This is a genomic window from Corynebacterium sp. HMSC075D04, assembly GCF_001815635.1.
Classification (GTDB): domain Bacteria; phylum Actinomycetota; class Actinomycetes; order Mycobacteriales; family Mycobacteriaceae; genus Corynebacterium; species Corynebacterium coyleae.
Window position 1 is genome coordinate 1 of record NZ_KV821325.1, and the last position, 57,671, is coordinate 57,671.

Annotated in this window: 48 protein-coding genes and 2 tRNA genes (1 of these 50 running past the window's edge); 22 read left to right on the plus strand and 28 right to left on the minus strand. The window is 64.2% G+C overall.

The window, feature by feature from the left end:
- Window positions 1-243: 243 nt before the first annotated feature.
- A complete protein-coding gene (locus tag HMPREF3048_RS12250) occupies window positions 244-690 on the minus strand; it encodes a hypothetical protein (protein WP_168167335.1) in 447 nt (148 codons plus the stop codon).
- Window positions 691-790: 100 nt separating this feature from the next.
- Window positions 791-1,975, minus strand: coding sequence for a chymotrypsin family serine protease (locus HMPREF3048_RS03855; protein ID WP_070771242.1), 1,185 nt, complete (start codon window positions 1,973-1,975; stop codon window positions 791-793).
- A 431-nt stretch (window positions 1,976-2,406) separates the two neighbouring features.
- Between HMPREF3048_RS03855 and HMPREF3048_RS12045 the strand changes: the two genes are divergently transcribed.
- Complete coding sequence (locus tag HMPREF3048_RS12045) at window positions 2,407-2,754, plus strand: hypothetical protein (protein ID WP_141758847.1); 348 nt, start codon at window positions 2,407-2,409, stop codon at window positions 2,752-2,754.
- A gap of 832 nt (window positions 2,755-3,586) precedes the next feature.
- Here HMPREF3048_RS12045 and HMPREF3048_RS03860 read toward each other — a convergent pair.
- Window positions 3,587-3,659 (minus strand) — tRNA-Thr (locus HMPREF3048_RS03860).
- Window positions 3,660-3,724: 65 nt separating this feature from the next.
- Window positions 3,725-4,939: a DNA polymerase III subunit delta' gene (locus tag HMPREF3048_RS03865; RefSeq protein WP_070839931.1), complete on the minus strand. Its 1,215-nt coding sequence runs from the start codon at window positions 4,937-4,939 to the stop codon at window positions 3,725-3,727.
- Window positions 4,940-4,976: 37 nt separating this feature from the next.
- On the opposite strand from HMPREF3048_RS03865, the gene HMPREF3048_RS03870 reads away from it, so the two are divergent.
- Entirely contained in the window at window positions 4,977-6,500 is a 1,524-nt protein-coding gene (locus HMPREF3048_RS03870; protein ID WP_070452965.1) for an adenylate/guanylate cyclase domain-containing protein, read from the plus strand.
- Window positions 6,501-6,609: 109 nt separating this feature from the next.
- Here HMPREF3048_RS03870 and HMPREF3048_RS03875 read toward each other — a convergent pair whose 3' ends face one another.
- Window positions 6,610-7,734, minus strand: a complete 1,125-nt coding sequence (locus HMPREF3048_RS03875) for an HNH endonuclease signature motif containing protein (RefSeq protein WP_070771243.1) — start codon at window positions 7,732-7,734, stop codon at window positions 6,610-6,612.
- A gap of 64 nt (window positions 7,735-7,798) precedes the next feature.
- Window positions 7,799-10,666, minus strand: a complete 2,868-nt coding sequence (topA, locus tag HMPREF3048_RS03880; protein WP_070771244.1) for a type I DNA topoisomerase — start codon at window positions 10,664-10,666, stop codon at window positions 7,799-7,801.
- A 165-nt stretch (window positions 10,667-10,831) separates the two neighbouring features.
- Here topA and HMPREF3048_RS03885 point away from each other — a divergent pair, with 165 nt between their 5' ends.
- Window positions 10,832-11,458, plus strand: a complete 627-nt coding sequence (locus tag HMPREF3048_RS03885) for a DedA family protein (RefSeq protein ID WP_070771245.1) — start codon at window positions 10,832-10,834, stop codon at window positions 11,456-11,458.
- 67 nt (window positions 11,459-11,525) lie between these two features.
- Here the strand turns inward: HMPREF3048_RS03885 and HMPREF3048_RS03890 are convergent, their stop codons facing one another.
- A complete protein-coding gene (locus HMPREF3048_RS03890) occupies window positions 11,526-11,729 on the minus strand; it encodes a cold-shock protein (RefSeq protein WP_070421537.1) in 204 nt (67 codons plus the stop codon).
- A 184-nt stretch (window positions 11,730-11,913) separates the two neighbouring features.
- On the opposite strand from HMPREF3048_RS03890, the gene HMPREF3048_RS03895 reads away from it, so the two are divergent.
- Window positions 11,914-14,247, plus strand: coding sequence for a DEAD/DEAH box helicase (locus HMPREF3048_RS03895; RefSeq protein WP_070771246.1), 2,334 nt, complete (start codon window positions 11,914-11,916; stop codon window positions 14,245-14,247).
- A gap of 11 nt (window positions 14,248-14,258) precedes the next feature.
- Here the strand turns inward: HMPREF3048_RS03895 and HMPREF3048_RS03900 are convergent, their stop codons facing one another.
- Genes HMPREF3048_RS03900 through ssd form a run of 7 tightly spaced genes read right to left on the minus strand, consistent with a single transcriptional unit; the run spans window position 14,259 to window position 18,513 of the window.
- Window positions 14,259-14,579 (minus strand): Rv3654c family TadE-like protein, encoded by a 321-nt coding sequence (locus HMPREF3048_RS03900; protein WP_070771247.1) that lies wholly within the window; start codon window positions 14,577-14,579, stop codon window positions 14,259-14,261.
- A complete protein-coding gene (locus tag HMPREF3048_RS03905; RefSeq protein ID WP_070771248.1) occupies window positions 14,579-14,848 on the minus strand; it encodes a hypothetical protein in 270 nt (89 codons plus the stop codon). The genes HMPREF3048_RS03900 and HMPREF3048_RS03905 overlap by 1 nt, the downstream gene beginning before the upstream one ends.
- Window positions 14,848-15,039: a DUF4244 domain-containing protein gene (locus tag HMPREF3048_RS03910; RefSeq protein ID WP_070421541.1), complete on the minus strand. Its 192-nt coding sequence runs from the start codon at window positions 15,037-15,039 to the stop codon at window positions 14,848-14,850. The genes HMPREF3048_RS03905 and HMPREF3048_RS03910 overlap by 1 nt, the downstream gene beginning before the upstream one ends.
- 11 nt (window positions 15,040-15,050) lie before the next feature.
- Window positions 15,051-15,608: a type II secretion system F family protein gene (locus HMPREF3048_RS03915; RefSeq protein WP_070771249.1), complete on the minus strand. Its 558-nt coding sequence runs from the start codon at window positions 15,606-15,608 to the stop codon at window positions 15,051-15,053.
- Complete coding sequence (locus HMPREF3048_RS03920) at window positions 15,605-16,351, minus strand: type II secretion system F family protein (RefSeq protein WP_070771250.1); 747 nt, start codon at window positions 16,349-16,351, stop codon at window positions 15,605-15,607. Before HMPREF3048_RS03920 ends, HMPREF3048_RS03915 begins: the two co-directional genes overlap by 4 nt.
- Window positions 16,348-17,475 carry a TadA family conjugal transfer-associated ATPase gene (locus tag HMPREF3048_RS03925; protein ID WP_070771251.1) on the minus strand — a complete coding sequence of 376 codons (1,128 nt, stop codon included), beginning with the start codon at window positions 17,473-17,475 and terminating at the stop codon, window positions 16,348-16,350. Before HMPREF3048_RS03925 ends, HMPREF3048_RS03920 begins: the two co-directional genes overlap by 4 nt.
- A complete protein-coding gene (gene ssd, locus HMPREF3048_RS03930) occupies window positions 17,476-18,513 on the minus strand; it encodes a septum site-determining protein Ssd (protein WP_246818839.1) in 1,038 nt (345 codons plus the stop codon).
- 150 nt (window positions 18,514-18,663) lie between these two features.
- Between ssd and HMPREF3048_RS03935 the strand changes: the two genes are divergently transcribed.
- Window positions 18,664-19,482 carry an HAD family hydrolase gene (locus HMPREF3048_RS03935; RefSeq protein WP_070771253.1) on the plus strand — a complete coding sequence of 273 codons (819 nt, stop codon included), beginning with the start codon at window positions 18,664-18,666 and terminating at the stop codon, window positions 19,480-19,482.
- Between the two features lie 120 nt (window positions 19,483-19,602).
- The gene (locus HMPREF3048_RS03940; protein WP_070771254.1) at window positions 19,603-20,112 is read left to right on the plus strand and encodes a phage holin family protein; all 510 of its coding nucleotides are present in this window, start codon (window positions 19,603-19,605) and stop codon (window positions 20,110-20,112) included.
- Here the strand turns inward: HMPREF3048_RS03940 and HMPREF3048_RS03945 are convergent.
- From HMPREF3048_RS03945 to nth, 4 genes are read right to left on the minus strand one after another with little or no spacing between them, the layout of a single operon-like run.
- Window positions 20,109-21,296 carry a MarP family serine protease gene (locus tag HMPREF3048_RS03945; protein WP_070771255.1) on the minus strand — a complete coding sequence of 396 codons (1,188 nt, stop codon included), beginning with the start codon at window positions 21,294-21,296 and terminating at the stop codon, window positions 20,109-20,111. The genes HMPREF3048_RS03940 and HMPREF3048_RS03945 overlap by 4 nt on opposite strands.
- Before the next feature lie 10 nt (window positions 21,297-21,306).
- Window positions 21,307-22,005, minus strand: a complete 699-nt coding sequence (locus HMPREF3048_RS03950) for an NUDIX hydrolase (RefSeq protein WP_070771256.1) — start codon at window positions 22,003-22,005, stop codon at window positions 21,307-21,309.
- The gene (locus HMPREF3048_RS03955; RefSeq protein ID WP_070771257.1) at window positions 22,005-22,562 is read right to left on the minus strand and encodes a TlpA disulfide reductase family protein; all 558 of its coding nucleotides are present in this window, start codon (window positions 22,560-22,562) and stop codon (window positions 22,005-22,007) included. The genes HMPREF3048_RS03950 and HMPREF3048_RS03955 overlap by 1 nt, the downstream gene beginning before the upstream one ends.
- Window positions 22,559-23,350 carry an endonuclease III gene (gene nth, locus HMPREF3048_RS03960; protein ID WP_070614333.1) on the minus strand — a complete coding sequence of 264 codons (792 nt, stop codon included), beginning with the start codon at window positions 23,348-23,350 and terminating at the stop codon, window positions 22,559-22,561. Before nth ends, HMPREF3048_RS03955 begins: the two co-directional genes overlap by 4 nt.
- Before the next feature lie 250 nt (window positions 23,351-23,600).
- Here nth and glxR point away from each other — a divergent pair, with 250 nt between their 5' ends.
- Window positions 23,601-24,284, plus strand: coding sequence for a CRP-like cAMP-activated global transcriptional regulator GlxR (glxR, locus tag HMPREF3048_RS03965; RefSeq protein ID WP_070421549.1), 684 nt, complete (start codon window positions 23,601-23,603; stop codon window positions 24,282-24,284).
- 30 nt (window positions 24,285-24,314) lie between these two features.
- Here glxR and HMPREF3048_RS03970 read toward each other — a convergent pair whose 3' ends face one another.
- Genes HMPREF3048_RS03970 through HMPREF3048_RS03980 form a run of 4 tightly spaced genes read right to left on the minus strand, consistent with a single transcriptional unit; the run spans window position 24,315 to window position 26,157 of the window.
- Complete coding sequence (locus HMPREF3048_RS03970; RefSeq protein WP_070771258.1) at window positions 24,315-25,124, minus strand: MBL fold metallo-hydrolase; 810 nt, start codon at window positions 25,122-25,124, stop codon at window positions 24,315-24,317.
- 41 nt (window positions 25,125-25,165) lie between these two features.
- Window positions 25,166-25,627, minus strand: coding sequence for a RidA family protein (locus tag HMPREF3048_RS03975; RefSeq protein ID WP_070483019.1), 462 nt, complete (start codon window positions 25,625-25,627; stop codon window positions 25,166-25,168).
- The gene (locus HMPREF3048_RS12050; protein ID WP_092101229.1) at window positions 25,628-25,783 is read right to left on the minus strand and encodes a Sp36 family protein; all 156 of its coding nucleotides are present in this window, start codon (window positions 25,781-25,783) and stop codon (window positions 25,628-25,630) included.
- Window positions 25,784-25,797: 14 nt separating this feature from the next.
- Window positions 25,798-26,157, minus strand: a complete 360-nt coding sequence (locus HMPREF3048_RS03980) for a WhiB family transcriptional regulator (RefSeq protein ID WP_070421552.1) — start codon at window positions 26,155-26,157, stop codon at window positions 25,798-25,800.
- A 182-nt stretch (window positions 26,158-26,339) separates the two neighbouring features.
- Here HMPREF3048_RS03980 and HMPREF3048_RS03985 point away from each other — a divergent pair, with 182 nt between their 5' ends.
- Window positions 26,340-28,742, plus strand: a complete 2,403-nt coding sequence (locus tag HMPREF3048_RS03985; RefSeq protein WP_371326162.1) for a transglycosylase domain-containing protein — start codon at window positions 26,340-26,342, stop codon at window positions 28,740-28,742.
- Between the two features lie 9 nt (window positions 28,743-28,751).
- Here HMPREF3048_RS03985 and HMPREF3048_RS03990 read toward each other — a convergent pair whose 3' ends face one another.
- On the minus strand, window positions 28,752-29,201 hold the full coding sequence (locus tag HMPREF3048_RS03990) for a GatB/YqeY domain-containing protein (protein WP_070614334.1): 450 nt from the start codon (window positions 29,199-29,201) through the stop codon (window positions 28,752-28,754).
- 33 nt (window positions 29,202-29,234) lie between these two features.
- Between HMPREF3048_RS03990 and HMPREF3048_RS03995 the strand changes: the two genes are divergently transcribed.
- From HMPREF3048_RS03995 to HMPREF3048_RS04005, 3 genes are all read left to right on the plus strand, one after another.
- Window positions 29,235-30,119, plus strand: a complete 885-nt coding sequence (locus HMPREF3048_RS03995) for a metallophosphoesterase (protein WP_070771276.1) — start codon at window positions 29,235-29,237, stop codon at window positions 30,117-30,119.
- 421 nt (window positions 30,120-30,540) lie between these two features.
- A tRNA-Pro gene (locus tag HMPREF3048_RS04000) sits at window positions 30,541-30,617 on the plus strand.
- An 820-nt stretch (window positions 30,618-31,437) separates the two neighbouring features.
- Window positions 31,438-32,172, plus strand: a complete 735-nt coding sequence (locus HMPREF3048_RS04005) for a hypothetical protein (RefSeq protein ID WP_070771259.1) — start codon at window positions 31,438-31,440, stop codon at window positions 32,170-32,172.
- A gap of 6 nt (window positions 32,173-32,178) precedes the next feature.
- On the opposite strand, the gene HMPREF3048_RS04010 is transcribed toward HMPREF3048_RS04005, so the two are convergent.
- The 3 genes from HMPREF3048_RS04010 to HMPREF3048_RS04020 form a co-directional block, all read right to left on the minus strand.
- Entirely contained in the window at window positions 32,179-35,397 is a 3,219-nt protein-coding gene (locus HMPREF3048_RS04010) for an alkaline phosphatase (RefSeq protein WP_070771260.1), read from the minus strand.
- Between the two features lie 170 nt (window positions 35,398-35,567).
- On the minus strand, window positions 35,568-41,807 hold the full coding sequence (locus HMPREF3048_RS04015; protein WP_083316719.1) for a G5 domain-containing protein: 6,240 nt from the start codon (window positions 41,805-41,807) through the stop codon (window positions 35,568-35,570).
- Between the two features lie 150 nt (window positions 41,808-41,957).
- Complete coding sequence (locus HMPREF3048_RS04020) at window positions 41,958-43,352, minus strand: hypothetical protein (RefSeq protein ID WP_070771262.1); 1,395 nt, start codon at window positions 43,350-43,352, stop codon at window positions 41,958-41,960.
- A 121-nt stretch (window positions 43,353-43,473) separates the two neighbouring features.
- Here HMPREF3048_RS04020 and HMPREF3048_RS04025 point away from each other — a divergent pair, with 121 nt between their 5' ends.
- The 8 genes from HMPREF3048_RS04025 to HMPREF3048_RS04060 are packed head-to-tail and all read left to right on the plus strand — an operon-like array spanning window position 43,474 to window position 51,360.
- Window positions 43,474-46,383 carry a DUF4040 family protein gene (locus HMPREF3048_RS04025; protein WP_070771263.1) on the plus strand — a complete coding sequence of 970 codons (2,910 nt, stop codon included), beginning with the start codon at window positions 43,474-43,476 and terminating at the stop codon, window positions 46,381-46,383.
- Between the two features lie 3 nt (window positions 46,384-46,386).
- A complete protein-coding gene (locus tag HMPREF3048_RS04030) occupies window positions 46,387-46,848 on the plus strand; it encodes a cation:proton antiporter subunit C (protein WP_070570765.1) in 462 nt (153 codons plus the stop codon).
- Window positions 46,848-48,353 (plus strand): monovalent cation/H+ antiporter subunit D family protein, encoded by a 1,506-nt coding sequence (locus HMPREF3048_RS04035; protein ID WP_070771264.1) that lies wholly within the window; start codon window positions 46,848-46,850, stop codon window positions 48,351-48,353. The genes HMPREF3048_RS04030 and HMPREF3048_RS04035 overlap by 1 nt, the downstream gene beginning before the upstream one ends.
- Entirely contained in the window at window positions 48,353-48,790 is a 438-nt protein-coding gene (locus HMPREF3048_RS04040) for a monovalent cation/H+ antiporter subunit E (RefSeq protein WP_070771265.1), read from the plus strand. The genes HMPREF3048_RS04035 and HMPREF3048_RS04040 overlap by 1 nt, the downstream gene beginning before the upstream one ends.
- Entirely contained in the window at window positions 48,791-49,057 is a 267-nt protein-coding gene (locus HMPREF3048_RS04045; protein ID WP_070614343.1) for a cation:proton antiporter, read from the plus strand.
- A complete protein-coding gene (locus HMPREF3048_RS04050) occupies window positions 49,057-49,368 on the plus strand; it encodes a Na+/H+ antiporter subunit G (RefSeq protein WP_070771266.1) in 312 nt (103 codons plus the stop codon). Before HMPREF3048_RS04045 ends, HMPREF3048_RS04050 begins: the two co-directional genes overlap by 1 nt.
- A gap of 12 nt (window positions 49,369-49,380) precedes the next feature.
- Window positions 49,381-49,920: an RNA polymerase sigma factor gene (locus tag HMPREF3048_RS04055; RefSeq protein ID WP_070421570.1), complete on the plus strand. Its 540-nt coding sequence runs from the start codon at window positions 49,381-49,383 to the stop codon at window positions 49,918-49,920.
- Between the two features lie 9 nt (window positions 49,921-49,929).
- The gene (locus tag HMPREF3048_RS04060) at window positions 49,930-51,360 is read left to right on the plus strand and encodes a YkvI family membrane protein (protein WP_070421571.1); all 1,431 of its coding nucleotides are present in this window, start codon (window positions 49,930-49,932) and stop codon (window positions 51,358-51,360) included.
- Between the two features lie 53 nt (window positions 51,361-51,413).
- On the opposite strand, the gene HMPREF3048_RS04065 is transcribed toward HMPREF3048_RS04060, so the two are convergent.
- Both HMPREF3048_RS04065 and HMPREF3048_RS04070 read right to left on the minus strand, forming a co-directional pair.
- The gene (locus tag HMPREF3048_RS04065; protein ID WP_070771267.1) at window positions 51,414-52,442 is read right to left on the minus strand and encodes an aspartate-semialdehyde dehydrogenase; all 1,029 of its coding nucleotides are present in this window, start codon (window positions 52,440-52,442) and stop codon (window positions 51,414-51,416) included.
- Window positions 52,443-52,454: 12 nt separating this feature from the next.
- The gene (locus tag HMPREF3048_RS04070) at window positions 52,455-53,720 is read right to left on the minus strand and encodes an aspartate kinase (RefSeq protein ID WP_070771268.1); all 1,266 of its coding nucleotides are present in this window, start codon (window positions 53,718-53,720) and stop codon (window positions 52,455-52,457) included.
- 91 nt (window positions 53,721-53,811) lie between these two features.
- Between HMPREF3048_RS04070 and HMPREF3048_RS04075 the strand changes: the two genes are divergently transcribed.
- The 3 genes from HMPREF3048_RS04075 to HMPREF3048_RS12060 all read left to right on the plus strand — a co-directional run.
- A complete protein-coding gene (locus HMPREF3048_RS04075) occupies window positions 53,812-54,642 on the plus strand; it encodes a DMT family transporter (protein ID WP_070421574.1) in 831 nt (276 codons plus the stop codon).
- 141 nt (window positions 54,643-54,783) lie between these two features.
- Window positions 54,784-56,595, plus strand: a complete 1,812-nt coding sequence (gene leuA / locus HMPREF3048_RS04080; protein ID WP_070771269.1) for a 2-isopropylmalate synthase — start codon at window positions 54,784-54,786, stop codon at window positions 56,593-56,595.
- Window positions 56,596-56,654: 59 nt separating this feature from the next.
- Window positions 56,655-57,671 carry the 5' portion of a hypothetical protein gene (locus tag HMPREF3048_RS12060; RefSeq protein ID WP_070771270.1) on the plus strand. The gene runs 207 nt beyond the window's last position, so the window shows 1,017 of its 1,224 coding nt (coding positions 1-1,017); its start codon is at window positions 56,655-56,657; the stop codon falls past the right edge of the window.

The window sequence follows — 57,671 nt, forward strand, 5'->3', positions numbered from 1 at the left end:
TGCCCTGGGGTGGAACTGCTAACAACGTAATGGGGTGGACCAAGCCGGGTGCCGCGTCGCTGGCCGGGCGGGAGGTGTCTAAAAAGTTTTTCGGGTTCAAAAATCCCGAGGGCGAATCCGAGGTTTAGACTTCGATCCTTCGACACCGCCCGCAGCAGGTAGTTCGTCCTGATACACCGCCACGACCGACACCACCGCGGTGACTACACCGACCACAGCACCCCACCCCAAAATTATTCGGGACTATGGGTGTTCGACACCCAGCGCGCGGGCCGAGTCAAACCCTCTCTCTCCCCGGATATATAGACATTCCCTATTGCAGTACCCCGCACCGTCAATATATGCACCCACCAGCACCGACCCCACCGGCACCATCACCACAGCGGTGTCCTTGTCCTTGTCGCCGACCCCCGACCGCGCCGACACCAACACCGCCGACCCCACCGACCCCACCAACACCGACTGCGCCAACACCAGCACCACAGCAGCGTCCTTGTCCTTGTCCTTGTCACCGACCCCGCCACCGCCGACACCAGCACCGCCGACCCGCGTCCGACCCTGCCGACACCAACACCGCTGACACCGACCCCCACCGACACCGCGACCACGACGCAGCGCGCACCGTAGCCACAGCAGGCGCGCATGAGCCTTACGCGGTGAGTCACCGCCACACCGGCGCATGTTGGCCATCGGTGTCCGCGGTGCGCACAGCAGCCTGCACTGCGACTCCAACAGCACACCCCATTCTGCGCGTGGACGCGCAGTATATGGGCCAGCACTGGCTGAAGGTCTAGCCCATGTACTGCGTGCCGTCGTGGTCAACAACCGGGGCCAGCAGCGCGAAGTCGGTCAAAAAGTCGTGAGTCTGACCGCCCGTCGTCGGAGACGACGACAGCACGCCGATCACGGCAATCTGGCGGTTGCTTTTATCTCCTACGTAGGTGTAGAGCAGCGATCCGGAGTCGCCGCCGAGCGAGAAGATGTGTACGCGGACCTCGGAGTCGTTCGACGCAACGACCGGACCGCAGGATTCCTGCGAGCGATAGCCCATCTTGCAGACCTTCATGCCAGGGGTGATCTGGTCCGGTGCGAGCATGTCCACAACGGTCGCCTCGGTGGCCACGCGGGTGTCCATCGTTGCAGCAACGTCCTGGTAGACCAGAATCAGTGCCACGTCGGTAGCGAACGGGTAGACATCGCCCGCGCCGGGCTTGCCCATTGTCTGCCACTGGTCAACCTTGCCAAAGGGACGAACATTCGGCTCGTTCGCCAACTTGTAGTAGACGTCAGTGAACCCGTCCTGGACGCAGTGGCCGGCGGTGACACCGTAGACGGTGTTTGTTTTGCGGACGAACCCAGAGAGTGTGCACTTGCGCGACTTGCCGGTGTCCGGGTTCGCCACGAGGATCGTCATGCCTGCGGTGGGTACGGGCCACGCGAGCCAGTTGTTGTTCGGATACTCGTCGTAGTTATAGACACCATACGACTTCATCATCATGCCGCGCTGCTCGATGTATCCGAGTTCCCATTGGTGCAGCAGCACGCCTCGCTCGGTAGCGACGGCGGCCACTTCGGCGGAGGAGGGCTGCTTCACAGACGAATCCGAGTAGGAGTCGTAGACGTCGGGCACCCCACGCGGTGTGGTCTTGCGCGGGATACCGGCGTACGGGTCGTCGTAGACGTCGGGCACCTCACGCGCGCCGGTTTTGCGTGGGATACCGGCGTACGGGTCGTTGTTATCGACCGGCGTGGCGTCGGCGGCGATGTCGTCGGTGGGTACCGCGATGTCGTTGTCCCAGATGTCGGTGACCGTGGTGTCTCCGGAGTTGCCCCGCGAGATGGCCTCGTCATCCTTCGTGGACGCTGCTTCGCTGCAAGCGACAACGCCGGCGACGATGGCGATAGTTCCTAAAATCAGCGCAACCATTCGATTGCGGTTCTTCGGTCCGGGGTCCGTGGTGTGTGCGGTAGTCATGTCTGTGTTTTTACTTTGAGTGTGCAGTTGGTTCACAGTGATTGTGTAATTGGTTCACAGTCTAGCCCACCGCCACCGACAACACCCCGGCCACCGCCCGCGCCAACACCAGCAACACCGCGGTGAACAGATCCACGCCCGCGACAACACCGGCGACCTAACCACGACGCACCCTCACCCTCCCCCGCCACCGACACCGACACCAGGCCCACGACGCAGCGCGCACCGTGGCCGCCGACACATGTGCGCGAGCCTGATCATGCTGTGCAGCATGTGTGTCGGCGAGCGCGACCTATATGGTGTCCACATCGCGCACGGCGGCCTGCACGCCGGTCGCAGGCACAAACACCTCGCGGTGGCCACAGCCGTATCAGACGCACCCACACACCGCCACCGACCACACCATCACGGTGTCACCGACCCCAGCGTGCGTGGCACAATTCACCGACTGCACTAGCACCGGCACCCCTGCGGTGATCCCGTCCACCATCCCCTCCACCGATTCGCCCTTACCCGCACCACCAGGCCCACGACGCCACAGTGTGCGTGATACGTACGGCGCACACACCGCAGCCTGCACCAGGCCACTACCTCGCGCCGACACCGGCCACACCGCCGACTGCACCCGTACCGCAGTGAGTGCGCCTGCTGTGCCCGCGCCACCACAGCAGCCTGCACCACAGCATTACACCAGGCCCACCATCGCGGTGGATATGGTCGCAGCAGCGTCCTGCGGTGTTGCGCCGGGCTGTGTCCACCGCATGTGTGCGCGCGCCTGATCTTGCTGTGCAGCAAGTGCGTCGGCGAGCGCGCCACCGCTGTGGTGACGTCGGCGGGCTGTGGTGGTGGTGTCGGGGCTGTGCTGTGGTGTGGGTGAGCCACCGTGGTGGTGTGTGCCTGCACCCCGTTTCGTGTCCCTCACCTCGCTGTGGTGGTGTCGCTGCGTATGCAGCCACGGCACGCGGGTGTTGCTGCGTCCGCTACCCCGCTGTGGGTGTTGCTGTGTCTGTGCCGGTACCTGTGGCTATGGTTTTGTGCCTGTTACCTGCGCTGTTCCAAAACCGGGTGCAGTCGCTGCAAAACCCTGTTCCAACATGGTGATCGACCGCTCCAAAACCCTGTTCCAACATGGTGATCAGCCACGCCAAAACCCTGTTCCAACCAGGCCACCGCGGTGGCGTGACGGCGGCCCACACGCCGACCCAAACCATTGAGTTAGGACTTACCTATCTCGCCTATAGTGCCTGCATATAGAACACATACCCCACCATCACGGTGGACTTGCCTATAACAGCGATAATGTAATCCAACGACTGTTCCAACCGAGCACACCCACGCTGTTCCGACCACCATCCCGGCGACCGTTACACCGCGGTGTCCGCAGTATGATCCAAAACCACAGCAACCGACGCACAACACCGCTGTGGACACAGCCTGTGACGGTGTCAATAGATGTGTGGCCAACGCCACAGCAGCGCCACTGCTTTCTACCCCCGCGCTACCCCCGGCAAACTAGCCAGCGGTAAGGATTTGGTAAATATCGCGCTTACCAACACGGGCGAATCAAAATACCCCGCCCTGATGTCGCAGGTAGCGGGGTATTTATTCACGAGCCACCTGCGAGAATCGAACTCGCGACCTTCTCATTACGAGTGAGACGCTCTGCCGACTGAGCTAAGGTGGCCGGGCAGCAATGCTGCACCGGGAAGACAGCTTAACCTAGCGGACGCGACCCGCGAAACCCGCAGGTTAAGACACGTTGCACGCGAGCCTTATGCGGCCAATCATGCCGTTGAACGCCACCGCCGGAGTCACGTTCTGGTCCAGGCGCTCACGACACTGGCCGATCGCCTCGAGGCACTCCACGAGCCCCTCCGCCGACACCTGGCCGGCAATCTCACGCGCGAGCCCCTCAAAATCCGGGTGCGTCAGACCAACATCGGCGCCCGACTGCACCACCATCGCATCCCGGTACACCCCCGCCAGGTCCACCAACACGAGGTCCAGCATGTCGCGCTTGCGGCGCGTGCCACGACGCTTCTGCTCCTCTTCCAACTGACGCACCGACGACGCCACCGACCGCAGCGCCTTCGCCGCCCCCTTCCCCTTCGCACCCATACCGAGGGCGTTTTCGAGCTTGGCCCGCTCGGCTTCGTCGTCAGCTTTATGCGCCTCGACGGCCTCCTTCTCCGCCGCCTTCAGCAACGACCCCACCGCCTGAAACGCCTGCGGGCCGTGAAACACCAACTCGGCCAAGTTGATCGCCATCGCGCGACGCTGCTGAATCGCCTCCGAACGCACCAACAACCGCGCCCGGCCAATATGGCGTAGCGACGACACCGCCGCCAGGCGCGCATCATGCTCCGACGCCCCCTCCTCCTCGACGAGAATGCGCACCAACTCATCCTCCGACGGCGACGGCACATACACATGCCGGCAGCGCGAACGCAGCGTCTGCGAAAAGTCCTGCGGATCCGTCGACGGGGCACACATAATGATCACAGTGCGCTCCGGCGGCTCCTCCACCGTCTTCAACAGCGCGTCAGCCGGCGCGGTGGTGATCGACGTGGCCAGGCGGTCCGCGTTTTCGATGATGACAACGCGCCAGGGGGCAACCGTCGGTAAGCGAGCTGCCTTTGCGACGATCTCATCACGCACAAAATCCACCTTGATCGTCGACGTATGCGGCACCACATGCACCAAATCCGTATGCGACCCCGCCAACGCATCACGGCACCCCTTACACCGCCCACACCCAATCTCGTCCGGGTTCTCACACATCAACGCCGCCGCAAACGCCAACGCCGCATTCGACCGCCCCGAGCCCGGAGGGCCCGTAAACAGCCACGCATGCGTCATCGCATACGCATCCCCCTGCCCCCTCGCCGTGGCAGCCGCCGACAATATGATGTCGCGCACCGCCGGGGTGCCAGCCAAACGCTCACTAACGCTGCGGGTAGTCACAGGTGACCAGAGTACCCGCGCGCTAAGGTGATAGACCATGGAACGTATCTGGCGCGAGCTGCAGTGGCTTTGGGGCACGTCGTGGCCTCTCTATGCCGCGACGGTGCTGGGCACCAACCTGCTCGGCGCCGTGGGCTGCATGTTGTTCGTGCGCTTCCTCATCCCGATGGATGCCGTCAACGAGTTAGGTCTCAACGGCCAGCTTGGGTTTATCGGGGTGTTGTATGCAGCGATTGCTGTTGCGCTCGGTGTGATCGTCACGTTTTTCCTGTTCCGGCCGGTGCTGGAGTGGCAGAGGCGCCCTGACGATCATGATCCGAACATGGTGCGGCATTTGGTGATGCGTTTGCCGGTGTTGCAGACGATCATCGTTGTTGCGGTGTGGGGGTTGGGCATTGCGATTGTCACGGTGCGCACGTTGCTTGTCGACGTCCCCCTGGGCATCGTCGTCCTCGCCACCACCATCCTGACGTGTTTTGTGGTGTCGGTGCTCACGTATCTGCAGGCGGAGCGTCTCGTGCGTCCGATTGCGGCGTCGGCGCTGGCGCGGCGGTTCGAGGATTCGACGCTCCAGCCGCCGATTGCGTCTCGGTTGATGCTGACGTGGTTCACCACCTCCGCCGTGCCGATGGTCGGGGTGCTGCTGCTGGCTGTGGCGCAGCGCGTCGGCTACTTCCGGGACACCCCGGGTGAGATGACGGCGGCGATCGTGGCGCTGATCGCGGCGGGTATTTTCACGGGGTTTGTGGGGACGTCGTTTGCGACGGTGATCGTCGTCGATCCGATTAAGGAGCTGCAGGTCGCCATCAACCGTGTGCGCCGCGGTGAGGGCGATACGCAGGTGGACATTTACGACGGCTCCGAGATCGGCGTCCTCCAAGCCGGCTTTAACGAGATGATGCGGGGTCTGCAGGACCGCCAGCGTGTTCGCGACGTGTTTGCCAAGTACGTCGGTGCTGAGGTCGCACAGAAGGCGCTTGAGGAGCGCCCGCAACTCGGCGGCGAGGAACGCAGGGTCGCGGTGCTGTTTATCGACGTCGTCGGCTCCACCACCTACACCGTCCAGCACACCCCCGAGGAGGTCGTGGAGGCACTCAACGAATTCTTCGAGGTTGTCGTTGAGGTGGTGCACCGCAACAAGGGCGTGATTAATAAGTTCCAGGGCGATGCGGCGCTTGCAGTGTTCGGAGCGCCAGTTTCGCTTCACGACGCCGCCTCGCACGCCCTCCAAGCCGCCCGCGAAATCCAGCGCGGCCTGGAAGGCTTCGAACTGAAGGCCGGCATCGGTGTCGCCTCGGGCCACGTGGTCGCTGGCCACATCGGTGGCAAGGATCGTTTCGAGTACACCGTGATCGGCGACGCCGTCAACGGCGCCGCCCGCCTCACCGACCTTGCCAAGGACACCCCGGGCATGGTGCTGACCAACGCCGCGACCCTGCGCGCGGCGAACGAGGTTGAGCAGCAGCGCTGGACGCTGATGAAGTCGGTGGAGTTGCGCGGGCGTAACAAGATGACGCAGTTGGCGCGCCCGGTGCGCTCCACCATGGCGGACCGCTCATAGGACCCAGCACGGCAGCAGCCCCGGCCCAGCGCAGCGCGGCGCGGCAGCAGCCCCGGCCCAGCGCAGCGCGGCAGAACTCAGGCCTGCGGGCGCGCTCAATCGCGCCCGGTCAGTTGTTTCCGAACAGGAGCTGCATGGCTCCGGGGGTGTCGTTCGGCACTTCGTATCCGTTGGGTGACACCCACACTGGGATGCCGTCGCGGATGCATATTCGGCCTCGTCTGACGATCCACGGGTCGTCGTCGTTCGTGCCGTTGTGGTAACTGCACAGGGGTACGAGGTTGGCCAGGTTGGTTTCCCCGCCGTGTCGCCAGGCGGTGATGTGGTGGATTTCGCAGTGATCGGCTCCGTGACGGCAGCCGGGTACCGGGCAGGTCGGCGACATCATCGACGCCAACGTGCGCTGCTTGTCGTTAGCAAAGCGCTTCGCCCGGTAGAGGTTCACCGCCCCCTCTGCAGGGTGGAACGCGGCAACCTCCAGGTCGGCGCCGAACTCGCGGGCGAGGAATTCGGCGCCGGTCATGGTGGTGCCGTCAGTAAGGATGAGTTGAACTTCGTCGCCGTGGCCGGACTGGATGCGGGTCCACTCCGGCAGCGGCACCAGGATGATGGGGCGCGGGGCGGCGTAGGGCATGGCAACCCCGCCAGCACCAGCGCCCGCAACACCGCCGGCGCCAACCCCGCCGACACCGTCAGCACCAGCACCGCCGCCGCGCAGCAGGCTCACCAACGCGTCGGCCATTTGCTCGGCGGCGGGCAGCGACGGGTCGATGAGCGAACGCAGCAGGTGCTCCAAATCGGCGATGTCACGCTCGGAGTAGGTCAGCGACATGTTGCGCATCCCGGAGCGTGATTTGGAGAAGCGGCACTGCTTCTTGGGGGTGGGTTTCGGGGCGGTGATGGTGTCGTCGATACGCCGTGATAGCGCCTTGTACGAGCCGCGGAAGCGCAACAGTTCGAGGCGGAGGCGCCAGCGCTCGGCAAGGTCGGCGACGGCGGCAAGTTTGCGCTCAAGCAGGCAGATCTGGTCGAGCGGCATCCCGGCGGCCAAGCGGCGCGCGTCGGCCTGCTTGCGGGTGAACTTCGTCGCGCCGAAGTAGGTGGCGTGCGCCTGCGCCCACTTGCGTTTCAGGGCGGGATCGAGGGCGGCGAAGGCGGGTGCGGACTCGTCGAAGTCGGCGAGCACGCTGATGTCGGCGTGCGCCAGGGCCTCGAGAATCTCGCTAAATGTCATGCCATGCACGCTAAGCGCACAGCACAACCCTTGTAAAGGAATTGTCCACTATATTGTGCAATCCCTAGCGCTTGCGAGCTTTGACCACGCGTTTTGTGGTCTGCTTCGGCTTGGTCACGCGCTTGGTTGCCTTCTTCTTTGTCGCCTTTTTCTTGGTGGCTTTCTTGCCGCCGTCTTCGGCTTCGCGGGCGCGGCGCGCGGAGAGCAGTTCGTTGGCGCGCTGGTCCGTCATCGTCTCTGGCGTGTCGCCGCGTTGCAGTGACGCGTTGGTTTCGCCGTCGGTGACGTATGGGCCGAAGCGGCCGTCTTTGACGGTCATGGGTTTGCCGGAGACGTCGTTGTCGCCAAGCATCTTCAGCGGTGGCTTGGCGGCGGCGCGGCCGCGGCGTTTCGGTTCGGCGTAGATGCGGCGGGCTTCTTCCAAGGTGATGGAGAAGATCTGGTCCTCGGACGCGAGCGAGCGCGAGTCGCTGCCCTTCTTCAGGTATGGGCCGTAGCGGCCGTTTTGGGCGGTGATGACTTCGCCGTCGGCGGGGTCGACGCCGACTTCGCGCGGCAGCGACAGCAGTTTCAGTGCTTCCTCGAGCGTGACCGTCGCCGGTTCCATCGACGCGAACAGGGAGGCGGTGGCGGGCTTTAGCTGCTCGTCGACCAGCTGCGCCATGCGCTTTTCTTTTTGAGCGGCGGCGGTTTTGGTTTCCCAGTTCTTGGCGCGTTTGCCTTCTTCGGCGCGCTGTTTGTCCTCTTCGGCGCGCTCAGCGGCGATGATTTCTTCGGCGCGGGCTTCGGCGGTGGTGCGTTCGTCGTCACGCACAAGCTCGGTGACATATGGGCCGAAGCGCCCTTCCTTTGCGACGACCACACGCCCATTGGCGGGGTTCTCCCCCAGTTCGCGGCCGGACTGCGGGGTGGCGAAGAGCTTCTCGGCCATCTCGAGTGTGATTTCGTCCGGGGTTGCGGATTCGGGCAGGTTGGCGCGCTGGTATTCGGGCTCGCCTTCGGCGGTCTTACCGACGACGCGCTCGATGTAGGGGCCGTAGCGGCCGACGCGGACGACGACGGGGCGGCCTTCGGCGTCGTCGAAAAGTGTCAGCGAGTTCGCGGCGCGCGCGTCGATGGATTCGAGGTTGTTCTCGATCATGTGCTTCAGCCCGCCGCGGCGTGCGAGGGCTTGCGCCATGGACTCGCGGGCGTCGGCGTCGCCGAAGTAGAAGCCGGTGAGCCACTTGGTGCGGTCTTGGTTGCCGTGGGCGATTTCGTCGAGTTCGTCTTCCATGGAGGAGGTGAAGTCGTAGTCCACGAGTGCGTCGAAGTTGTTTTCCAACAGCCCGACGACGGAGAACGCCACCCAGGACGGCACGAGTGCGTTGCCGCGGACGACGACGTAGCCGCGGTCCTGGATCGTCTTAATGATCGACGCGTAGGTGGACGGGCGGCCGATGCCGAGTTCTTCCATCTTCTTCACCAGCGACGCTTCGTTGTAGCGCGCAGGCGGGTTGGTGGTGTGGCCGTCGGCGGTGACGGACTTGGTGGTCAGTTCGTCGCCCTTGGCCAGTTGCGGCAGGCGGGTTTCGTTGGACTGGCGGTCGGAGTAGGCGCGCAGCCAGCCGGGGAAGGTGACGGTGCGGCCGGTTGCGGTGAACTCGCAAGCCTCACCGGCGGCGTCGGCGGCGATGGTGATTTTGGTGGAGTTGCCGCGTGCGTCTTCCATTTGGGAGGCGACGGTGCGCTGCCAGATCAGTTCGTAGAGCTTGAACTCTTCGGCGTCCAGCGCGCCCGCCAGCTGCCCGGGGGTGGCGAAGCGTTCGCCGGCGGGGCGGATCGCCTCGTGGGCTTCCTGGGAGTTTTTCACCTTGCGGTCGTAGACGCGCGGCTTGGCGGAGACGTAGTCGGCGCCGTAGAGCTCGCGTGCTGCGGCGCGTGCGGCGTCGAGGCCCTGCTTGGACAGGGAGGTGGAGTCTGTACGCATGTAGGTGATGTGGCCGTTTTCGTACAGTCGTTGCGCGATGCGCATGGTGCGTGCGGAGGTGAAGTGGAGTTTGCGGCCGGCTTCTTGCTGCAGCGTTGAAGTCATGAACGGCGCGTATGGTTTGCGCGTGTAGGGCTTTTCTTCGACTGCGGTGACGTGCATCGGTGCGGTGCCGAGGTCGTCGACAAGCGAATGCGCTTTTTGCTTATCGACGACCACCGCATCCGACACTAACTCTCCCCGGTCATTGAAGTCGCGGCCCTGTGCGATGCGCTTGCCGTCAAGGGAGACGAGTTTGGCGTCGAATTCTTCGGAAGAGTGGGCGAGCGAAGCAACCAAGTCCCAGTACTCGGCGGCGATGAACGCCATGCGCTCGCGTTCGCGCTCGACGATGACGCGGGTGGCCACGGATTGGACGCGGCCGGCGGACAGTCGCGGCATGACTTTCTTCCACAGCACGGGGGAAACTTCGTAGCCGTAGAGGCGGTCGAGGATGCGGCGGGTCTCTTGGGCGTCGACAAGATCCATGTCGAGCTCGCGCGTGTTTTCGGCGGCTTCGCGGATGGCGGATTCGGTGATCTCGTTGAACACCATGCGCTCTACCGGCACCTTCGGCTTAAGGGTTTCAAGCAGGTGCCACGCGATCGCTTCACCTTCGCGGTCCGGGTCTGTTGCCAGCAGGAGTTTATCGGCCTGCTTGAGCTTGGCGCGCAGGTCGGTGACCTTCTTTTTCTTGTCAGCGGACACGACGTAGATCGGGTCGAAACCCTTCTCCGGGTTGACGCCGAGTTTTGCCCACGGCTCGTTTTTGTACTTCGCGGGGATGTCGGCGGCGCGGCCCGGCAGGTCACGGATGTGGCCCACCGATGCTTCCACGATGTAATCGTCGCCGAGATACTTCTGTATCTTCTTCGCCTTTGTCGCGGACTCCACGATCACGAGAGTCTTGCCGTTTGCAGTCACGCTGACCTTTCCTCGATTCCCACTAAGCGTATGAGCGGTAAAACTTCCTCATTCTTATCAGACAACTAGCACATGGTTATACGGACGGGGGATTTTCTCGCCCCTGGCATTACACTGCGTTGGTGCCCTGGCGCGGAGTTGTTGGGGTGGAAAGGAGGACGCAGCGTGGTCGATTCACTCATTGAGTTTTTGCATACGTTGATGGGGTTGCCGATCTTTTACCCACTCGTCGTGTTGCTGATCGTTTCGGATGCGTTGGCGCCGGTGGTGCCGTCTGAAACCGTGTTGAATCTGGCTGGTGCGTTTTCCGCGTCGCGTGGTGTGCCGAACGTGTGGGGTGTGATCATCGCGGCGATTATCGGCGCGATTGTTGGCGACAATATTTGTTTCGCCCTCGGCGCGAAGTTGATTCACCGGGTGGATAGGTTGGATCCGGATTCGAAGGCTGGCCAGGCGATTACGTGGGTGCGGGCCAACATGAACCGGGGTGCGGGCGCGATGATTATTGTTGCGCGGTTCCTCCCGTGGGCGCGTTGGGTGGCCACGATTGTGCTGGGGTCGGTGCGTTACAACTGGTTTAAGTTCTTCTTTTTCGACACCATCGGCGTGATCCTGTGGGCCTGCCTGAGTGTCGGCATGGGGTATTTGGGTGGCACGCTCCTGCAGCAGTACCCGCTTCTGGGCATGGTGCTGGGTGTGGTGTTGGGTTCCCTTGTGGGGTTTGTGATTCAGAAGCTGCAGAACCAGATCTTTGAGCGTTCCGATATTCGCCGCGGTATCAGTGCGGTGTAGGCATAAAAATTTCCCCCGGGCGGGTGTACCGTCCGGGGGTTTGTTCGCGCTGTTTTAGAGGGCTGTTTTACAGGGCGCGGACCTGCTGGGCCTGTGGGCCCTTGGCGCCTTCGCCGACCTCGAACTCGACCTGCTGGTTTTCTTCGAGGGTGCGGAAGCCGGAACCCTGAATTTCGGAGTAGTGGACAAAGACGTCGGCGGAGCCGTCGTCGGGTGCGATGAAGCCGAAGCCCTTTTCGGCGTTGAACCATTTAACAGTTCCGGTTGCCATGGTGAAACCTTTCAAAATGTTGCATGTTTTTGTCGTCCACCAGGGCCTGTTTGGTCCTGGTACCCGCGTGCACAATCCTCGCGAGCACCTGATGAGGCGCACACAAAATCTGTGACCGTTGCCCAGTCTGCCACGATTTGTTGTCGGGGGCACTGCTTTGGCCCGGCTAAAGTGGCTCACCATCATGGTTTCTGGTTTTGGCGATGAGCTCGTTTCGGTGCTTGCGCAGCGTTTCCCTGCTGCGACGGTGACGCATGTGGAGCATGAGCCGGCTCGTCTCGCGGTGTTTGGACAGTGGCCCGAGTGGGTGGAGCCGGGGTTGAAGCAGATGCTTATCGACGACGCCGTCACCCTCCCCTACGCCCACCAAACCCAGTGCGCGGAGTTGGCGTGGGCGGGCCGGGATGTGGTGGTGGCGACGGGCACGTCGTCGGGAAAGTCGTTGGGCTATCAGTTGCCGGTGCTTTCCGCGTTGGCGGCGGATCCGAAGGCGTGCGCGATGTATCTGACGCCGACGAAGGCGTTGGGTTCGGACCAGTTGCAGGCAACGCTTGCCATGACGCGGGGGAATGCGGCGCTGTCGTCGGTACACCCGGCGCCGTATGACGGGGATACGCCGCAGGAGTCGCGGACGGGTATCCGGGAGCACACCCGCTACGTGTTTACGAACCCGGACATGCTGCACGCGGGTCTTTTGGGTGCGCACGAGCGTTGGGCGAGGCTGCTGCGCCATTTGAAGTTTGTGGTGGTGGACGAGTGCCACACCTACCGGGGTGTGTTCGGGGCGAACGTGTCGTTGGTGTTGCGCAGGTTGCTGCGTATTGCGAAGGCGTACGGGTCTGAGCCGACGCTGATTTTCGCCTCAGCGACCGCGGCGGATCCTGCGGGCCAGGCGTCGCGGCTGTGCGGGCGCGAGGTTGTTGCGGTGACGGAAGATGCGGCGCCCACCGGCGAGCGCACCATCGCGTTGTGGGAGCCGGGGTTCATCGAGGGCGCCGAGGGCGAAAACGGCGCGCCGGTGCGGTACCCGGCGACGACGGAGGCGGCGTCGATAATGTCCACGCTGCTGTTGCAGGGTGCGCGCACGTTGACGTTTGTGCGTTCGCGCCGCGCCGCGGAGACGGTGGCCATGCGCGCCCAGGAGGACCTGGTGGTGGCGGGCCGGGCGGATTTCGCCAGCCGTGTCGCCTCGTATCGTGCGGGGTATCTCGCGGAGGATCGCCGTGCGCTTGAGCAGCGTTTGGACAACGGGGATCTGCTTGGCGTGGCCACGACGAATGCGCTTGAGCTCGGCATCGACGTCGGGGGCCTGGACGCGGTGGTCATGGCGGGGTTTCCGGGCACGGTGGCGTCGTTTCGTCAGCAGGCCGGGCGCGCAGGTCGGCGCGGTCAGGGCTCGGTGGTGGTGATGGTGGCGCGCGACGAGCCGATGGACACGTACCTGGTCCACCACCCCGAAGTACTGTTGGGCCGGCCGGTGGAAAATAGCGTGTTCAACCCGGCCAACCCCTATATCCTGCGCGGGCACATGTACTGCGCGGCGGTGGAGCGTCCGCTTAGCGACGACGACGTCGCCGCCTTCAACGCCACCGACGTGGTCAACGACCTGACCGCCGAGGGGTTGCTACGCCGCCGGCCGCAGGGGTGGTTTGCGGTGCCCCAGTTGGAGGGGGAGGTCACTCCGGAGACGGCGCATGCGTCGGTAAGCATCCGCGGCGGCGTGGGTGAGGAAGTCATGATCGTCGATGTGACCGACGGGCGGCTTTTGGGCACCGTGGACGCGGGGCGTGCGATGAGCCAGGTGCACGACGGCGCGGTGTACATCCACCAGGGCGAATACTTTGTGGTGCAGTCGCTAGACCTGGACGATTACGTGGCGCTGGTCGCGCCGGAGCGGCCGGATTACTCCACGCAGGCGCGCTCCACGACCGACATCACGATCCTTGGCGAGCCGACAGATCTGGAAAACCCGTCGCCGGGACTGTGGGTGGCCAGTGTGGACGTGGAGGTCATCGACCGTGTCACCGGCTATGTCGTCCGGCTTGCCGACGGCACCGTCTCCGAACACATCCCCCTCGACCTGCCCGAGCAACGCCTAGTCACCCGCGCGGTGGCGTACACGATCGACCCTATGGTGCTGGACAAACTGGGTATTACGGCTGGCGAGATCCCCGGCGCGCTGCACGCCGCGGAGCACGCCGCGATCGGCCTGCTGCCGCTTTTGGCCACGTGCGATCGGTGGGACATCGGCGGCGTGTCCACGGCGTTGCACCAGGACACCATGCTGCCCACGGTGTTTGTCTACGACGGCCACCCGGGCGGCGCGGGCTTTGCCGACGAGGGCTTTGCCCGCTTCCACGAGTGGATCGCCGCAACCTACGAAACGGTGCGGTCCTGCGGCTGTAAGGACGGCTGCCCGTCGTGTGTGCAATCGCCGAAGTGTGGCAACGGCAACCAGCCACTGGACAAGCACGCCGCGCTGAAGCTGCTCGGCGCGCTGGTGAGCATGACTGGCTGACCGGCGAGCCATTACGGCCCGGCGCGAGCGGTCGCTTCGGCGTGGCGCAGCCGCACGGCCACGATGACGTCGCCCTCTGCAAACTCGCACGAGGTGACCTCGGCGCCGTTGTTGCTGGCGGTTTCGTTGCCCCACTCGCAGGCATCAGCACCCCGGTAGAGCGCGGTGGCGGCGGCGACGGCGGCAAGGTCTGCGGCCACGCGGGCCCGGTGCGCGTCGGCGGTGCCGGCCCCGGTGACCACCACCGCAAGGGCCAAGGAGACCACTGCGGTGATGATGCCTGTGGTGGTGACGGTGGCGGAGCCGGTGTCGTCGATAAGCAATCGGCGCATTAGAACTCCACCGGAAAAACCGCGGTGGCGCGCATGGTGCCAATCGGGGCCGGAACAGCGGCGGTGACGGTGGCCAGACCTGCAGATTCGTGCATGGTCACCTCGCCGCGCGGGGCGGTGTAATCCACCCCCATGGCGTGCGCCCGGGCAGCAGCACCGGCGATGTCCACGGCGGCGATGTAGGCGGACATCGTGGCAATGCCGCCCACGATCGCAGCCGTGACCACCACGAGCGTGGCCAGCGAAAGCGCCGTTTCAATCGTGGTCATTAGCCCGGGGTGTTGGTCAGGGCGCTGGTGATCACGTTCTCAATCGCGGAAACGACCCCGTCGCCGTTGACCACGAGATACAGCACCCCGGCAAGGGCAGCTGCCGCCAACGAACCGAAAGCATATTCGATGGTTGACATTCCGGCGTCGTTACGCAAACGCTGGATGAAGAAGGTGGAAATGCGGGTCATGATTGTTCCTTTCAGAAGTTGATGAGGTTGCTCCCGAGGCTGATCACCACAGGCGCGAGCCCGAGGACGAAAAACGCCGGGAGGAAAAACGCGGTGAGCGGGATGGCGATGAGTACGCCGGCGCGTTCCGCTTTGGCTTTGGCATGGTCGGCGGCGTCGGCACGCAGGTTTGAAGCGATACGTTCGCACCCTTGCGCCAGCGCCGCGCCGGACGCGTGCGTCATTGCGACGAGGCTGGCCAGGTCCTCCCCGCCGGGAATGGCGTGGAGTTCCGACCAGGCGCGCTCAGGTTCGACCCCGAGCGCGAGCAGCGCTGCGACGGTGTGCCACGGGCTGCGGTCACCGTCGTGAGTTTCGGCAACCGCGGCGGCTGCGGCACTGACCGGCAGCCCAGCCTCGAAGCAGGCCGCGAACAGGGTGATGTCGGCGGCGCAGCGGTCCGGCTGCGCGTAGTCGGGGCCGTCGCGAGGGGTTTTCGGTGTGGGTGCGGCGTGGTGTGTGACGCGCCGGGCGGGCTGCGCGGGACTGACGGCGAGCGCGGAGGCAATGAGCAAGGTGACGGCGATCATGTGGTGGCTCCTTGGATGATGAGTTGGGAAACGATCACACCGGCGCACACCAGCGCGGTGCCGACGGTGAGCAGTACTCCGCCGAGGCCTCCCCCGGTGAGCAGCGCGAGCGGGTTCGCGCCCATCGCCGCGCCCATGAGCAGGCCGGCGAACGGCAGCAGTGCGAGCACGACAGCGGTGGTTTTCGGGCCGGCGAGCGCGGCGTTGGTGGTGGCGCGGTGGCGTCGGGCGTGGTCGATGTCGTCGCGTGCGGCGGCAACCAGGCGCGACAGCGGTACTCCTCTACTGGCCGACAGTGCGAACAGCGGGGCGATGCGGGCGAACTCGTCCGTCTCGGCCGCAAGTGGTGCGCCAGTGCCGACGTGGTGGATGAGGTGCGCGACGTCGCGGGCGATCTCGCGCGGTGCGTGTTCGGCGGCGCGCTCTAACGCGGCGTGCAGTGGCGCGCCGGCTTCGACGTTGGTGCCAAGGTGACCGAGGAAGGTGGCGACCGCTTCCGTGCGCTTGGAGGCGGCCCGGGCGCGCCGTTGGGTATCTGCGACCCACACCACCGTCGCCGCACCCATCGCTAGCGCGATGACCAGGCTGGCCCGGTCGAACGCCAGGGCGGCGAGCACCACGGCGCCGACAACCAGCGGGATGACAATGCGGGGAGGAACAGCCAACGAGCGCGGCGCGATGCGAGCGCCAGGAGCAGGTGGCGGGCAGGCGGCGGCGCCGGCGAGGAGCAACAGCGTGGTCATGACAGCAGCTCCTCGTAGCCTTCGGCGGGGCCGGTGTCGGCGTCCCACACCACCTTGGCGCGCACGGGTTGGCCTTCGAGCACCCCGATCTGATGAAGGCGGCGTGTGCCGTCGGGGTGGCGTTTGACCACGATGACCACGTCGATAGCTGCGGCGAGTTGGGCGTGCAGCCCGGCGCGATCCAGCCCTCCCAGGGCGGCGAGGGCTTCGAAGCGGGCGGGGACCTCGGCGATCGAGTTGGCGTGCAGGGTGCCGGCGCCGCCGTCGTGGCCGGTGTTCAGTGCTGCGAGCAGGTCGACGACTTCGGCGCCGCGGATCTCGCCCACTACGACGCGGTCGGGTCGCATACGCAGCGACTGGCGCACCAGGTCCGCGATGGTGATCTCGCCGGCGCCCTCGGAGTTCGCGCCGCGGGTGGTCAGGTTGACCACGTGCGGATGGTCGGGGGTGAGTTCCAGGGTGTCTTCGATAGCGACGATGCGCTCGGCCGGGTCGACCTCCGCGAGCAGGGCGGACAGCAGCGTGGTCTTGCCGGAGCCGGTGCCGCCGACAACCACAAACGCCTTTCGCTTTGCGACGACCCCACGCAGCACCTCCGCTACCTCCCCGCTCAGGGCGCCTCGCGCCACCAGGTCGTCGAGGGTGGCCGAGGCGGTGTGCAGCACGCGCAGGGAGATGCAGGTGCCGGCCTGGGCGGTTGGGGCGAGCACGGCGTGGAAGCGCAGGAGGGTGCCGTCGTCACGGGTGATGTGGCCGTCGCAGAACGGTTGCGCGTCGTCGAGACGGCGCCCGCAGCTGGCGGCCAGGCGGGAGGCGAGGCGGCGCACGGCGGCTTCGGATTCGAAGCGCACCGCGGAGCGTTCCAGGCCCGCACCCGAGTCGACGTAGACGCAGTTGGGGCCGTTGACGCAGATGTCGGTGACGGTGTCGTCGGCAAGCAGTGCTTCGAGGGGTCCGGTGCCGGTGGTGTCGTCGCGAAGTGTGCGCATCACATCCAGCACGCCGATGTCGCTGATCACCACGGCTTCTTCGCGGATGAGGGCTGCGATGCGGGCAGGCTCCGGGTCGTTGGGCTCGTCGGCGAGGCGGCGTTTGACGCGGGCGATGAGGTCGCGGTCGATCATTTAGGCCACCTCCTCGAGCACCGCATTGGCGCAGGCGGCTAGCGAACGGGGCACACGCGCGGGCAGGCCGGACTTCTCCACCGTGCGAGTCAGCCCGCGCACGTGTGGCAGGTGGGTGAGCACGGTGGCGCCGGTGGTATGCGCGATCTCCTCGTCGGTAAGCGCGGCCCAGGCGCTATCGCGCACAACCACCACACACGGCAGACCAGCGGCGGCGCACTCGGCGACGATACGGGTCGCGGCGGCAACTGAGCGCACCTCGGGCACGACCACCACGACGACCAGGTCGCTGCGGCCGGGAATCAGCGCGGCGGGCGCATCCACCACCGTCAGCCCTGCCCCGCCGACGGCGCCGGCGACGTGCTCCAACGCGGCCGCCTCCAGCCGGAACGGGTCCGCCACGCGCTGGCGCGGAAAGGTCAGCACCGCGATGTCGTCGGCGGTGGCGGGCAGCGCGCGGCGCACGTCGGTGCGCGCCACGGTGCCCTCACCGAAGTCGATCTCGCCCCAGCGCGCGCCGGGGACGTGCTCGATGCCAAGCAGCAGGTCGAGCCCGCCGGAGAGCCAGTGCCCGTCGAGCAGCGTTGCCGAATCACCCCGCGCCGCCACCCGGCACAGCGCCGCCGCCAGGGTGGACGCCCCTGCCCCACCGGATGCGCCGACGATGGTGATCACCTTCCCGCGCGCGCCTACGACTGCGGGTTGCACGGCAAGGGTTCCGATCGCGCGCAGCAGGTCCGCAGCCTCGGCGGGCAGGACGAAGACCCGCTCGGCTGAATCGACCAGCTCCCCACCGACGCGGAAGACGTTCGCTGCGTGGGGTGGGGAAAGGTCGGGGGCGCGGGTGTCGTCGATAAGCACGGCGAATGCTTTGGGCGCGTGGCGGGCGAGCTCGGCCGCATCGGCGGTGTCGATGACCTGGCGGCCGGTCGCGGCGGCGAGGTGAACGGCCTCGGAGTGGGTGGCGAGGTCGGCGACCGCGACCACGATCGGGCCGGTGTGTGGGTGTGTGCGTGTCATGCCAATAGTGTTTTTCACCAGCGCAAATGTGGCAACCACCCTGTGGACAACCCGCAATCTAAGTGACACTTCAACAAAAAGCCTGTGGACAATTCGCCCCAAATGTTCACTTCTTTCACAGCGGGCCTACACTGCCCCACCAGCAAAGTGGGGCTAGACTGCTAAAGCATGTCTCCCACACGGCCGGTGGCGGCGTTTTTCGACCTAGACAAGACGATCATCGCGACGTCTTCCGCCTTCGCCTTCGGCAAAGAATTCCGCAACAACGGAATGATCACGCGACAAGAGGCGTGGGACCTCTACCTAACCAAAGCCCAGTACATGCTGGTCGGCCATTCCAGCGAGAAGATGGACGCCACGCGCGATTCGCTCGCCCAACTCATCGAAGGCTGGTCGATCGAGGACGTCCAGCGCATCACCCAAGAAACGATGCGCACCGTGGTCACGCCCGCGATTTACGCCGAAGCGCGCGAACTTATCGACGACCACCGCGCCCAAGGCCACGACGTCATCATCATCTCCGCCTCCGCATCAATTCTGGTTGAGCCGATCGCGCGCGAACTCGGCGTAGACACGGTCGTGGCCACCGAACTCGCGGAGAAGGACGGCAAGCTCACCGGCGAGATCACCCGTTACCTCAAGGGCGGGGCGAAGGCGGAGGCTGTGCGCCAGTTTGTCGCCGACCACGACTACAACCTGGAGCGCAGCTACGCCTACTCCGATTCCGCCACGGACATTCCAATGCTGGAACTGGTGGGCAACCCGGTGGCGGTGAACCCGGACCGGGCGCTTCGCAAGCACGCACTGTCACACGATTGGCAGGTGCGGACCTTTAAAAACCCGGAGCCGCTCATCCAGATGCCGAACGCCCGCGAGGTCGGCATCGGCGCGAGCGTGATCGCCGGCGTGACGGCGTTGGCGGTGGCTGGGGTGCTCATCGCGCGTGCGGTCTCCGGCAAATCCGGCGACAAGCGCCACAGCGCGTGACACTATCTTTCACCCCGATTCAGGCAAACACTGTGATGTATCGCTAACATCGTTGAGAGAATTCCAGGCACCGTCCCAGGGTGCCTCATGTAATAAGCCACCCAGGAAGGTGAGTAAACAGTGAGCAACGAAGGTCTGTACACCAGCGGCTCGAGCGCCGTAACCGCCAAGGTGGATTCGATTCCGCTGCGCGATACCGATGTGACGGTGCCGGGCCAGCAGTCCATCGGCACCTTGATCTCCAACGCGTCGGAGCAGGTGTCCACCCTGGTCCGCGGCGAGATCGAGCTGGCCAAGGCCGAGGTCATGGGCGAGGTGAAGAAGGGCGCCATCGGCGGCGGCCTGTTCGGCGTCGCCGGCGTGATTGCCCTGTACTCCTCGTTCTTCCTCTTCTTCGCGTTCGCGGAGATGCTCGCATCCTGGATGCACCGTGGCTGGGCATTCCTGATCGTCTTCCTCATCATGATCGCCCTGGCTGGTCTGCTCGCGCTGGTTGGCCTGAAGAAGGTCAAGAGGATCAAGGCTCCGGAGCGCACCATCAGCTCGGTCAACGAGTTGAAGAACCTGAAGCCGGGCGAGGCTCAGAAGAACCTGACCAAGAATGAGGCTGGCCTGTACACGGGCCGTTAACCGCTGACGCAGGCTTGCGTATCGACGACACCGTTCAGCCTGGTCACATCCCCTACGCGCTGCTGCACCTGGTGTGCAGTCAGCGCGTAACCCGTTTCTGAGGCATCCAGGGACGCGCCGAAGATCATGCCTGCCACCTCACCCGCCGGGGTGAGCAGCGGGCCACCGGAGTTGCCCTGGCGGATGTCGCCGCGGATGGTGTAGGCCTCACGCTCCACGCGGCCGGTGGTGTAAATGTCCGGGCCCGCGATGGTCAGTTGGCTGCGGATTCGCGCCGGTGCGGCCTCGAAGGGACCGGATTTGGGGTAGCCCATGACCACGGCGTCGTCGCCACGCTGCAGCTCGCGTGCAGCCCAACGCAGAGGCGGCAGACCCAAGCCCTGGGCATGGAGGACCGCAATGTCGGTATCCGGGTCGTAGAGCACCACATCCGCCGGCTTCACGCCGACGACGGTGTCCAGGGAGACACGCTCGGTGCCGGCGACGACGTGCGCGTTGGTGAGCACGTAGCCATCCTCAAACACGAAGCCGGAGCCCATGAGCCGGCGGCGGCAACTCTTCGCATCGCCCATGACGTGGACCACGCTCGGGCGGGCCGCCTCCACAACTTCGGGGCGAAGCGCCGCGTTATCGGGTGCGTCCACCTGGGCGCCGTGCGGGGATTGGAAGGGGGAAACGAGCGGGGGCAGGCCGGACTCGTCGAGAAGCGCTGCGAATTTCGCGGGCAGTTTCCCGGCGCTCTCCGGAGCGGTGTCGTGGATTTTGGCCAGGATGTGCGAGTTGCGGATCCCGTCGCCCAACTCGCCAGGCACCGCCGACGCCAGCGGGATTGAGATAAACCACACCACCAGCGCCAGTGCGACCGATTGGAACAGTGCGCCCACCACCGAATCCACGAAACGCGTCAGGCGGCTGCGTACCCGCGCCCGCAAGTTGCCCCCGAGGGTCACGCCGAGCAGGTTGCCCAGGCCGACGAAGAGCACCACCACCGACAGCAGCAGCGTGATGCGGATGGGTTGGGACTCGGTGACGTCGAGAAGCAACGGCGCCACCGCCAGCCCCACCACGAGGCCCGCGATAATGCCGATTGCGGAGATCACAGCCGAAAACGCACCTTGGCGCCAGCCGCTGACAAACGCAGCGACGACGGCAAGCCCAAGCAGAACGTCAACGACCAGGTGCATTCCGCAAATGTTACAGCTCGCGGTTGCGGGATCGGGCCAGCGCCTCGTAAAGATCGCCCGGACGCTCGTCCCAGGCGCGCACCCAGCCGGCTAGATCCAGCACGACCGCCAGCAAGATTCCGGTAAAACCCCAGATGAGATAGTCGCGGGTCCAAAATGTCGGACCGGTCCAGTGCTTCCAGCCGAGATTCGCGCGGTTGTCCGGGTCCACCAGGTCGCGGACGGGAACGAAGAACACGTCGTCGGTTTCGAGCTCGCTTGCCGGGTACACCTCACCGGGGTCGGGTGCGTACGCCACCACGGGGCGCACCAGCCTGCGGCTGCCACCGGTTTTCACCTGCCCCATCACCGCCAGCGGCACAACCCGCTCAGGGGCGAGCCCCGTCTCCTCGTATGCCTCGCGCAACGCCGCCGCCACCGGGCCTGTATCTGTGGCGTCGATGTGCCCGCCCGGAAACGCCATCTGGCCGGAGTGGCTGCGCATAGACGGGGTGCGGTGCGTGATCAGCACCCGAGCGTCCTCCGGCAGTTCCTCCGCGTCCGGGTCGCCAGCGAACACGATGAGCACCGCCGCCTGGTCCTCCCCCGGCGTTTGCGGCACGCGCGGGCCCAGCATCGCTTTGACCCGCGCATCGCCCTCGCCAGCGCGCAGCTTATCCACGAGCCCCCGCAGCCACACCGGGGCACGTTCCGGCTGCACGGCAACCATCACAGCACCCCGCGCACGGCCTCGGCCAGCTCCTCGACCGAAGTGAATTCCTTGGCAAACACGCCGAGTTGTTCCTCACCACGGAACACGACGGTCAGCGGCACCACCGGCGGCAGGCCGAGCGTGCCGGCGAACACGTTGGAGTCGTCCTCGAAGCTCGGCAGGTCCACGCCGAGGTCCTCCAACAACGCCGCGCCTCGCACCCCATCGCGGTCCGCGTGCACGCCCACCACGGTGTACTCGGGGTGTGCGCGGGCGAACTCCTCCACCACGGGCAACTCCGCCCGGCACGGTTCGCACCACCACGCCCACACGTTGGCCACGGTGATCTCCTGCTGCGCGCCGGCGACCTCGCCGCCAAGGCACGCCAGGTCCACGCCGCCGATCGCACCTTCTGGGCAGTCCGGGCGTCCTGTCACCGGGGCAGATTGCTTTTCGACGACACCGTCGCCGGCCGGGGGCGTGGCGTCGTCGACAAGCAACGCCCTGGCACCCGCAATGACCAGCATCGTCACCGCAACGATCGCGGCGACGCTGACCCAGATTGTGCGCTTCACAGGCCCACCATCCTCAAAATGTGGTCGCGCTCGGGCCCGGTGACCAGTTCGGCGGCTTCCTCCGGGTCGGTTGGGCCGACGCCGAAGGAGGGGCAGTCGAACGCGATCGGGCAAGCGCCGCAGGCCGGTTTGCGGGCGTTGCAGACGCGGCGGCCGTGGAAGATGATGCGGTGGGAGAACATGGTCCACTCGCGGCGCTCGATCAGTTCCGCGATCGCGTGTTCGATCTTCACCGGATCCGTCTCCTCGGTGAGCATCATGCGCTTGACCAGGCGCTGGAAGTGCGTGTCCACCGTCAGCCCCGGGTAGCCGAACGCGTTGCCGCGCACCACATGCGCCGTCTTGCGGCCCACCCCGGGCAGGGTGATCAGGTCCTCGAGCTTCTCGGGCACCTCGCCACCAAAATCGGTGACCAGCTTCTGGCCCATCGCGATCAGGTTCGCCGCCTTGGAGCGGTAAAACCCGGTCGAGCGGATAATCTCCTCCACCTCTGCCTGGTTAGCCTCCGCGTAGTCGGCGGCCGTGGGGTACTTGGCAAACAGCGCCGGGGTGACCATGTTCACCCGCACGTCCGTGGTCTGCGCGGACAATGCCGTAGCAACGAGCAACTCCAGCGGGTTAGTAAAGTCCAACTCCGCGTGCGCATCCGGGTACGCTGCCGCCAACGTGCGGTTAATACGGCGTGCCCTGCGCTTACGCCCGATCGGAGTCTCTTTCCCCTTCGCGGCGGGATGAGCGCCTGGGCGGCGATGTTTCAATGGAGAGGTCGAAGCGGCCATGCCCAACATGCTAGCCGTACACTATGGGTATGACCTTTTTGCTTGTGGCGCTGAATCCGCTTGTGCTCGGGGTGTTTCCGCTTTTCATGGAGCATGTGGAAGCAGCGGTCATCGGCTAGCACAGTTCCCAGTCGCGGAAAGACTATCCCACTGATTAGTTGAGCTGGTAGAGTTCCAGTTTGTGTGACGGTCACCGCTAATGGCACCGTTCGTGACCAATCCCACGCAGAATGCGTGAGCGACAGTCTGAGGAGGACTCATGGAAGGCGTTCAAGACACTCTTGCCCGCGCCGGCATCTTTCAGGGCGTCGACCCTGACGCGGTCGCCGCGCTGATCAACGATATGGACACCGTGGATTTCCCGAAGGGCACCACGATTTTCGACGAAGGCGAGCCCGGCGATCGCCTCTACATCATCGTCGAAGGCAAAATTAAACTTGCCCGCCATGCGCCGGACGGTCGCGAAAACTTGCTGTCCGTGATGGGCCCGTCCGACATGTTCGGCGAGCTCTCCATCTTCGACCCCGGCCCGCGTACCTCCTCCGCAGTCTGCGTCACGGACGTCACCTGCGCCACCATGGACTCCACCATGCTGCGCGAGTGGATCGACAACCACCCGGAGATCTCCCAGCAGCTGCTGCGCGTGCTGGCCCGCCGCCTACGCCGCACGAACGCGTCGCTGGCAGACCTGATCTTCACCGACGTGCCTGGCCGCGTAGCCAAGACCTTGCTGCAGCTGGCAAACCGCTTCGGTGTACATGAGGGTGGCGCGCTCCGCGTCAACCATGATCTGACCCAGGAAGAGATCGCCCAGCTTGTGGGCGCGTCGCGTGAGACGGTGAACAAGGCATTGGCCACGTTCGCTCACCGCGGCTGGATCCGCCTGGAGGGTAAAAGCGTGCTCATTGTTAACACTGAGCACCTCGCTCGCCGCGCGCGCTAACGGAGGCGCCCGCGGCGGGTCGAGAATCCGCTACTTGGCGTTGAGGTAACGCAGCGCCACACGAGTCGACTGTTCTGCGGCACCGCGCAGGACCGGGTCGACATCGTCGTAAATCGCATCGACCAGCGTATTGATGTCCGCGTTATCGCCATGCTCCTTCAGTGCCTGACGGATTTGATCCAGGCGCTGGTTACGGCGATCGATGTACTTGCGGGCGTACGCAGACAGGTCCTCACCTTCCGGACCGTGACCCGGAAGCAGCATGACACCCTTGCCCTTTTCCTCGAGCATTTCCAGGGTGTCCAGGTACGCACCCAGATCACCGTCGGTCTCAGAGATCATGGTGGTGTGGCGACCCGCAATGGTGTCGCCGGTGATGATGCCTTCCGGCTTACCGTCGGTGTCTTCGCCCGGGTAGACGAAGAAGCACACAGAGTCACTGGTGTGGCCCGGCGTAGCGACGACCTTCACGCGCGGGGTAACCCCCTCAACGGAGATCACTTCGCCGTCGGTGAGCGGCTCAGCGCCGGAGGTATGAGACGGATCAAGGGCGCGGATCGGTGCGCCAGTGAGCTGGCGGAACCGTTCCGCGCCGTCTGCGTGATCGTGGTGACGGTGAGTCAACAGAATCAAGGCGATCTTGTCGGCCTTTGCCTGCAGCACGTTGAGGTGGCCCTCATCGGCCGGGCCCGGGTCGACGACGATGCTCGCCTCGTCGCCCTCACCTCGGATCACCCAAGAGTTCGTGCCCTCGAGCGCCGCGTAGCTGGGGTTCGGCACCAGGACCACCGCGGCGTTGGGGGTCACAGGGCGCAGCTGGCTGTATGCGGGATGTTTCATGGCTCCCACCCTACCCCGTCACGGCTGCGCCGATGGGCAAACTAGCCTTCGAGCTCCACGACAATCTCAACCTCAACCGGGGTGTCCATCGGAAGGACAGCAACACCGACTGCGGAACGTGCGTGTGCACCGGCTTCGCCGAAGATCTCCTGCACCAGTTCGGATGCACCGTTGATCACGGCGGGCTGCCCCGTGAATGCCGGATCGGAGGCCACGAAGCCCACGATCTTGACCACGCGGGCGACGTTGTCGATGCCCACGTGTGCGTCCACTGCAGCCAGCGCGTTCAGCGCAGCCTGGCGGGCGTAGCCGTATGCATCCTCCTGGGATACCTCGGCGCCAACCTTGCCGGTGGCCGGCAGCTTGCCGTCCACGAACGGCAGCTGGCCGGACGTCCACACCTGGTTGCCGGTGCGCGTTGCTGGGACGTATGCGGCCACGGGTGCGGCCACGGTCGGAAGTTCAATGCCCAGTTCTTTCAGGCGCTCAGACCACTGTGCCATTTACTCAACCTCTCGTTTCATGTAGGCGACAACATTGTCCGGGTTCGGACCCGGGGTGACTGCGACGAGTTCCCAGCCGTCCTCACCCCAAGAATCCAGAATCTGCTTGGTGGCGTGCGACAACAGCGGAACGGTTGCATATTCCCATTTCTTCATGGGATTCACCCTACCTAGAGGCCAATAATTTCGCCGCCGCTGGACAGGTGGGTTGCCCAGTCCTTCACGTGCGGGTTCTTACGCAGTACTGCGCGGCGCTGACGCTCGGTCAAGCCTCCCCATACGCCGAATTCCACCTTGTTATCCAGTGCGTCTGCGCGGCACTCAGTCATCACCGGGCAGGCACGGCAGATGGCTGCTGCCTTGCGCTGCTCGGCACCGCGGACGAAGAGTGCGTCCGGGTCGCCGCCGCGGCACTGGGCCTGGGTGACCCACTCGCCACGGTCGAAGACCAGTGTTCCCGTGGAGTCGCACTTCTTGGAGGTGGTCGGTCGCAGGTTAGTTGCCGGTGCCTTTTTCAAACTCGTGGTCATCGTGCGTCTCCTTAGACGTCCTATCCCTATCCGGAAGCGGAGCGGACTCCTTTTATACAATCGACCGCATATTAGCGATCCCATGTAAATGGAATCACACAGGAAATTCCATGTCGAATGCATCACATTTTTGGGGGGAGCATGGTATTCCCCCACGCCACAGATTGAATTAAGGTGTTGGCGTGTCTGCCCTGAAAAGCTCAGGAAACCTGCTGGTCGCCGTCGTCGCATCAGCGCTCGTCATGGCGTTATGCCTGGCGCCGATCGCAGGTCTTGGGGGTGCCGCAATTGCGCGTACCGACGAGACCATGCAGTCCAACCTCTCCGACCTCACCCACGGCGACGTGCCGGGCGTGACCACGATTACGGACGTCAACGGCAAACCCATGGCGTGGATCTTCAAACAGCGCCGCTATGAGGTACCCAGCGAGCAGATCTCGCAGTACGCCAAGGACGCGCTGGTTTCTACGGAGGACCGCCGCTTCTACGTCCACGAGGGCGTGGATATGCAGGGCTTTGCCCGCGCGCTGGTGACCAACGTGCTGGCCGGCGGTGTGGAGCAGGGCGCGTCCACGGTGAACCAGCAGTATGTGAAGAACTACCTGTGGCTCATCGATGCTGAGAACGAAGAAGAAGCCCTCGCCGCAACGGAACAGTCCATTCCCCGCAAGCTGCGCGAGATGCGCATGGCGTCGGATCTGGACAAGACGCTGGAGAAGGACGAGATCCTTACCCGGTACCTGAACCTGGTGTCGTTTGGTCAGCACTCCTTTGGCATCGAGGCCGCCGCCCGAACCTACTTTGACACCAGCGCAGCCAAGCTCAACCCGGCACAGGCTGCGATGCTGGTGGGCCTGCTGCAGTCGGTGGAGGCGCTGAACCCGTATACGAACCCGGAAGGGGCGGTGCGTCGTCGCAACGTAGTGCTCAACAACATGGCCGCTCAGGGCTACATCGAGCAGTCCGAGGCCGACCGCTGGGCGGGCGCACCGTTAGGCATTCTGGACAAGCCGAAGACACTGCCGGAAGGCTGCATCACCGCCGGCGACAACGGCTTCATGTGCGATTACGCCCTGCGCTACCTGGCGGAAAAAGGCCTGGACCTGGACACCATCAAAAACGGGTCCTACACCATCAAGACCACGCTCGACCCGAACATCCAGCAGGTCGCGCTCAACGCGGTGCGCAACAACGTCAGCCCGCACACCGCGGGCGTGGCGCAGGTGCTGGACATTGTGGAGCCCGGCACCGACTCGCGCGACATCAAGGCGATGGTGTCCTCGCGCTTCTACGGCCTGGACCTGGACCAAAGCCAGACGATCCTGCCGCAGCCGGTGTCGCTGGTGGGCAACGGCGCAGGCTCCGTATTCAAGATCTTCACCGCGGCCGCCGCGCTTGAGCAGGGCTACGGGTTGAACTCCATGCTGAACACCCCGGCGCGTTCCGTGGTGTACGGCATGGGCGCAGGCGGCGCCGCGAACTGTCCGCCGGGTGCATATTGTGTAGAAAATGCCGGCGTCTATGCACCGAAGATGAGCTTGCAGGACGCGCTTGCACAATCGCCGAACACCACGTTCATTGAGCTGATTCAGACCGTCGGCGTTGCCCCGGTCGTGGATCTGGCGGTGCGCCTGGGCCTGCGCTCCTACAAGGACGACAACTCGTTTGGGGACGGCCGCTCCATCGCCCAGGCCGCCAAGGAAGAAAACATGGGCTCGTTCACCCTCGGCCCCTTGGCCGTCAACGCGCTGGAACTGTCCAACGTGGGCGCCACCTTGGCGTCCAACGGGCGCTGGTGCGAGCCGAACCCGATCGCGAGCGTGACCGATAAGAACGGCCGTGAGGTCTTCATCGACCGGCCCGCCTGCGAGCAAGCCATCGACCCGGAGATCGCTGCCGCTTTGGCTGCCGGCATGTCGCACGACATTGTCGACGGCACCGGCGCCGACGCCGCAAAACGCAACCATTGGAGCGCACCCACCGCCGCAAAGACCGGCACGACCGAGTCGCACCAGTCCTCCGCGTTCCTCGGCTTCACGCTGGGCATGTCTGCGGCGCCGTACATCTTCAACGACGGCACCCAAACCACCCCGCTGTGCACCGCCCCGGTCCGCCAGTGCGGCGTGGGCAACCTCTTCGGCGGCAACGAGGCAGCCAACACCTGGTTCCAGGCCGCCGCGGGTGTGCCCGGTGCGGCCTCAGGCCTTCCGGCAGCGAGCGCGAAGTACCAGACCGGTGCGCGCCGCGCGGCCGTGGACTCCGTGGTTGGCCAATACTCCTCCGCCGCGAAATCCCAGCTGGAGGCCCAGGGTTACAAGGTCGTGTTGAAGACGGTGCCGGGCGGCGGTGCCCCGGCCGGCCAGGTTGTGTCCATCACCCCGGCGGACGAGTCGCTCGCGCGCGGCTCCACCATCACCCTGAATGTCTCGGACGGCTCGGCCCCCTCCAGCACCGCGCCGAGCCCATCCCCGTCCCCGTCTGCTCCCCCGAGCCCCGCTGCCCCACCGGCGCCGGACTTCAGCGGCATCGAGCAATCGCTTAACGACGCCCGCGACGCCATCGCCAACGCCTTCGGCAACAACTAACGCGGCTGGCTAGCTCAGGCGGGCCTTGACAGCCTCGGAGATGCGCTTGCCATCGGCTCGGCCGGCGGCCTTGGCGGTGGCGGCCTTCATGACCTGCCCCATCTGCGCCATGGAGGTGGCGCCGGTTTCGGCCACGGTGTCGTCGATAAGCACTGCGAGCTCATCGTCCGTCAACTGCTTTGGCTGGTACGCCTCGAGGATGTTCGCCTCGGCAAGCTCGGTTTCAGCGAGATCGTCGCGGCCGTTGGTCTGGTAGATCTCAGCGGACTCGCGGCGCTTCTTAATCTCACGCGCGATGATCTTCTGAATCTCCTGATCATCAACCTCGTGCTTCGTGCCCTCGGTCTCAGCGGTCTGGATCGCCGCCAGCAGCATACGGATCGTGCCGGTGCGCTCCTTCTCCTTCGCCTTCATGGCTTCCTTGAGGTCTGCGCGGATCTGGTCTTTCAATGCACTCATGCCTGCGAGATTACAGTGGTGCGGGTGAAGACGTTGAAGAAAGCCGCCGCAGCCACCCTCGCCGCCGGAACCTCCGCACTCGCCTGGGGGTTCACCGAACGCAACAACTTCCAACTGCGCGAATACACCCTGCCGCTGCTGGAGCCAGGCGTGTTGCGCGAGCGTAACGAGTTCCGCATCCTCCACGTATCCGACCTCCACATGATCCCCGGACAGAAGGAGAAGGTGGAGTTCGTCTCCGGGCTGGATGCGCTCGACCCGGACCTGGTGATCAACACCGGCGACAACCTGTCGGACCTTGGTGGCGTGCCCTGGGTGCTCGACGCCCTCGGCCCGCTGCTCAACCGCCCCGGCGCGTTTGTGTTCGGCACCAACGACTACTGGGCGCCGCGCCCCGTCAACCCACTGAAGTACCTCACCGGCGCCAAGCGCGAACCGTCGTACGTGGACCTGCCGTGGGAGGGCATGCGCGCCGCGTTCATGGAGCGCGGCTGGCACGACGCCACGCACAACCGCCTGGAGTTCAAAGCCTCCGGCGTACGCCTCGCCTTGGCGGGTGTCGACGACCCGCACCACGACCTCGACCAGTACTCGACGATCGCCGGCGCGCCGAACCGTGATGCCGACCTGGCCATCGGCCTGCTCCACGCCCCCTACCGGCGCGTACTCGACGCCTTCGAAGCCGACGGCTACCAACTCGCCCTGGCCGGCCACACCCACGGCGGCCAGATCTGCCTGCCCGGCGGACGTGCCCTGGTCACCAACGCCGACATCGACCGCGAACGCGCCTCCGGCCTGCACCGCTACGGCCGCATGTGGATGGAGGTATCCAACGGGCTCGGCCAGTCCAAGTACGCACCCGTGCGCCTGTTCTGCCCACCGTCCGCATCGCTGATCCGGGTCGTCGAGCGCGGGTAAACCGGTTGCGGGGCGGTCGGTTGCGGGCTGGTCGGTTGCGGGCTGGTCGGCCCGTCCGTTCGTCTGCCGCTCCGCTGCTTTGCCTGCTCCGTCTGCTCCGTCTGCTCCGTCTGCTCTGCCTGCTCCGCCGCAGGTCGCGCGAACTGCCTAAAAGACGATATCGGGATTTGGCGATTTTCCCGGAACGCGACCTGGGCTTTTGCAAAAACGAGGACGCAAATCCCGATATCGTCTTTTGTGGCGCTGGATCCAAGCCGCACCGCGCCGCACCGCGCCACCGCCACGCCGCCGCCACACCGCCACCGCGCCACCGCCACGCCCCCACACCGGCAACAAAACGCACACAACCTGCCGTTTTGTCCAAACCGGACCCCAGGGGTATTGTGTTTCGAGTACCGCGGACAACAGTCCGAGATACCACCGGGATATGGCGCAGCTTGGTAGCGCGCTTCGTTCGGGACGAAGAGGTCGCAGGTTCAAATCCTGTTATCCCGACCAACACAACCCGCCTTCCGAGGCGGGTTTTCGCATTCGATAGTCCGTGTCGGCAGCGCCACGAAGATTTTTTCGCTCCCCGATCGAGTGCCCGTATCCGCCATCTTCGCCAGTCCCACGGTTTCTATATTGTGACGATTGGGTCAGAAAATGTTTGATTTAACTGCTGTCAGTTCTACACTGAGGACTCGAGGGATTTGGGCTAAAACCCACCACCCCTCGAGCCGGCTGGGATTAAGTTCGCAGTCCCGGAAAGCGCAAGTGGTTGCGCGCTTCAAACTTGAGTGGCCTTTCATCCCTTCAGTGGGATGCGGGGGCCACTCTTTATTTTGCCCAGGCCACGCCCCCACGGCTTAACCCAAAGCTGGGCCTTGCCTCACACATCTACGATTTTTTGTCGCTCTTTTTGCTAGACCGCACATGCCGCAGATACACCAACGGCCCTACCACGGGTATGAACACTAGAAAGAGCACGATCCAGACATCCGACCATCCTCTGTTAGGTCGTCTGTTAGGTTGCCTGAAAAATACAATCACGCTGGTAACTAATAGCACCACAGCCACCAACGTGAGCAGCATAAAAACGTAATCGACCGGTGATGGTTCTAATGGAGAAACTCCATTGCCTAGCAAAGCGGCTAACTGCATTTGTGAAATTTCCATTCACCCCTGGTTCATCACATTGCTTCTGACACGGTGTTTTCGCCCAGGATCCTACCCGGCAACGCCCCCACCATCGCGCGTTAACGCTGTCGCAACACGTCTCCCTCGATACTGAGGTGGTACAGCCCGTACACACACTCACACTCCGAGGAGGAAAACCATGACCAGCACCACCCGTATCGCCGCGTACGCAACCGCAGCAACACTCGCGCTCGGCACAGCCGGCGTTGTCGGCGCAGCTACCCCGGCAAACGCCGCCACCGTCGTCGCGAAGGACAAGGACGGCGTGTGCGCCGTGAAGCTCGCGCCGGCCGAGAAGCGTTTCATCGAGTCGTGGTTCGACGAGTCGAAGGCGATTGGTGACTACGAGCAGGCCCGCGACCTCATCGCGGCGATCGAGCAGGTCTACCCCGGTGTCGTCGCGGAGAACGAGAAGGCGCTCAAGGGTGAGAAGGCGGAGTTTGGCAAGGTGTTGCCGGAGGGTCTCGTCGCAAAATATGCGGATGCGCAGAAGACGATGAAGGAGTCGGAGCCGACGGTGAATCGCACGCTGGAGGCGATTGACACGGATTCGTGGCGCGTTGGCCCGGAGGACACCAAGCGCACGGAGACGCCGCTGACCGCGAAGGATGGCGACGTGTACAAGGCGTGGACGGAGACCCCGTCCGGGAAGGTCGCCGCGAAGCGCATGCTTATCGACGACGCCAACGCCACCGCCGCCGAAACCTGCACCAAGGGCATGCAGGCGGATGTGAAATACCCCACCGCCAAGATGGACACAGACGTGAACGTGCCGGCCATTGTCGGTGGGGTGATTGCGGCGCTGCTGGTGATCGCAGGCCTGTTCTTCGCGCTGCCCCACTTCGGCATCAAACTGCCGATGCTGGGCATGTAGTTCTGGCTAGAACTTCGCGATCGGGCCGAGGGCGCGGTCGACAGCAAACGGTGCCAGCAGGGCAATCAAGGAGATGAGGCCCGCGATGCCTGCGATGGCCAGGGTGGCGATGAGCGCCGGGGAGTCGACGGAGGAGCCGGCGGCGGAGTCGCCCTCGGTGGTCTCCTCCACCGGCTGCATCTTGTTCTCAAAGGTCAGATTGTGGTTGACCGGATCGATGCCCAGCGCGTTCAGGCTGGCAAAGAAGAGGTCGGTCTGGTCGATCTGGCCGGTGAGGTTCGCGGCACCCGGGCCGGAGGCTGCGACACGCAGCTGCGCACCGGTGTGCTGCTGGCCGCCGAGCGCATCCTCGTCCTCGTTGGTCTTGGAGGTGGCGAAGTTGACGGCCATGGTGGAGCCTTCAACCGTGGTCAGCTGAGTGACGCGACCAGCGGTGTTCTGGTTCTCGTAGGTGATCTGTGCGGTGTGAGCGTGGTCGGCGGTGGCGACGATCAGGGTCTCCTCACCGGTCTTCTCCACCCAATCCTGAACAGCCTGGACGGCCTCGTCGAGCTGGCCGACCTCGCCGATCAGGCCACAGGCGTCAGCCTGGTGGTCGGCCTTGTCCGGCGAGGCGGACTCGACCTGGAGCACGAAGCCCTTGTCGTTCTGCAGCAGCTCCAGCGCCTTGGAGGTCATGGCTGCCAGACGCGGAGTCTCAGCGGTGAACTCCGGGTTAGCAACGCAGGTGGCCGGCTCGAGGTCACCGCCGTCGGTGGTCGGAATGGACTGGTTCAGCGCGCGCGGCATGTTGCCCTCGGAGAACAGACCGAGGACCGGCTTGTCGGCGTTTGCCTCTGCGATCGCGTCGAGCTCGGAGGCGTTAGTGACAACCTGGTAGCCATTGTCCTTCGCGTTTTCCAGAACAGACTTGCCGGCGGTCCAAACGTTGCCGTTTTCGCCCCACTGGCCGCCCTGTACGACCTCGGTGTTGAAGTAGCTGCGGCCGCCACCGAGGGTGACGTCTGCGCGCAGGTCGACGATCTGCTCGGAGATGGAGCCGAGGCCGCCGTTTTCACGCAGCTGCTCGCCCTCTGCGACCTTCTTGTCGCCAGACGGTGCGTAGTAGGAACGCTTGATTGCGTGTGCAGCGAAGGCTGCCGGAGTAGCGTCCTGGATCTCGGCGGTGGTGACGTTACCGATCTTCAGGCCCTTGGCCTTTGCGATCTCGCCGAGGGTGGCAACCGGCTTGCCGGCGTTGTCCACGCCGACCGCGCCGTTGTAGGTCTTCACACCGGAGTTCCAGGCGGTGCCGGTCGCAGCGGAATCACCGACGTAGTTCGGCAGGCCGGTTTCCTTGTCCAGGGAGAAGGTGGTCAGGTAGCCGGTGTAGTCCAGGTCGTCGAGACCCTCGAAGCGGCCTGCAGAGCCCTTGAGGTAGTTACGGGCAGCGGTGATTTCTGAGTCGCCGGTGCCGTCGCCGATGAGGAGCACGACATTCTTCGCCTTGGAGTTGTCGATACCCTGGCCCTCGGTGCCGAACTGGGCACAGTCGCCGACCTTCGGGGCCTCGCCTGCAGAGACGAGGTAGCACAGCTCGTCACCCGGCTTCGCCTTCGAGCGGTTCGCCAGGGAAGCAACCTTGGCGCCCTTGTTGATCTTCCACGGCTCCTGGCCACCCTCGGTGCCACCGTTGAGGCCGAGCGCATTCGCCATGACGTAGAAGGCGTCGGTTTGGTCGAGCTGGCCGTTGACGTTCTCGGAGCCCGGGCCGAAGCCTGCGATGCGCACCTGGGTGCCGGTGTGCATCATGGAGAAGTTCGGGGTGTCGAACGAGTCGCCGTTTTCCTTCTTGTCAAAGACCGGGTTGCCGTTCTCATCCAGCCACGGCTGGGTGCCGAAGCCGATGGACATGGTGGTGCCGTCCTTCGGCGTCTTCAGGCGAGTTACGGCGGACACTGACGGGCGGCCGTCCGGGATGATTTCCGCGGTGTGCGCGTGGTCGGCGGTGACAACGATCATGGTCTCACCGTCAGCCTTGGCAAAGTCGAGGGCTTCCTTAATAACCTCGTCGATTTGCTGGGTCTCGCCGATCATGCCGCAGGCGTCGGCTGCGTGGTCCGCCTTATCGATGGAGGCGGACTCGACCTGGAGGAAGAAGCCCTTGTCCGCCGACGGGTCGTCGAGAAGCTCGATGGCCTTCTTGGTCATCTCGGCTGCGGACGGCTCGTCGCCGCGATCAGCTTCCTTGCAGAGCTCCGGCTCGGTGGTGCCATCGGACTTCACCGGCACGGTCTGCTCGAACTTGCGGGTCATGTTCTTGTCGTGGAACAGGCCGAGCACCGGCTGGTCCTGGTTCGCGACGGTGATGCCCTCGAGGCCCTGCTTGTCGTCGACAACCTGGTAGCCCTTGGCAATCGCGTTTTCGCGGACGGACTTGCCGGCCTCCCAGTCGACGCCGCCGTCATTCTTGTCGGTCAGGAACGGGTTGCGGTTCTCGCCACCCTGCTGAACCTCGGCGTCGAAGTACTTGCGGCCGCCGCCCAGGGTGACGTCGGCGCGGGTGTCGATGATCTGCTCGGAGATGGAGCCGAGACCGCCGTTTTCGCGAGCTTCAGCACCCTTGACCGGCTTCGCGTCGCCGGACGGCGCGTAGTAGCCGCGCTTGGAGATGTGCGAGTGCATCGCGCCCGGGGTCGCATCCTGGATCTCGGCGGTGGAAACGTTACCGGTGCGCATACCGGCGTTCTTCGCCATCTCCAGCAGGTTCTCGTGCGGCTTGCCGGTGATGTCAACGGACAACGCGCCGTTGTAGGTCTTCGTACCGGTGGACCAGCCCGTTGCGGACGCGGCGGAGTCGGTGACGTACTGACGCTTGCCGTCCTTGCCCACGGCGAAGGTCGTGTAAGCACCTGCCGCAGTCAGCTCGTCGAGGCCCTCGAAGCGGCCGTTAGCGCCCTTGAGGTAGTTACGAGCAGCAGTGATCTCCTGGTGGCCCATGCCGTCGCCCAGGATGAAGATGACGTTGCGTGCCTGGGCGTCGGTGTTGCCCTGGCCGCCCTTGCCAAACTGGGTGCAGTCACCCGGCTGCGGGGCGACGATGTTGCCGTTGGAATCGATGGAAATGCAGGTGTCCTTGCCGTTGAAGGACTGCTCCGCCGACTGTGCGAGGGAGGTAGGCAGGTTCGCAATAGCCAACGCAGAAGCGCTGACTACCGCGGTAGCTGCTTTTAGCGAGAAACGCATGTTGGGTTCCTTATAACGAGAAGCCGAAGAATATGAAACGGTTTTTGAACCGATACGCACCCTAAACACAGCAAATTTCTAGTAAGGAACGCTCAGGTGAATTTTAGGTAACGGCAGATGCGAAAAGGGCGGCACCCAACCTGGTACCGCCCTTCGCTTACGCGCTCAGACTACTTACTGGAGGAGCCTGCGTTCTCCGACGAACCTGCGTTCTCCGATGAGCCCTTGCTTGACGACGAGCCCGTCTCGCCCGAGGACGTCACACGCTCCGAGGAACCCAGCACCGTCATGCCGTTGTCGAAGCCCTCTTCGCGGCAGGCCTGTGCAATCAGCACACCGGTGAGGCTGGCTGCGGCGATGACACCGAGTGCGATGCCCAGCGGCTGGAGCTGCTCGCCGTAGCCTGCGAACTGGCGGTTGATGGCGTCTGCCTTCATCTGCAGTTCGCGAGCCCACTCAGGCTGCTCCCACTGGCGGCCGCGGTTACCGTGGCCCCAATCGTGCTTCGGCATGGACTCCTGGAAGCGAGCGTTGAGCTCCGCGGATGCCTTCTGGATCTGCGGACCGAACACCTCGTTCACGCCGTAGCCAATGCCGGCGAGGACGCCGATCGGCAGCAGCCACAGGATCGGGCTGTTCTTCGCAAACGCGTTGGCCACGCAGCGCTTCGCCTTATCGGAAGAACCTTGCGGGTCCTTCGGATCGGCAGGCGTCGACGGGTCGGTCGGCTTGCTCGGGTCGGTCGGCTCGCTCGGATCAGCCGGCTTCTTCGTGCCAACCTTGATGATCAGCTTCTGCGCAGGAACCTCGACGAAGCTGCCGTCTTCACGGTGGATGCGCTCGCCAGGCTTACCCGGCTGCACAACCTCGTGCTTGCCAGCTTCAAGTTCGGAGTCCTCGATGACCTCGTAGTCGTAGGCGATCTCCTCAGTCCAGCTGGTGCCCGCCGGCGGCTTGGTGCCAACGCGGACTACGCGCTCGACTGGCTTCTCCACCATCTCGGCGACAGGCTTGCCGTCGACAACCTTGATGGTGTAGCGGCCGTCCTTACCAGCAACGTCTTCGACTTCCTCGCCTGGCTTCAGGTTCGGGTCGTAAACGATCCGGGTGGTGTAGCGGACGTTGATATCGAGCTCACCTTCCGGCGTCGGCTGATCCGGGTTCTCCGGGTCAGTCGGCTCAGCCGGCTTGGTGCCGATGAGGATGACGTGATCCTGCTTCTCAACGAGCGTCTCTTCGGTGCCGTCGGAATTGTGCTGAACCAGGCCGGGCTTGCCTTCCTGTTCAACCTTGTGCTCACCCGCCGGGATGGTGGGGTCAAGCTTGACCTTCACCTCGAACGGGATCCGCTCCTTCCACTCCTGACCAGCCGGCGGCTTGGTGCCAACACGGATGATCTTCTCGACTGGCTCCTTCACGACCTTCACCGAAGGCTGACCATTCTCGACGGTCACCTCGACCTTGCCGTTCGCACCTTCCTGGTCCACGATTTCCTGACCAGGCTCGAGCGTCTCGTCGTAGATGATCTTCGTAGTGTACGGAAGCTCGACTTCCTTCGGCTCGACCGGTGGGGTCGGCTCGTCGGTCGGCGGAGTCGGCTGCTCCGGCTCATCGGTCGGCGGCGTCGGATTCGCAGGCTTCTTGGTGCCGATGCGGATGACCGCATTCTTCGGTTCCTTCGTGCGCTTCGTCTCGACGACTGGATCGCCGGACGGTTTGCCGTCGACAAGCTTCTGCGTCGATGTCACGACCTCTTCGCCGAACTCGCCCTGCTCGATGACCTGCTTGCCCTCTTCGAGGTTCGGGTCTTCGATGACGTCAGTGCCGAACTCCACGGAACGGGTCGTGGAAGAGACCACGCTGTCGTCCTCAAGGCCCGGGCCGAACTCGACGATTCGCGGAGTCGGCTCGGTGCGATCGGTGACCTCGGTCTTGGTGGCTTCACCGCTGGTACCTGTGAAGGTTGCAGTGTAGGTGGCTTCGCCGTCCTTGCCTTCCTGAACAACCCGAACCTCACCCGGAGCGAGCTCCGAGTTCGGACGCAGTTCCGTCGGGTACGGGATGGGCTCCTTCCACTCCACCTTGTCGGTAGCAGTTGCCTGCTTGGTGCCGACCTTGATCACCTTGGTGACCGGCTCGGTGGTGGTGGTTTCGCTGCCACGCGTTGCCTCGACGACCTTGCTGTTCACGATCTTCTGGGTGATCTTGGTGATCTTCTCACCAGGCTTGCCCTCGGTGACAACCTTGTACTCGCCGGCAGGGATCTCCGGGTCGTACTCGATCACGGTGTCGAACGGAATCGGCAGCTTCTCTTCCAGCTCGTACGTGCCATCGGTCATGGAACCGACACGGACAATCTTCTTCTTCGGCGCCTTGGTCTGCTCGACGGTGATGCTCGGCTCGCCGTCTGGCTTGCCGTCCTTGATCTTCTGGGTCGAGGTGATCAGTTCCTCGCCCTTCTCGCCTTCCTGCTCGACCTTGGTCTGGCCGACCGGCACCGTGTTGTCCACGATGAACTCGGTCTCGAAGTTGACCTCGCGGGTCGTCTTCGACGTCAGCGTCTGGTCAGGAGCGGTCGGACCGTATTCGATGATCTCGTTGACCGGATCCTTGGTCTGCTTCTCCGTAGGGGTGACCGAAGAGTCGTCGCCCTTGGAGGTGAAGTTGGCCGTGTAGGTCTTCTCGCCCGGCTCGCCCTTCTGGACGATCTTGATCTCGCCCGGCTTCAGATCCTTGTTCGGACGGGTTTCAACCTCGAACGGAACTGGCGCCTTCCACTCGACCTTCTCAGAGGTCTCGGACGGCTTGGTGCCGACCTTGATCACCTGATCGACAGGCTGCTCGGTGATCTTCTCCTCAACGGTGGCCTCGCCATCCGGCTGGGAGTTGGTGACCTTCTGGGTCACCGTGGTGGTCTTCTTACCCGGCTTGCCTTCGGTGACAACCTCGGACTTGCCAGCAGGCATGTTCGGGTCGTACTCGATCTTCACACCAAACGGGACCTCAGACTCGACGGTCTTCTTGGTTTCACCGGTGGTCTTGGTACCGACACGAATGATCTGCTTCGTCGGCTCCGCGGTGCGCTCAGTCTTCACGACCGGGTCACCCGAAGGTTTGCCGTCGACAAGCTTCTGCGTGGAGGTCACGGTGTCCTCGCCGAGCTTGCCTTCCTGATCCACCTTTTGCTCACCCGCAGCGAGCGTGTCGTCGAATACGACTTCGGTATCAAACGGCACTGGCTTCTTCACAGTGGTCACGAGCTCGCTCGGAGCAATGCCCGGACCGTACTCGATGATGCGCGGCTTGGCTTCCTTGGTGGTCTCTTCCTCAGCGACCTGTGCCTCAGACCCCTTGGCGGTGAACTTAGCGGTGTAAGTCTTCTCGCCGTTCTCGCCTTCCTGAACAACCCGGGTTTCACCAGGCTTCAGGTCCGGGTTCTCGCGAACCTCAGTCGGGTACGGGATCGGGAACTTCCAGGTCACGTCCTTGGCGCTCTCGGCCGGCTTGGTGCCGATGACGACGACCTCGTTGACCGGCGCCTTGGTCTGCTGCCAGGTGCCGTCCTTGTGCATCTTCGCTGCACCCGGCTCGCCCTTGGTTTCAACCTTGTACTCGCCGGCAGGGATGGTGTCGTCGTACTTGTACTCGACCTTGAACGGTTCCTCACGCGTCGGAAGGCCGAGGACATTGACGACAGCGTATGCAATATCCGTTGAACCGTCTTCGTAGGTCACGGTGACCGGAATCTTGACTTGCGTGCCCGGCTTTGCATCCGCAGGTGCGGTTGCAGTGATCTGGCCATTGTCGTCAATGCTGACATTCCAACCAGCCGGAACATCGCCCAGCTTGTAGGGGTTTTCCTTCGCGACGTTGACGTCCTCCGGCTTTTGAAGATCAACTGGCAACGTTGCAGCTTCACCCGGGTAGACGGTTTCCACGGGGTATACCGGCTCAGCTTCCCAGCTGTTGGTGTGCTTCACCACAGTGGTGACGGGGACCTCTGGGCGGGAACCGTCCGGAGTCTGGACCGTAACCGTGATGGTCTTCTTGTCACCCGGCTTAGCGGTTGCCGGCGGGGTGGAAGACACAACACCGGTCTTCGGGTCGATGGTGTACTTCCAGCCGTCGACTTCCTGCTCCGTTACCGGATTGCCGTCCTCGTCGTTACCGAAGGAGTACGTCGAGTCTTGCGGCGCACCCGTTACCTGGTGGTCAACAGCCTGGTTCGGGCCGGTGACCTGCACGTTGTACTGCGGGGCGACGTCGCCCTTGATCACAACGACGGTGCCCTTCACCTTCTGCGGGTCAGCGCCATCGTAGTAGGCGAGAACCGGTACATCCAGGATGTCGCCTTCCGGCGCATCCTTTGGGATGGTCGTGGTGATCTTGCCGGTGTTTTCGTCAATCTTAACGGTCCACGTCTTGCCCTCTTTACTTGTGAGGGTAATCGTGGTTTGACCGTTCTCGAAGGTGTAGCGCTTCGGAACCTCGTCAGAGGTGTTACCGCTGAGGCCACGCTCAGGAACGTTCGGGATCAGGCTGACCTTGGCGTTCGGCTTGTTGGTCACCGTATCGTACTCAGGGACCTTGATGTCCACGATCGCCTGGAACTGGGTCTCAATCTCATCGTCGGTGCCATCCGGGTAGGTGGCCTTCACCTTCGGGGTGATGACGGTGCCCGGCGCAACAGAATCGTCTGCCTTCGCGGTGACCTTGCCGGTCGCATCGACCGTGACGGTCCAGCCGGACGGTACGGTGTCCGGGTCAACCTCAAACTTTGCTGGGTGGACTGGCTTGTGGCCCTTCATGATGGACTTGGTGCCCACCTGCGCGGTGAGGTCCTCACCGATTTTGCCCTTGGTCAGCCCCGGGCGTACCAGGTCGGTGACCTGGGTGTTGTTCGGGTCAACGACCACCAAGAGCTGGAGAACATCGGTGGAGCCGTTGGAGTACTCCAGCGTGATCTTGGGCTGCGCGAAGGTGCCTGGCTTCGGGTTTTCCGGTGCGGTGACGGTGACGTTGTAGTCCTCGTCCATCTCGACGGTCCAGCCCTCGTAGACGTACGTTTTATCCAGGGCGACCTTCGCCTCGAAACCGCCGTCGCCCTTTTTCTTCGCCAGCTCCTTGATCAGGTCAGGGGTCTGGGTGAAGGTGACCCTCTGCGGCTCGGTAGCCAGCGGTCCGGTAGCGCTATCGACGCCGGAAATGATCGTGGCGTCAACCTTGTCATACCGAGGGTTATGTTCATCCGTGTTATCCAGGGAAAACGCCTGGGAGCCGATGACGTTCGCCTTGTTGTAGCGTGTCAGCGAGTTGGAGCTGTCGAAGACTTGAGTGGTGCCAAACTCATTGTTGTTCTCACCAGCGGCCTGGAGCTGGTCCACGTTACGCGGCTTCGCCAGAACGGAGAAGTTCACGTTCTTGTCAGTTGCCAGGTCGGTACCGCGGTACTCGGGCCAGGTGAAGTAGATATCGCCGGTCTTGCTGTCGATACGCAGGAGCTGCTCGCCGCCGGATGCTGCCGGGTCCGTGGTGCCGATGAACTTGCCGTTGCCGTCGTAGGCTTCCACGACCATGCGGGACATGGAGTCATCCGTGCCACCGCCGGTCACAGCAGGAACGTTGATCTTACCGACCTTGGATACTTCTCCAGGGACAATCACGTGGTTCTCGGATACATCGGGAGTATCCCACGACACCGTGATCGGGTTACATTCGATGTTCTCGCTCGGCCACGGGTTCACGACGGCCGTAAAGGCCAAATTGTCTCCCCTGGTGGCCCTTGGACCTTGAGGATTTTCCTGCTTATAGTTGCCCTGCCAGGCATAACGTACCGGGTTAGCGGTAGTGGCCTCAGCGAACTGCTTGACTTTCGCATCGGTCAGCTTCGCATTGAGATTCAGGGGTCGTTGTGGCCCAGAAGCAGTAATACCGAGGATTTCGTCGGCCTTGTGCGTGACTTTCTTGTCAACAAGGGTCTGACCGGCACTCATAGCGGGAATTTGAGCTGCATCGAGGTACGTGCCCATCCTGCCGTTATTGGTAAAGCCCCAATCAGCGAACGTGCGGTCCTTCGAGTTATCAAAGGAGACGCTCAAGCCCCAGGCTTTCTTGTTGGGGCTGCTATCACTCGGCTCAGAGGTATACCAGCTGAAACCAGCCTGGCTGCCCTCCGGGGTTTTTTCCGAGACAACACACGAGCCGGCCGGAAGATCGGAGGCCTTCTGGGCGTCCTTCTCTACCGCGCCGGACTTGTCGCGGATGCCGCCGCTGAGGGTGGCGGCTGCAGCGGACGGCGCAAGCGGGCCAGGGGCGACGACGCTCAGGCCGCCAAGGGCGAGTGCGATCACAGACGAGGCTGCGATGCCCGTGGACGTTGACTTACGTAGACGCCGAGATGATTCGGCCATGTGGTACTCCTCTTATTATCCACTGAACGTGGGCCGCGGAAGCGGCTTCTCGGTCAGGTAGCTGTTTTGTAACCTTCGCTTAGCCAGACAGCTAAGCAATAGATGACATCACATTTTAGAGGCGTACCGGACGCGTGTCTAGGTGGCGGTTTACTCGGCGGATCGGCGCCATACCCCCGCCAGCCCCGCTGCGGCGAGCAACGCGGACAGCAGCAGTGCGGCGACCACACCACGGTAGTCGCCACCATTGCCGGCGGCGGACACCGCAGTCGACGCCCAGTGCATGGGCGCTGCCTGCGACAGCGCTGCCCACACCGCGTCCACCTGTGCGGTGGTAGCGGTCCGCCATACCCAGCCGACGAGGCCAGTCTGCGCCAGCGCGACCACCGCGGCGACCCCCAACCCGATCGCAGGGCCACACAGGCGCATCAGTACCGCAGCAAGCCCCGCGGATGCCAGCGCACCGGCGAGCAGGCCAGCAGCCACCACTGCATACTCCTGCGCGCCGAAGCCCGCGCCGAGGACACCGGCCAGGATGGTGCCGGCCGCCGCGATAACGATTGCGCCGGGGAGGATGATCCACCGGCGGGTGCGCGTCGATAGGCAAAATGCTGCTGCGAGCGCCGTACCGCCCAGCACCGCCATCGCGGCGAGCAGCATCGCGGCAATAGGCGCAAGCGTCGATCCGGTCTGCTCCGCACCCGGGGTACCCGGCGCGACCGCGGGCACCGGGAGGGCCGCACGCACGGCGGAGACCTTGTCGGCGTTCATGCCGGCCATCTGGTCGATCTTTTGCACGCCGGCGACCAATTCGTCGATGCCACCGGTGGCCTGTGCGGTCTGCCCCTGCAATTCCCGCAGGCCCGCTGCCAACTCGGCAGCGCCGTTGGTGGCTGTATATATACCGTCGTGGTAGCTGTACCCCGGAACGGCGAGCTGGTTAGCAAGGTCGCGGGAACCGTCGCGCAGTTGGTTCATCTTCGCCACCACATCCGGCGGCAACTGGGCCGTCTGGGCTTGCTCGCGCAGACCTTTGAGCGAGTCGCGGGCCTGGACCGCATCCGGATCCTTCGCGTCCTTGAGTTCAGTGAGCGAGCGGTCGATCGCGCCGACCACCTGGCCGCGCACCGCCTCAAAACCGGTGACCTGGTTGACCACCTCGCCGATGGAGTCCGCCAACTGGGTCGCCCCCGCACCCAACTGGCCGGTACCGGCTTGGAGTTGCACCATGCCGTCAGACAACTGCTGGGAGCCGGTCTGGGCGGCAGCGAGGGCGTCGAGAAGCTGCTGCGTCTGCCCCTGCGCCTCACCAACACCTTCGGCCAACTTGCCAGCGCCCTCCTTGAGCACCTTCGCCTGCTGGCCAGCCTCACCGGCGGCACGGCGCGCGTCCCCAAGGTTGTCCGCACCAACCTGCGGGGCGCCGGACACCTCCGCATCGCGCGCGGCGTTCGCCCACGTGGACGCCGGGGACAACGGCATAAACACGCCAACCACCAGCGCCAACAGAGCACACACCAACCGCAACGCGTTGTCCGATTTCATGCAACTGTTCTTATCACCAGTCACATGCGTTCTGCGGGAGGCGCACCGCTCGCCCACGCAGCTTGATACTGTCTTTAACGTTCATTGCCAATCCCTTACAAACCTTTGAAAAGGGTTCACCATGACTCTCCCCCTCGTCATCGGGCTCGTTGCAGCAACGGTGGTGCTTTCGCCGCTGCTGGTGCGAGTCATGGACAGGAAAGCCGGGTACCCGCTCGCAGTGCTGCTGTTCGCTGCCGCAGGTGTGCTGGGCACCAACTTCACCGACGTTTCCCAGGGCAGCGACCTGTTGTGGTCGTTTGTGTGGGCGCGCGATGTGATGGGTACCGGCTCCGCGATCGAGTTCGCACTGCGCGCGGACGGCTTAGGCATCTTCTTCGCACTGCTTGCGCTGGTCATCGGCGGTGTGGTGTTCGTCTACTCCGCCGCCTACCTGCCCGAAAAGCAAGGCAACACGAGTTTCTACACCATCATGACGGCCTTCACACTGTCTGTGCTGTTGCTTGTGCTTGCCGACGACGCCGTGCTGCTCTTCATCGCCTGGGAGCTCGTCTCCATCGCGTCGTTCATGCTGATCGCCCGATCCGGCTCGTCGGGTGAGGCCGGCTCGTACCGCACCCTGATCCTCACCTTCTTCGGTGGCCTGACGCTTTTGGCGGGCCTTGCGGTCGCCTCCATCCAGGCAGGCACGACGCGCCTTGCGGGCATTTTGGCCGCGGACGTGTGGGGCGACAACCGCGTCACCGTTGTCGTGGCGCTGCTCATCGCGTTCTCCGCATTCACCAAGGCCGCGCAGTTCCCGTTCCACTTCTGGCTGCCGGAAGCCATGGCGGCCGCCACCCCGGTGTCCGCGTTCCTGCACGCCGCCGCTGTGGTCAAGGCCGGCGTGTACTTGCTGCTGCGCTTCTCCACGATCTTCCACGACGTCGCCGCATGGAACTACCTGCTGGTCATCATCGGCCTGTTCACGGCGATCATGTCGGCGTGCTTCGCCATCACCAAGACCGACCTGAAACACCTCACCGCATACTCCACCGTGTCGCACCTGGGCTGGATCGTCGCCGCCATCGGCGTCGGCTCCCCCATCGGCCTGGCTGCCGCGCTGACCCACACGTTGGCGCACGCACTGTTTAAGTCCTCGCTGTTCATGCTCATCGGTGTGGTCGACCACGAGGTCGGCACCCGCGACATGCGACGTCTGGGCAAGCTTTACGACAAGATGCCATTCACGTTCGCCTCCACCGTGGTCGCGGCCGCCTCCATGGCCGCGGTTCCACCGCTGTTCGGCTTCGTGTCCAAGGAATCCATCCTCGACGCCTTCCACGAAGCTCCCTACGGCATGGCCCTGCTTATCATCGCCGGCTTCGCCGCGTTCCTGACGTTCCTGTACTCGCTGAAGATTGTCTTCGGCGCGTTCGTGGACGGCCCGAAGGACATGTCGCACGTCCACGAAGCACCCGTCGCCCTCTGGCTGCCGGCCGCACTGCCGGGCTGGATGTCCGTCGTCCTGCCGTTCATGCTGTTCTGGGTGGACAACCCCGTCTCCGCAGGCGTGCGCGCAATTACTGGCGACGACACCTTCACCACCCACCTGTCCATCTGGCACGGCCTGACCGCACCGTTCATCGTCTCCCTGATCGTTCTGATCGCCGGCGTGATTTTCGCAGTTGCCTTCCGCAAACCCGTCTTCGCAGCGCTGCGCAACAAGCAACTCCTGCCTGCCGACGGCCCCGACGTTCTCTTCCGGATCACCCGCAGCCTGTCCGACTTCGGCGAGCAACTGGGCAAGCTGGCCGACGGCTTCAACCCGTCACGCCACCTCTTCCCACTGCTGGCATCCGTCACCGCCATGGGCCTGTGCGTCATCGCACTCACCGACGGCATCGACGGTGTAACCCCAGCCGACCGCGCCGAAGGCCTCGACGTGTGGTGGGACCTCATCCCATTCGCCATCATTGCCATGTCGGTCCTGGGCATGGTGTTCACTCGCTCCCGCCTGGCCTCCGCCGTACTGCTGGGCACCGTGGGTGTGGGCATGACCCTGCAAATGTTCATGCTCGGCGCCCCCGACGTGGCGCTGACCCAGTTCCTCGTCGAGGCACTCACCGTCGTGGTCATCCTGGTTGTGCTGCGCTACCAGCCGCGTGTCTTCCCGGAGACGAAGCCTCGTCGAAAAGCACTTGCTGCTGTATTCGCACTGCTCGCTGGCGTGGTTGCCTTCTTCGGCGTCTACGGGCTGACCGGCCGCCGCGGCCGCTCCGAACTCGCCGAGTGGTACCTCACCGAAGGCGGCGACGTCACCGGTGCCGACAACATCGTCGCCGTGATCATCGTGGAGTTCCGTGGCTTCGATACCCTCGGCGAACTCTCCGTTCTCGGCATGGCCGCCGTGGTCATCGCCGCCGTGGTTGCCTCCATGCCACGCCACGTGTTCGAAGCCGGCACACGCCCGCGCCCGTTCGGCCAATCGCAGCTCAACTCCATCCCGCTGCGCAAGGCCGCCGCGCTTGTCGCCCCAGTACTCGTCGTACTGTCGGTGCTGATCTTCTTCCGCGGCCACACCGCACCAGGCGGCGGCTTCGTCGCAGCACTGGTCATGGCAACCGCATTCGCCATCAACTACCTCTCCCGCGGCTCGGATGCCGACGTGGTGAAGAACTTCACCCCAATCCGCCTGACCGGCTGGGGCATCATCATCGCGATCTCGTCTGGCTTCCTCGGGTTCATCGAAGGCGGTTTCATGTACGCCATCCACGGCGAGGTCGCCGGCGAACACATGACCACCTCCCTGATCTTCGACTTCGGCATCTACCTCGCCGTGCTCGGCATGGTCACCGCCGCCATCAACGCACTCGGCGGCTACCTGCGCCCCGGCGCCGACCTGTCCGACCTGGACTACTCGCGCGACGAAGCCGAAAACCCACTGCCGTCCATCCCCGAGCCGCTCCCGCCGGAAAACCCGGTGGACGCACACCCCGACCCGATCAACCCGGCGCACGACCCGCAGCCGGTTATCACGAAGGAGCCTTAACCCATGGTCATGGCACTTACCATCGCGGTCCTCGTCGCGGGATCCGTCTACCTCGTACTCCAACGCGGCATGGTGCGCATCGTCTTCGGCATGTCCCTCTTCGGCCACGCCTCCAACCTCACCCTGCTCGCCGCAGGCGTGGGCTCCTGGCGCGGCGAAGCATTCCCCTCCCGCGTCCCCTTCGAAGACATGGGCGACCCGTTGCCACAGGCATTCGTGCTGACCGCCATCGTCATCGCAATGGCAACCACCACGATCCTGCTTATGCTCGCATCGCTCGGGCGTAACGACGACACCGCCGAGCAACCCACCGGCACCGACGCCGGCTACTCCAAGATGTGGCTCAGCCCCTCCGCACTGTCCACCGCCGGCCGCAACGCGCGCCTCAACCCCAAGAAGCTGGAAGAGATCCGCGCACGCGAGATCAGCCACGTCACCAACGATGATCTGAAGGTGAAAGACTAATGGCCGTCGACGCAATCCTGCCTATCTTCGTTGCGCTACCGCTGATCGTCTCCGCGGTCACGGCGCTGAGCCCCTGGAGGAAGCTCAACAACACGCTCGCCATCGCCATCCCGGCGATCAACCTGGCAATGGGTGTGTGGCTCTACCTCTACACCGCTGAGCACGGCACGATCGCCCACGTCATCGGCCTGTACCAAGGCGGCGTTGGCATCTCGTTCGCCGCGGATACGTTCTCCGCGGTGATGATCGTGACCACCATGATCGTGGCGCTGACCTCCAACTGGTTCGCCATCGCCGTCGGCGAAACCCAAGCACGCTTCTACACACCGTTGTCGCTGGTGCTGATCACCGGCGTGTGCGGCGCGCTGCTCACCGCGGACCTGTTCAACTTCTTCGTCATGATCGAGGTCTGCCTCCTGCCCTCCTACGGCCTGATCGCCATGTCGGGCACCCGCCACCGCCTGCTGTCGGCGCGTATGTTCGTGCTGGTCAACCTGGCGGCGTCGACAATGCTGGTGCTCGGCGTGGGCTACCTCTATGCGGTGACCGGCGTGGTCAACCTCGCCTCCCTGCAGGGTGTGGCTGCGGGCAACGGCCCGGCAACGGTGGCGGCCGGCATCGTCGTCATCGCAATCGCTGCGAAGGCTGGCGTGTTCCCCGTTTACACCTGGCTGCCACGCACCTACCCGTCCACCTCGGCCGCCGTGATGGGCCTGTTCTCCGGCCTGCACACCAAGGTCGCCGTCTACATGCTCTTCCGCATCTGGGTGATCATGTTCGACATGGACCCGCGCTGGAACACCCTGCTGATCGTGGTCATGGTCATCTCCATGATCATCGGCGGCTACGCAGGCCTGGCGGAATCCACCATGCGCCGCGTGCTCGCCTACCAGATGGTCAACGGCATGCCGTTCATCCTCATCATGCTGGCATTCACTAACGACGACGCCCGCTACGCCCTGGCCGCCGGCCTGCTCTACACGCTGCACCACATGGTCACCATCGCCGCCCTGGTGCTCAACTCCGGCGCGATCGAAGAAACCTACGGCACCGGCACCATGGCCAAACTCTCCGGCATCGCCCGGCGCGACCCATGGACGTCTGCGGTCTTCGTCGCCGGCGCATTCTCCATCGTCGGTTTCCCGCCATTTTCCGGCATCTTCGGCAAAGTCACCATCGTGCTCGCCGCCGCAACACCTGGCGACTGGCGCTCCTGGGTGGCCATCACCGCCATCATCGTCGCCTCCTTCGGCGCCCTGCTGTCCATGATGCGCCTCTGGCAACGCGTGTTCTGGGGCCGGCCCATGCAGCACTACCCCGAAGCGCTTAACGTGCGCGTGAGCTTCATGCTGCCGTCCGCGGTGCTCATGATCCTCTCGCTCGGCATGTTCATCTTCGCCGGCCAAATGTGGGACATCACCACCACCGCAGTCGACGACCTACTCAACGTCGACGCCTACACCAGCGCCGTACTTGGCGACGACTCCATCGGAGGCGATAACTAATGCGAGGCATCATCCACGCCGCGGGCTACACCTGCTGGATCATCAAAGAAATCTTCGCCGCAGGCTTCGACGCCGTGTTCAAGGCATTCAACCCGGCGACCAAGATCGAACCGATCGTCATCTACTACCCCATGCGCCTGCGCACCGACTGGGAAGTGTTCTGGTTCACCACCTCCATCACCGCCACCCCAGGCACCCTCTCCATGGGCCTGCGCCACCCCATCGAACCCGGCGGCCCCATCACCCTGCTGGTGCAAGCCGCGTTCGGCTCCGACCCGGAAGACGTCATCGCTGGGCTGGCGGATATGGAGGAGCACGTGCGGCCGTCGCTACGCAATAGCCCCATCGACCCAACAACCGTCATATGGGAGCCCTACGTCGACCACGGCCCCACGCCTGACGACGACACCGTCCCGCCCGCAGAAAGGATGAACTAAATGTTTGTCACCATCATGCAGGCCTGCCTCATCATCATGGCCATCTGCCTACTCATCTCGCTTGCAGCGGTCATCCTGACCAAAGACGAACTGTCGCGCGCCGTCATGGCCGACATGGTTTTCTACGGCATGATCGCCATCTTCCTCGTCTGGACCCTGTGGAACACTTCGTCCATCGCCTACGAGATCCCGATCCTCGCCGGCATCGTCTGCGGCGTGATCCCAACGATCTCCATGGCCCGCATCATCTCGAGAGGACGCCGCTAATGACCGCTTACGAAATCATCGTCGCTGCCCTGGTCATCCTGGCCACCATCTGCGTCATCGCAGCCACCATCCTGCAACTGCGCGCCCCCGACGCGCTCACGCGCGTCAACCTGCTCGGCCCCCTGGTGGTCATTGCGTTTCCGATCCTGATCATCGCGAAACTCATCTACTCCTGGTCCACCACCGGCTTCGACCTCAACGACTTCATCCGCGCCATCATCGCCATCCTCGGCGTCTGGATCGTCGGCTCCGTCGCATCCTTCATCATGGGCCGCTCCCTCTACGGCGTGACGGTGTCCGACAAACTGTAATCTCTACAGGTTGTGAGCAGGAACGACGAAGGCTACATCACCGAACTGGCGCTACGCGCCGGCCGCGGTGACAAAGCCGCGCTCACAGAATTCATCCGGCTCACCCAAGACGACGTGTGGCGCCTGCTTGCCCACCTCGCAGGCCCCCAACACGCCGACGACCTCACCCAAGAGACCTACCTGCGCGTCCTCGGGTCGCTGCCGCGCTTCCAGGCGCGCTCGTCCGCCCGCACGTGGCTGCTCTCGCTCGCGCGGCGCGCCTGGGTCGACTCCGTCCGCCACGACATGGCACGCCCCCGCAAGTCCGCCGCCGAATACGAAACCGTCGCCGCCTCCGACCCCAGCCCCGACAACCCCAACACGTGGGGTGACGTCATCGACGCGCGCTCGCTTCTCGACGAACTCCCCGCCGAACGCCGCGAAGCACTCGTATTAACGCAGGTCCTGGGCTACACCTACGAGGAAGCCGCGAAGATCGCAGGGGTGCGCGTGGGCACCATCCGATCCCGGGTTGCGCGGGCCCGTCGCGACATCATCGCTGGCACCGAGTAAATTATCTACATGCTGAAAAAAGCCTTACTTATCTCTGCCGCGTTCATCGGCACCGTGGTCGGCGCAGGCTTCGCGTCCGGCCAGGAGGCCATGCTGTACTTTTCCGCCTTCGGCACCCAGGGCCTGTGGGGAGCGATCCTCTCCTCCGCCCTCATGCTGATCGCAGGCGTAACCATCCTCCAGCTCGGCTCGTTCTTCCAAGCCAAGGAGCATATGGAAGTGCTGGGCATGATTTCGTCGAAAGTCATGGGCTGGATCTTGGACATCGCCACCATTGTGACGCTGTTCTCCATCGGCTTTGTCATGTTCGCCGGTGCTGGTGCCAACCTCAACCAACAGTTCGGCCTGCCCGTGTGGATCGGCGCGGTGCTCATGCTGCTGATGACGCTTGGCTTCGGCATGCTGGACGTGGACAAGGTCACCGGCGCTATCGGTGCGCTGACCCCGTTCCTGCTCATCTTCGTCATCGTCGGCTGTGGCTGGACCCTGGTCAACGGCCACCCCGACTGGGACGCCCTCAACATCGCCGCATCCAACGTGGAGACGTCACTGCCGAATTGGTGGGTCGCCGCCCTGAACTACACGGGCCTGAACATCATCTGCGTGACGTCCATGGCCATCGTCATCGGCGGTAACCAACTGGACACCCGCGCTGCCGGCCTCGGCGGCCTGCTGGGCGGCGTGGGCTACCTGGTCATGCTGATCCTGCTGGCGCTGTCGCTGCTGGTGAAGATCGAGACCGTCGAAGGCGACGACATGCCGCTGCTCACCCTGATCACCGACCTCAACCCGACCATGGGCACCATCATGGCCCTAGTCATCTTCGGCATGATCTTCGCCACCTCGCTGAGCATGTTCTACGCCCTGGGCAAGCGCCTCGCCCGCGGCCGCGAAGAACGATTCCGCCTCATCTTCGTCGCCGCCTGCCTGATCGGCTTCGCGCTGTCGTTTGTGGGCTTCCAGTCGCTGGTGTCCACCGTCTACCCGATCCTGGGTTACCTGGGCATCCTGCTGATCACCGTGATGACCCTGGCGTGGCTTCGCGGCATCCCGAAACTGCGCAAGGAAGGCGACCGTCGCCGCCGCGCACTCGAACTGACGCGCAAGAAGATGGACCCGAGCGAGCGCTTTACCAAGAACGAGGAACGCGAACTCGAGTACATCACGTCCAAGTCCAACGTGGATGAGGAGGAACTCGTCGAGGCACTCGAGGAGGAAGTTGCGCAAGAGCTTCTCGACGACGACGAGATCGACTACGACGAAGAAGACCGCGAAAGCCCCTCCGACCTGGTCTACATCTCCTACACGGAGCCCGTGTCGGCCGAGGAGTACAAGGCGAACCCGGACGAGCCGTGGAACGACAGCACCGTCGACGACATGATCGCCGCCGAGGAGGCAGCCGAAGCCGCCGAGCGCGAGGAAGAGGAGCGCCGCCTCTAGCCGCACATACGAAAAGAGGGAGCAGGTTCTGCTCCCTCTTTTTTATGTACCGGCTAGACCAGCAACTCGGCGATCTGGATCGTGTTCAGCGCGGCACCCTTGCGCAGGTTGTCGCCGGAGACCACGAACACAAGGCCGCGGTTGCCGTCGATGGTCTGGTCCTGGCGGATGCGGCCGACAAGGGAGTCGTCGATACCCGTTGCCTCGCGCGGGGTCGGGACCTCGACGACGCGCACGCCCGGCGCGTTTCCGAGCACCTCGGCGGCGCGCTCCGGGGTGATCTCCTTCTCAAACTCCGCGTGCACCACCATCGTGTGGCCCGTGAACACCGGGATGCGCACGCACGTGCCTGCGACTTTGAGTTCCGGGATGTCCAGGATGCGGCGGGATTCGTTGCGCAGTTTTTGTTCTTCGTCGGTTTCGAAGGTGCCGTCGTCGACAATCGAGCCCGCCATCGGCAGCGCGTTGAACGCGATCGGGGCGACGTACGGGCCGAAATCGCTGTTCTTGTCGGTCACACCGTCACGCACCAGCACGTGCGGGTCGCCCAACTCGGCGACCTGGTTCGCCAGCGTATCCACGCCGGCGAGGCCAGAGCCGGAAACGGCCTGGTAGGAGGAGACGCGAAGGGTGCGCAGCCCGGCTTCGTCGTGAAGCGGCTTGAGCACTGGCATCGCGGCCATGGTGGTGCAGTTCGGGTTGGCGATGATGCCCTTGGCCAAGTTCTTCACCGTCTCCGGGTTCACCTCAGACACGACGAGCGGGACGTCGGTGTCCTTGCGCCACGCCGAGGAGTTATCCACCACGGTCGCACCAGCTGCGGCGAACACGGGCGCCCACTCGCGCGACGTGGAACCACCGGCGGAAAACAAGGCAATGTCGACGTTGGCGACGGACTCCTCCGTGACCTTGGTCAGGTCCTCGACGACGATGTCCTCGCCACGGAACGCAATCGTCGTACCGGCGGAGCGCGGCGATGCAAAGAAGCGCACCTTATCCGCCGGGAAGTTACGTTCGGTAAGGATGTCGCGCATCACGCGGCCAACCTGGCCAGTCGCGCCAACAACAGCAAGCGTGGTCATTTGCAAAACTCCTTAACGTCCAGTGCCTGCGTACACCACGGCCGGCTCGTCGCCGCCGAGGTCAAACTTCGAGTGGATCGCACGCGCCGCCTCGGCCACGTCGGCCTTGCGCACCACGGCGGTGATGCGAATCTCGGAGGTGGTGATCATCTCAATGTTGATGCCCGCGTCGCGCAGCGCGTCGCAGAAATCAGCGGTCACGCCCGGGTGAGACTTCATGCCAGCGCCGACGAGCGATACCTTGCCGATCTCATCGTCGTACGTAATGTCGTCCCAACCTTCGTTGACCTGCATGGCGCGCAGCAGTTCCATGGTGGCGGCGCCGTTGGCCTTCGGCAGGGTGAAGGTGATGTCCGTCTTGTTGTCCTCGATGTTGGAGATGTTCTGGATCACCATGTCGATGTTCACCTCAGCGTCCGCGAGCGCGCGGAACACCTTGGCGGCCTCGCCCACCTCGTCGGTGATGCCCAGGATGGTGATCTTGCCTTCCGAATCGTCGGTGGCCACACCGGTGAGAACTGCTTCTTCCATGGGGATATCCTCCAATGCTCCGGCGACCAGGGTGCCGGTGTCGTTGCTGTAAGACGAGCGCACCCGCAGGGGCACGTTAAAGGCACGCGCGTACTCGACGCTGCGCAGTACAAGAATTTTGGAACCGCTGGCGGCCAGCTCGAGCATCTCCTCGAAGCAAAGCTTGTCCAGTTTGCGGGCGTCGGCCACGATGCGCGGGTCTGCGGTGTAGACGCCGTCGACGTCCGAGTAGATCTCGCACTCGTCGGCCTCTAGCGCGGCGGCGAGCGCGACGGCGGTGGTGTCGGAGCCGCCGCGGCCAAGCGTGGTGACGTCCTTCGTTTCACGGTTCACGCCCTGGAAGCCGGCGACGATGGCGATGTTGCCCTCGTCGATTGCTTCCTTCACACGCCCGGGCGTGACCTCGATGATGCGGGCGTTGCCGTGGCGCTCCGTGGTGATCACGCCGGCCTGGGAGCCGGTAAAGGACTGCACCTTCTCCCCCAGCGCGTCGACCGCCATGGCGACCAACGAGTTGGAGATGCGCTCGCCTGCGGTGAGCAACATGTCCATTTCGCGTGCCGGCGGGTTCGGGTTGACCTGTTCTGCCAGGTCGAGCAGTTCGTCGGTGGTGTCACCCATTGCCGAGCAGACAACCACCACATCGTTTCCTGCCCGGCGCGTCTCCACAATGCGCCGGGCGACCGCGTTGATGCGCTCGGCGCTTTCTAACGAAGATCCTCCGTATTTCTGGACAATCAGTGCCATGTCAGCCTCCCACGGATCCTTCGTGCATTCCAACGGTCAAGAATAGCGTCCCAAAAGCGTTGGTTGGCGTCTCTCGCTAATATCATTCACCGTGCATAGTATTTTTCTCGCCGTTGTCTTCGCGCTGCTTTCGGCGGCGACGATGGCGGCGGGCACTGTGTGGCGCCACCGGATCATGCGTGACGGCAGTTCGGTGGTGAAGTCCATGCGCCGGCCAGCCTGGTGGGCGTCGATGGGGCTTGCGTTTTTGGCCTACGGTTTTCAAGCCGCGGCGTTGGCGTTTGGCACGCTGCTTGTGGTGCAGCCGATCCTGGCGCTCTCCCTTATGTTGACGTTGGTGTTTTCGGCGCGTGCGGAGCATCGCCGGATGCACCAGGCGGAAGCCTTTTGGGCGGTCATTCTCACCGCGAGTGTGGCTGGCGTGATCGTGTTCGGCCGCCCCATCCCCGGCGAGCGCGAGCCCGCGACCTGGGAGTGGGCCACCGTGGTGGGGGTCGGTGCGGTGGTCTCGATACTTGCCCTCGCCATTGCTTCTCGACGACGCCCCAACACCCGCGCACTCATCGACGGCATCATCTGCGGCGCCATGTTCGGCTTCCAGGCCGTGTTCTCCAAGGTGGCGGTGGACGCGTTCGTCCACGGCGGCGTCTCTGGACTGCTCGCCTCCTGGCAACTGTGGGCGATGCTGGTCGCCGCGACCGCCGGCACCATCGTGCAGCAATACGCCTTCGCCGCCGGCAACCTGGCCACCTCCCTGCCAGCCTCCAAGATCGTCGAACCCCTGCTGGCGTTCTCGCTCAGTCTGACGTTGCTGGGTGAAAGCTTCAGGCACCAGTCGGTGCTTGGGTACGTGCTGGTGGGGTCGTCGATAAGCGTGATGCTCATCTCCGCGGCGTTCCTCACACGAGTTTCCATAAAGTGATGTAGGGTGTGACGCATGTCGCAACGGACGCTTCTCCTTCTACGCCGCGGCGGGAATCAGGCCCACTAACACGGCCGGCACCCCGTCGCGGAGTTTCTCATTGCCGGCCGTGGACACCCCCGACAATGAAGGAACCAAACAATGTCCGACTTCTTTGCACCCCGCGAAATCCAAACCCCCTCCGGCCCACGCAACGAAGGCCAACCCGCCTGGAACAAGCAGCGCGGCTCCCAAATGCCAGTCGAGCGCTACCTGACCTTCGCCCAAGAAGTAGAAGACATCACCCTGCCGGACCGCACCTGGCCCGACAAGAAAATCACGCACGCGCCACAGTGGTGCGCCGTTGACCTGCGCGACGGCAACCAAGCCCTGATCGACCCAATGAGCCCCGAACGCAAGCGCCGCATGTTCAACCTGCTGGTGGAAATGGGCTTCAAGGAGATCGAGGTCGGCTTCCCCTCCGCATCGCAGACGGATTTTGATTTCGTGCGCGAGATCATCGAAAAGGACATGATCCCCGACGACGTCACCATCCAGGTCCTCGTCCAAGCCCGCGAGCACCTGATCCGCCGCACGTTCGAAGCCTGCGCAGGCGCGAAGAACGTCATCGTCCACTTCTACAACTCCACCTCCAAACTGCAACGCCGCGTGGTGTTCCGCAAGGACCGCGAGCAGATCAAGGCCCTGGCCACCGACGCCGCCGAACTGATCAAAACCATCGCCGCCGACTACCCCGACACCAACTGGCGCTGGGAATACTCCCCCGAATCCTTCACGGGCACCGAGCTGGAGTTTGCAAAGGAGGTCTGTGACGCGGTCGTCGCAAAGATGGGTGCCACGCCAGACAACCCGATGATCATCAACCTGCCCGCCACCGTGGAAATGATCACCCCCAACGTCTACGCCGACTCCATCGAATGGATGCACCGCAACCTGGAGCACCGCGACAGCGTCATCCTCTCCCTGCACCCCCACAACGACCGCGGCACCGGCGTCGCCGCAGCCGAACTCGGCTACCTCGCCGGCGGCGACCGCATCGAAGGCTGCCTGTTCGGCAACGGCGAGCGCACCGGCAACGTCGACCTGATCACTCTCGGCCTGAACATGCTCACCCAAGGCGTCGACCCCCAAATCGACTTCTCCGACATCTCCCGCATCCGCGACGTCGTCGAATACTGCAACCAACTGCGCGTACCGGAGCGCCACCCATACGGCGGCGACCTCGTCTTCACCGCATTCTCCGGCTCCCACCAAGACGCCATTAACAAGGGCCTCGACGCGCTCGCCCAAACCGTCCGCCCCGACGCCACCAGCGAAGACGTCACCTGGGACGAACTGCGCGACACCACCTGGGAAGTGCCCTACCTGCCCATCGACCCGAAGGACGTCGGCCGCACCTACGAAGCCGTCATCCGCGTCAACTCCCAATCCGGCAAGGGCGGCGTTGCCTACATCATGAAGACCGACCACGGCATCAACATGCCCAAGGCCATGCAGCCGGAGTTCTCCGCCGTTGTGCAAAACATCACCGACTCCGAAGGCGGCGAAGTCAACTCCAAGAACATGTGGGACATCTTCGCTCAGACGTACCTCGACTTGGACACCCCGCTGGACCTGGCGTCCTACCGCATCGACGCCGCCGAAGAAGAAGGCGAAGACACGCGCGTGTCGGCGGTGGTGTCGTACGAGGGGGCTCGTCGAGAAGTGCAAGGCTCCGGCAACGGCCCCATCGCGGCATTCGCCAACGCACTCGAGCAGATCGGCATCGACTTCGAAGTGCAGGACTACTCGCAGCGCGCCCGCACCGCAGGCGACGACGCCGACGCAGCCTGCTACATCTACGCCGACGTCGACGGCACCTCCGCCTGGGGCGTCGGCATCGCCGGCTCCACCACACGTGCCTCGCTTGAAGCAATCGTGTCGGCTGTGAATCGCTCCTACGCCGCGAACTAGGCCGCCTTGCCCAAGAGGTCTATACTTGGGCACACCTTTACAGGCGGTGAGGAGAACGGATGCGAACCTACGCGGTACCCGGTGGCGGATTTGACGTCCCCATTGAGCACCCGCTTATCGACGACCCCACCGCCACCCCCTTCACCGCCACCCTCAACCCCCTCGACCGAGGCGGGTTCGAGGTACTGCACGGTGACGCCGTAGTTGGCGTGTTGAGCGCCGGGCGCCGCGCCGACCTCGACCACATCGCCCGCCACGGCTTCGCACCCCAAGTGCGCGCACGCATCGACGGCGACGACATCGTCCTCGACCTCGCCGTCCCCAGCCTGTCCATCCCCACCAACGAACCACCCCGCGCCCCCTGGGTCCTCCTCCCCAGCGGCCAGACCTACGCGGTGGGCCCATACGAAACCGACCAACACCCCACCCAAGTCCTGGCAGTGATCGCTCCGGGTGGGGACGTGTCGGTCGATGGGCGCGTCGTCGCAAAGCTAGACGCTCCGGAACTTGCCGACACCATCGCCGATCTCACCGCACGCGACCTCACCATCGTCGCCCGCGGCACCACCGACGGCCACACGCTGACTATCGACGCCGCCCCACACACCGGCGACCTCAACATCTCACCCCTGCCATTCTTGCCCGCCCTGCCGCGCGAAGACGACACCGGATTCTTCGCCACCGTCGACGCCGAAGCCGCAGCCCTCGCAGCCGACACCGAAGAACACGCCGAACTCGACACCACAGGCCGCAACAGCATCGCCGGCCGCCTTGTCGCCGCCGGAGCCGCCGTCATCGCCGTCGCCGTCACCGTCGTCGGCACCACCATGATCAGCGCATCCTGGCGCGAAGACCAAAGCTCCGTCTCCCCCTTCCCCGAAACCGTCACCAACACGACCACGTCGGAATCGTCGGAATCGTCTGAGTCGGAGACGCCCGAGACGTCCGAACCGTCGGAGGCGTCGGAGTCATCGGAATCGCCCGAGCCTTCCGAAGCACCCGCGCCAAGCGCCCCCGCCGTGCGCGTGCCCACCCCGCAGCAGCAACTGCCCGTACCGGCACCTGCGCCCGCTCCC

Excerpts from the sequence above, each read along its gene's own strand:
- HMPREF3048_RS12250 (WP_168167335.1), bottom strand. The coding sequence starts at position 690 with ATGGCCAACATGCGCCGGTGTGGCGGTGACTCACCGCGTAAGGCTCAT.
- HMPREF3048_RS03855 (WP_070771242.1), bottom strand. The coding sequence starts at position 1,975 with ATGACTACCGCACACACCACGGACCCCGGACCGAAGAACCGCAATCGA.
- HMPREF3048_RS03870 (WP_070452965.1), top strand. The coding sequence starts at position 4,977 with ATGGAACGTATCTGGCGCGAGCTGCAGTGGCTTTGGGGCACGTCGTGG.
- HMPREF3048_RS03875 (WP_070771243.1), bottom strand. The coding sequence starts at position 7,734 with ATGACATTTAGCGAGATTCTCGAGGCCCTGGCGCACGCCGACATCAGC.
- HMPREF3048_RS03890 (WP_070421537.1), bottom strand. The coding sequence starts at position 11,729 with ATGGCAACCGGAACTGTTAAATGGTTCAACGCCGAAAAGGGCTTCGGC.
- HMPREF3048_RS03895 (WP_070771246.1), top strand. The coding sequence starts at position 11,914 with ATGGTTTCTGGTTTTGGCGATGAGCTCGTTTCGGTGCTTGCGCAGCGT.
- HMPREF3048_RS03900 (WP_070771247.1), bottom strand. The coding sequence starts at position 14,579 with ATGCGCCGATTGCTTATCGACGACACCGGCTCCGCCACCGTCACCACC.
- HMPREF3048_RS03905 (WP_070771248.1), bottom strand. The coding sequence starts at position 14,848 with ATGACCACGATTGAAACGGCGCTTTCGCTGGCCACGCTCGTGGTGGTC.
- HMPREF3048_RS03910 (WP_070421541.1), bottom strand. The coding sequence starts at position 15,039 with ATGACCCGCATTTCCACCTTCTTCATCCAGCGTTTGCGTAACGACGCC.
- HMPREF3048_RS03915 (WP_070771249.1), bottom strand. The coding sequence starts at position 15,608 with ATGATCGCCGTCACCTTGCTCATTGCCTCCGCGCTCGCCGTCAGTCCC.
- HMPREF3048_RS03920 (WP_070771250.1), bottom strand. The coding sequence starts at position 16,351 with ATGACCACGCTGTTGCTCCTCGCCGGCGCCGCCGCCTGCCCGCCACCT.
- HMPREF3048_RS03925 (WP_070771251.1), bottom strand. The coding sequence starts at position 17,475 with ATGATCGACCGCGACCTCATCGCCCGCGTCAAACGCCGCCTCGCCGAC.
- HMPREF3048_RS03935 (WP_070771253.1), top strand. The coding sequence starts at position 18,664 with ATGTCTCCCACACGGCCGGTGGCGGCGTTTTTCGACCTAGACAAGACG.
- HMPREF3048_RS03945 (WP_070771255.1), bottom strand. The coding sequence starts at position 21,296 with ATGCACCTGGTCGTTGACGTTCTGCTTGGGCTTGCCGTCGTCGCTGCG.
- HMPREF3048_RS03950 (WP_070771256.1), bottom strand. The coding sequence starts at position 22,005 with ATGGTTGCCGTGCAGCCGGAACGTGCCCCGGTGTGGCTGCGGGGGCTC.
- nth (WP_070614333.1), bottom strand. The coding sequence starts at position 23,350 with ATGTTGGGCATGGCCGCTTCGACCTCTCCATTGAAACATCGCCGCCCA.
- glxR (WP_070421549.1), top strand. The coding sequence starts at position 23,601 with ATGGAAGGCGTTCAAGACACTCTTGCCCGCGCCGGCATCTTTCAGGGC.
- HMPREF3048_RS03970 (WP_070771258.1), bottom strand. The coding sequence starts at position 25,124 with ATGAAACATCCCGCATACAGCCAGCTGCGCCCTGTGACCCCCAACGCC.
- HMPREF3048_RS03975 (WP_070483019.1), bottom strand. The coding sequence starts at position 25,627 with ATGGCACAGTGGTCTGAGCGCCTGAAAGAACTGGGCATTGAACTTCCG.
- HMPREF3048_RS12050 (WP_092101229.1), bottom strand. The coding sequence starts at position 25,783 with ATGAAGAAATGGGAATATGCAACCGTTCCGCTGTTGTCGCACGCCACC.
- HMPREF3048_RS03980 (WP_070421552.1), bottom strand. The coding sequence starts at position 26,157 with ATGACCACGAGTTTGAAAAAGGCACCGGCAACTAACCTGCGACCGACC.
- HMPREF3048_RS03990 (WP_070614334.1), bottom strand. The coding sequence starts at position 29,201 with ATGAGTGCATTGAAAGACCAGATCCGCGCAGACCTCAAGGAAGCCATG.
- HMPREF3048_RS04005 (WP_070771259.1), top strand. The coding sequence starts at position 31,438 with ATGACCAGCACCACCCGTATCGCCGCGTACGCAACCGCAGCAACACTC.
- HMPREF3048_RS04010 (WP_070771260.1), bottom strand. The coding sequence starts at position 35,397 with ATGCGTTTCTCGCTAAAAGCAGCTACCGCGGTAGTCAGCGCTTCTGCG.
- HMPREF3048_RS04015 (WP_083316719.1), bottom strand. The coding sequence starts at position 41,807 with ATGGCCGAATCATCTCGGCGTCTACGTAAGTCAACGTCCACGGGCATC.
- HMPREF3048_RS04020 (WP_070771262.1), bottom strand. The coding sequence starts at position 43,352 with ATGAAATCGGACAACGCGTTGCGGTTGGTGTGTGCTCTGTTGGCGCTG.
- HMPREF3048_RS04025 (WP_070771263.1), top strand. The coding sequence starts at position 43,474 with ATGACTCTCCCCCTCGTCATCGGGCTCGTTGCAGCAACGGTGGTGCTT.
- HMPREF3048_RS04030 (WP_070570765.1), top strand. The coding sequence starts at position 46,387 with ATGGTCATGGCACTTACCATCGCGGTCCTCGTCGCGGGATCCGTCTAC.
- HMPREF3048_RS04035 (WP_070771264.1), top strand. The coding sequence starts at position 46,848 with ATGGCCGTCGACGCAATCCTGCCTATCTTCGTTGCGCTACCGCTGATC.
- HMPREF3048_RS04040 (WP_070771265.1), top strand. The coding sequence starts at position 48,353 with ATGCGAGGCATCATCCACGCCGCGGGCTACACCTGCTGGATCATCAAA.
- HMPREF3048_RS04045 (WP_070614343.1), top strand. The coding sequence starts at position 48,791 with ATGTTTGTCACCATCATGCAGGCCTGCCTCATCATCATGGCCATCTGC.
- HMPREF3048_RS04050 (WP_070771266.1), top strand. The coding sequence starts at position 49,057 with ATGACCGCTTACGAAATCATCGTCGCTGCCCTGGTCATCCTGGCCACC.
- HMPREF3048_RS04060 (WP_070421571.1), top strand. The coding sequence starts at position 49,930 with ATGCTGAAAAAAGCCTTACTTATCTCTGCCGCGTTCATCGGCACCGTG.
- HMPREF3048_RS04065 (WP_070771267.1), bottom strand. The coding sequence starts at position 52,442 with ATGACCACGCTTGCTGTTGTTGGCGCGACTGGCCAGGTTGGCCGCGTG.
- HMPREF3048_RS04070 (WP_070771268.1), bottom strand. The coding sequence starts at position 53,720 with ATGGCACTGATTGTCCAGAAATACGGAGGATCTTCGTTAGAAAGCGCC.
- leuA (WP_070771269.1), top strand. The coding sequence starts at position 54,784 with ATGTCCGACTTCTTTGCACCCCGCGAAATCCAAACCCCCTCCGGCCCA.